Source organism: Streptomyces sp. CNX435, assembly GCF_059570575.1.
Map to the genome: position 1 here is coordinate 12,059 of NZ_JCANTA010000007.1, position 55,018 is coordinate 67,076.

Below are 55,018 nucleotides of genomic sequence, written 5' to 3' on the forward strand. Positions count from 1 at the left end.
GCCCGGGCCGTACGGACCCCACGCGCGGACGGGCCCGTACGGGACGCAGGGCGCAAGCCCGGGCCGTACGCCGCGCGGGCGCCCGCGCGCGGAAACCGCACCCGCACCGCGCACCCGACCACCCGCCCTCAGTACGGCCGGCGCCCGTACCCGTACCGGAACAGAGGGTCCGCCCCCGGCTCGCGCGACACCGCCGCGTCCGCCGCCCGGCGCGGCCACGTCACCGGCAGCCGCCCGCTGAACCCCGCCCCGAACAGCGCGTCCGTGATCCCCCGCGCCTCCGTCCCCGGCAGCCACGCCGCCACGAAGGCGTCCGTCCGCTCCAGTGCGTCCCCCAGCACCACCGGCCGCCCGGAGTACAGCACCCCCACGCACGTCTTCGCGCGCCCGCACACGTCCGCGAGATCCGCCTCGTTCCGCTCCCCCAGCGCCAGCGTCCCGGAGTCGCCGAACCACTCCGCGTACGGGTCCTCGCCGCCCACCCAGATCCCGACGTCGCCCCGCCCCTCGGTCGCCACCTCGATGTCCGTCCCGGCCGTCGCCCGCCGCAGCGCCTGCAGGAACGTCGTCCCCTCCGTCGTCCGCCCCGTGCCGCCCTGCCAGCCGACCGACCAGCCGCCGAGCTGCCGCCCCAGGTCGTCCGCGCCGTTGCCGCCGACGACGATGCGGTACGAGCCGCTGCGCGGCAGCGGCAGGGCGCCGCCCTCGTTGCGGAGCAGCACCTGCGAGGCCCGTACCGCCTCCCGCGCCACCGCCCGGTGGCGGGGCGAGCCGACCTCGGCGGTCAGGGCGGGGTCGGTGAACGGATCGTCGAAGAGCCCGAGGCGCTCTTTGGCGTCCAGGATGCGGCGTACGGCGTCGTCGACGCGTCCCCGCGGAATCCGCCCCTCCCGCACGCCGTCGGTGATCGCCCGGTGCACGCCGCGAGAGTCTTTCGAGACCATGATCATGTCGAGCCCGGCGTTGACCGCGCGCGCGACCTGTGCCGCCAGGTCCTTGCCGGGGAGCTGCTGCACGGCGTCGTAGTCGCTGACGACGAAGCCGTCGAAGGCCAGCTCGCCCTTGAGCACGCCGGTGAGCAGCCGCCGGTCGCCGTGCGTCCTGACGCCGTGGACGCTGCTGTAGCCGGCCATGACGGAGCCGACGCCGGCCGCGACGGCGTCGCGGTACGGCGCGAGGTGCACCCTGCGCAGCTCGGCCTCTCCGACCCGTACGTCGCCCTGGTCGAGCAGGCGTCCCTCGCCGGTGGCACTGCCGTACGCGGTGCCGCCGTCGCCGACGAAGTGCTTGGCGGTGGCCAGCACGGAGCGGGGGCCGAGCGCGCGCCCTTGCAACCCCCGCACGGAGGCGGCGCCGAGCCGCCCCACGACGCCGGGATCCTCGGCGTATCCCTCGTACGTACGCCCCCACCGCACGTCCTGCGGCACGCACACGCACGGCGTGAACGCCCACCGCACCCCGGCGCCGAGGGTCTCGTCCCGCGCGACCCGCTCGGCGCGCTCCACGAGGGCGGGGTCGCGGGTGGCGCCCATGCCGATGTGGTGCGGGAAGATCACGGACCCGGTGATGCCGCTCATGCCGTGCACGGCGTCGGCGCCGTAGAGGAGCGGGATGCCGAGCCTGCTGCGCAGGGCGGCGCGCTGGTAGCCCTCGACCATGCCGGCCCACGCGGCGGCGTCGTCGCCCCCGCCGCGCGGGCCGCCGTCGTCGCCGGCGCTGAGCATGGCGCCGATGCCGAGGCGGGCGAGGTCGCGGGGGTCGTCGAGGAAGGCGTTCTGGAGCTGGATCATCTGCCCGGCCTTCTCGGCGAGGGTCATGCGGGAGAGGCAGTCGGCGGCTGTGTCGCAGCGGGTGCCCTCTCGGCCGGGCTGGGCAGCCCCGGAGGCACAGCCGGCGACGAGGGCGAGGAGGAGGACGCAGAGGACGGCCTTGAGACGCATAGGTCCCACCCAACCCACGCGCGGTCCGGGTAGGGCCATGCCACACGGCGCCGCGAGGGTACGTCACCCGGCGGGGGGCGGACCGCAAGCACGCGGCGGCGCGGCGGGACGCAGGGGTGAAGCCTCGCAGCGCGGGTTCCGGAGGCGAGCAGCCGGCCCGGGGGTCCCGCGGCGCAGCTCGCGGACCGGGGGTCAGGGGGCCCCGCGGCGCAGCTCGCGGGCCACGGATCCCGGGGCGGAGCCCCGGGGATCGGGCGCAGTCGCGCGCGACGGGTCCCGGGGGCGGAGCCCCCGATCTCGGGGACGGGCGGGACCGGGGACTGCACTCACCCGGTGCGCCACGCGGCCCAGGGGGCCGGGGGCGGAGCCCCCGAGTTCGCGCGCAGCCGCGCGCGACGGGGGCCCGGGGGCCCGGGGGCCCGGGGGCGCGAGCCTCCCGAACCACGCGCAGCCACGCGCGACGGGGGCCCGGGGGCGCAGCCCCCGGTTTCGGGAAGTGGGGGTGCCCCCACGCCCGCAGGGCGTAGGGGGAGGGATCGGGGAACGGCCCCCTAGCCCGTGCCCAGCGTCCGCAGTCGCTGCGATGCCCGATTACGGGCCGCCAGCTCCCCCGGCACCGGATACCCCACCTCCTCCAGCGTCAGCCCGTGCGGCCGCACGACCTGCACCGCCGAATCCCGCACCGCCGCCCCCAGCACCCGCCCCACCCACTCCGGCTCCCGGTGCCCGTCGCCGACGAAAAGCATCGCGCCGACCAGCGCCCGCACCATGTTGTGGCAGAAGGCGTCCGCCTTCACCGTCGCCTCCAGCAGCCCGTCCGCCCGCCGCTCCCAGCGCAGCTCCAGCAGCCGCCGGATCGTCGTCGCCCCCGTACGCCGCTTGCAGAACGCCGCGAAGTCGTGCTCCCCGAGCAGCCGCTCCGCCGCCGCGTTCATCGCGTCGGCGTCCAGCGGCCGGTTGTGCCACAGCACGTGGCCGCGCAGCAGCGGGTCGACGCCGCCGGGGTCGTCGCCCACCCGGTACGCGTAGCGCCGCCAGATCGCCGAGAACCGGGCGTTGAAGTGCGGCGGCGCCTCCGCCACCCGCCACACCCGCACATCGTGCGGCAGCCGCCCCGCGAGCCGCCGCAGCAGCAGCTCCCCCGGCCCGCCCGGCCCACCCGGCGCCCCCCGCGACCCCGCCGTCCCCGGCCCCGCCCACACCTCCGCCGGCAGGTCGACGTGCGCCACCTGCCCCCGCGCGTGCACCCCCGCGTCCGTGCGCCCGGCCACCGTCAGCTCGTACGGCATGGGCTGCCGCAGGACGACCTGCAGCGCGCTCTCCAGCTCCTCCTGCACGGTCCGCTGCCCCTCGCGCTGCCGCGCCCAGCCGGAGAAGCCGCTTCCGTCGTACGACAGGTCCAGCCGCACCCGTACGAAGCCGGCCGCCACCTCGTCACTCACTGCCCAGTTCCTCCCAGCGCGACGGGCCCGCTCCCCAGGGGAACGGGCCCGTCGACATGCACGAATCGCGCGTCAGGCGTCCTTGGCGTCCTTGCCTTCAGCAGCCTCGGACTCAGCGGCCTCGGACTCAGCAGCCTCAGCCTCCGGCTTGGCGTCCTCGACGACCTCGACGTCCTCGGCGGTGTCCGCGGCCTCCGCCGCCTCCTCCGCCGCGTCCTTCTTCAGGCCCGCCGCCGCCTCGTCGCCCGCCACGTCCTTCGCGGAGCGCTTCGCCGCCGCCTCGGCCTCGCCGACCGCCTCCTGCTGCACGGTGAGCGCCTCGACCAGCTCGATGACCGCCATCTTGGCGTTGTCGCCGCGACGGTTGCCGATCTTGGTGATCCGGGTGTAGCCGCCCGGCCGGTTCTCGTACCGCGGACCAATCTCGGTGAACAGCGTGTGCACGACGCTCTTGTCCGAGATCAGCTGCATGACCTGCCGGCGGTTGTGCAGGTCGCCCTTCTTCGCCTTGGTCACCAGACGCTCCGCGTACGGACGCAGCCGGCGGGCCTTGGCCTCGGTCGTCGTGATGCGACCGTGCTCGAAGAGAGCGGTGGCCAGGTTCCGCAGCATGGCGCGCTCGTGCGCGGCGCCGCCGCCCAGACGGGCGCCCTTGGTGGGCTTCGGCATGGTGTTTCTCCTTTACCGCACCGGCCGTGTCAGGTACCGGTGATCGGGGTCCCGGGGGGCGGGATCCCCCCGGGACGTATGACCGTATGACTCAGTACTGCTCGGTCTCGACGAAGCCCGCGTCGGCGTCGTCCTCGGCGCCGAAGGTGTCGGCGGCCGAGGTCGGGTCGAATCCGGGCGGGCTGTCCTTCAGGGCCAGGCCCATGCCGGCCAGCTTCGCCTTGACCTCGTCGATCGACTTGGCGCCGAAGTTGCGGATGTCGAGGAGGTCCGCCTCGGAGCGGGCCACCAGCTCGCCCACCGAGTGGATGCCCTCACGCTTGAGGCAGTTGTACGAGCGGACCGTGAGCTCCAGCTCCTCGATCGGCAGCGCCAGGTCCGCGGCCAGGGCGGCGTCCGTCGGGGACGGGCCCATGTCGATGCCCTCGGCGTCGATGTTCAGCTCGCGGGCGAGGCCGAACAGCTCGACCAGGGTCTTGCCGGCGGAGGCCACCGCGTCGCGCGGGCGCATGCACGGCTTGGTCTCGATGTCGACGATCAGCTTGTCGAAGTCGGTGCGCTGCTCGACACGGGTCGCCTCGACCTTGTAGCTGACCTTGAGCACCGGCGAGTAGATGGAGTCGACCGGGATCCGGCCGATCTCCTGGCCGACCTGCTTGTTCTGCACGGCGGAGACGTAGCCGCGACCGCGCTCGACGGTCAGCTCCATCTCCAGCTTGCCCTTGCCGTTCAGCGTGGCCAGGACCAGGTCCGGGTTGTGCACCTCGACGCCGGCCGGCGGGGCGATGTCGGCGGCGGTCACCACGCCCGGGCCCTGCTTGCGCAGGTACATCACGACGGGCTCGTCGTGCTCGGAGGAGATGACGAGCTGCTTGATGTTGAGGATGACGTCGGTGACGTCCTCCTTGACGCCCGGCACGGTGGTGAACTCGTGCAGGACACCGTCGATCCGGATGTTGGTGACAGCTGCACCCGGGATCGAGGAGAGGAGCGTACGGCGGAGGGAGTTGCCGAGGGTGTAGCCGAAGCCGGGCTCCAGCGGCTCGATGACGAACCGGGAGCGGAATTCCTCGACGACCTCTTCGGTGAGAGAGGGACGCTGAGCGATCAGCATGGTGTGTTTCCTTACAGTCGTGGACGCCCGCTATATGACGTCCGCTGTACTGACCAGGGTACGGGCGGAGCGCAAGCCCCGCCCGTACCCGCGAGCCACTGCTCGGATTACTTCGAGTAGAGCTCGACGATGAGCTGCTCCTGCACCTGGGTGTCGATCACCTGGCGCTCGGGCAGGCTGTGCACGAGGATCCGCAGCTTCGACGGGATCGACTCCAGCCACGCCGGAACGGTCTTGTCGCCGGCCTCCGCCTGCGCCACCTGGAAGGGGGTCAGGTTCCGGGAGGAGTCACGGACCTCGATGATGTCGTTCGGCACGACGCGGGCCGACGGGATGTCGGTCTTGCGCCCGTTGACCGTGATGTGGCCGTGCCGGACCAGCTGGCGGGCGTGGTCGCGGGACTTGGCGAAGCCGGCCCGGTAGACCACGTTGTCCAGCCGCGTTTCGAGGATGCGCAGCAGGTTCTCGCCGGTCTTGCCGGACTGCCGGTTGGCCTCGTTGTAGTAACCGCGGAACTGCTTCTCCAGCACCCCGTAGATGCGCGCGCACTTCTGCTTCTCGCGCTTCTGCAGCAGGTACTCGCTGTCCTTGGTGCGCCCGCGCCCGTGCTCACCCGGGGGGTAAGGACGGATCTCGATCGGGCACTTAGCGCTCTCGCACTTGGCTCCCTTGAGGAAGAGCTTCTGCTTCTCCCGACGGCAACGCTTGCAGTCGGCCCCGGTGTAACGCGCCATGTCTTGTCGTCTCCTACTTCGCTTTTCTCAGACCCGGCGGCGCTTCGGCGGGCGGCAGCCGTTGTGCGGGGTGGGTGTGACGTCCTGGATGGATCCGACCTCAAGGCCGGTGGCCTGGAGGGAGCGGATCGCGGTCTCGCGGCCGGAGCCGGGACCCTTCACGAAGACGTCGACCTTGCGCATGCCGTGCTCCTGGGCGCGGCGGGCGGCGGACTCGGCGGCCATCTGGGCGGCGAAGGGCGTCGACTTGCGCGAGCCCTTGAAGCCGACATGGCCGGCAGAGGCCCACGAGATCACGTTCCCGGACGGGTCGGTGATCGTGATGATCGTGTTGTTGAACGTGCTTTTGATGTGGGCGTGGCCATGGGCCACGTTCTTCTTTTCCTTGCGGCGGACCTTCTTGGCCCCGGCCGCTCGGCTCTTCGGAGGCATTCGGTGCTATCTCCCGTGGAGGTGGTCGGTCCTGCAGCGATGCGGGCGCACAGAGCGGACCGCTGCGGACTACTTCTTGCCCGGCTTCTTCTTGCCGGCGATGGCGCGACGCGGACCCTTGCGGGTGCGGGCGTTGGTGGAGGTGCGCTGGCCGTGTACGGGCAGGCCGCTGCGGTGCCGCCGACCCTGGTAGCAGCCGATCTCGACCTTGCGCCGGATGTCCGCCTGGATCTCGCGGCGGAGGTCACCCTCGGTCCTGAGGTTGTTGTCCACGAACTCGCGGATCTTGACGAGCTCTTCCTCGGTCAGATCGCGGACGCGGGTGTCGGGGCTCACCCCGGTCGCGGCCAGCGTCTGCTGGGAGAGCGTCCGGCCGATGCCGAACACGTAGGTGAGGGCGACCTCCACGCGCTTCTCGCGTGGGATGTCGACACCTGCAACGCGTGCCATTCAAGGCTCCTGTGTCTTGTCGGAGGTCTTCCGCAGCACCGTTCCCGTAGTTCGCTACGAGCCGGGTCCCCGGCCTCCGAGCCGGGGGTGTCGTCCCACACACGTTCGTGGGGGTCGGGTAGCTGCTTCTTCATTTGTTCGCTTGTTGCGTCGCGCGATGAGCTGCGAGCGGTGCGAGGTGGTGGATCAGGTCGGCGTACGTCAGCCCTGGCGCTGCTTGTGGCGCAGGTTTTCGCAGATGACCATGACCCGGCCGTGGCGGCGGATCACCTTGCACTTGTCACAGATCTTCTTGACGCTCGGCTTGACCTTCATGTGTCTGGAGGTTCTCCGGGTCGGTGCCCCGCCCCACGGGAGCGGGACGGAGCAAGATCTACTTGTAGCGGTAGACGATCCGTCCGCGCGTCAGGTCGTACGGAGACAGCTCCACCACGACCCTGTCGTCGGGAAGGATACGGATGTAGTGCATCCGCATCTTGCCGCTGATGTGCGCGAGGACCTGGTGCCCGTTCTGGAGCTCCACCTTGAACATCGCGTTCGGCAGAGACTCGACGACGGTGCCCTCGATCTCGATGGCCCCTTGTTTTTTGGCCATGCTTGAGCGCTTCACCTTCCGGATTCGGCTACCTGGATGGTCCGGGGCACACGAGTGCACGGGGACCGACTGGTCAGTCTACGCGACCGCCCCGGGAAAGGCGAAATCGAGAGTGTGCCCGCTCCGCAAGATCGTTAAGCATGTGGCGCCCACCTGCACCGCGGCGCGACCCGGGTCGTCAGCCGAGTGGATCCGGGGCCGCCGTCACCCCGTACCCCGCGAGCTTCTCCCGGCCGCCGTCCGGAGCGGTCAGCACCAGCGGCCCGGCCTCGGTGAGGGCCACGGAGTGCTCCCAGTGGCTCGACCAGCTGCCGTCGTCCGTCTTGACCGTCCACTCGTCCGGCAGCACGTGGGTGCGCGGGGTGCCGAGGCTGACCATCGGCTCGATCGCGATGCAGAAGCCGGGGACCAGCTTCGGGCCGCGGCCGCGGCGCTTGTCGACGTAGTTCAGCAGGTGCGGGTCCATGTGCATCTGCGAGCCGATGCCGTGGCCCCCGTAGTCCTCGACGATGCCGTACTTGCCGGCGGCCGGGCGCGGCTGGCGGCGGATGTAGCCCTCGATGGCCGCGGAGATGTCCACGAGCCGGTTGCCCTTGCGCACGGCCGCGATGCCGGCCCACATCGACTCCTCCGTCACCCGGCTCAGCTCGTGCAGCTCCGCCGCGTGGCCGGAGCCCACGAAGACCGTGATGGCCGCGTCGGCGTGCCAGCCGTCGACGATCGCGCCGGCGTCGATGGAGATCACGTCGCCCTCGCGCAGCACCGTCGCGCGGTCCGGGATGCCGTGGACGACGACGTCGTTGACCGACGTGCAGATGTTGCCGGGGAAGCCCCCGTACCCCAGGAAGTTCGGCTTGGCGCCGTGGTCGGCGAGGACCTTGGCGGCTATCTCGTCGAGGTCCTTCGTGGTGGCCCCGGGCACGGCGGCGGCGGCGCACGCCCGGTGCATGGCCGCGACGACGAGGCCGGCGGCCCGCATCTTCGCGATCTGTTCCGGAGCCTTGATCTCCACCATGACGGCTGCTGCCTCCTGGGCCGACGAGGGACACTCCCGTCCACGATACGTGGCCCGTCGCGGCCGGCCGGGCACGGGCCCGTACAAAGGTCCGTACGACGCCCGCAGGGGACCGCTGAACGACTTCGCCGGCCCCACCCCCGCAGGGCGGAGCCGGCGGAAGGCCGGACGGCGGCTCGGGACCGGTCTGCGGAGACCCGGCCCGGACCTGGGACCTAGCCCGGCAGGGCCTCCATCGCCCGCCGGGTGACCTCGGCCACGGAGCCGAGCGCCGAGATCGTGGTCACCAGGCCCTGGGCCTTGAAGTAGTCGATGATCGGCTCGGTCTCCTCGTGGTAGACCTCCAGCCGCCGGCGGACGGTGTCCTCGTTGTCGTCGTCGCGCTGGTACAGCTCGCCGCCGCAGACGTCGCACACGCCCTCGCGCTCCGGCGCGGAGTACGTGACGTGGAAGACGTGGCTGCTGTCGTTGCGGCAGATCCGCCGGCCGGCGATGCGCTTGACGACCTCGTCCTCCGGCACCTCCAGGTCGAGCACGGCGTCCAGCTCAAGACCGGCCTCCTTCAGGAGCCCGTCGAGGGACACCGCCTGCGCCACGTTCCGCGGGAAGCCGTCCAGCAGGAAGCCGCCCCTGGCGTCGGGCTGCTCCATCCGGTCCCAGGCCATCCCCACGGTTACCTCGTCCGGCACCAGGTTGCCCGCCTCCATGTACGCCTTCGCCTGCCGGCCCAGTTCCGTGCCCTTGCTGATGTTGGCACGGAAGAGGTCGCCGGTGGAGACGTGCGGGATGGAGAGGTTCTGGGCAAGCAGGGCGGCCTGCGTGCCCTTGCCCGCACCGGGAGGCCCGACGAGGACGATACGCATCAGCGGAGGAACCCTTCGTAGTGATGCTGCTGCAGCTTGCTCTCGATCTGCTTCACCGTCTCAAGGCCGACACCCACGATGATGAGGATGCTCGTACCACCGAAGGGGAAGTTCTGGTTCGCGTTGAACAGCACCAACGCCACCGTCGGCACGAGCGCGATCAGACCCAGATAGAGCGAGCCCGGCCAGGTGATCCGGTTGAGTACGAAGCTCAGGTACTCCGCGGTGGGACGGCCGGCCCGGATGCCCGGGATGAAGCCACCGTACTTCTTCATGTTGTCGGCGACCTCCTCGGGATTGAACGTGATCGCCACGTAGAAGAACGCGAAGAACACGATCATGAGGAAGTACGTGATGATGTAGACGGGGTGGTCGCCGGTGACGAAGTTCTCCTCGATCCACTGCGCCCAGCCGGACGTGGAGCTGGTGAACTGCACGATCAGGGCGGGGATGTAGAGCAGCGAGGACGCGAAGATGACCGGGATCACACCCGCCTGGTTCACCTTCAGCGGAATGTACGTCGAGGTGCCGCCGTAGGAACGGCGCCCGATCATGCGCTTCGCGTACTGCACGGGGATCCGGCGCTGCGCCTGCTCGACGAAGACCACCAGGCCGACCATCGCCAGGCCGAGCGCGATGACGACGACGAACTCGCCCCAGCCATCGATGATCTTGCCGGACTGCTTGATGTTCCACAGGGCGCCGGGGAAGCCGGCCGCGATCGAGATGAACATCAGCATCGACATGCCGTTGCCGATGCCGCGGTCGGTGATCAGCTCACCGAGCCACATGACCGCCGCGGTGCCGGCCGTCATGCAGATCACCATCGTGATGATGATGAAGATCGAGTCGTCGGGAATGATCTGGTCGTTGACCTGACACTGCGGGAAGAGCGAGCCGCTGCGCGCCGTGGCCACCAGGCCGGTGCCCTGCAGCACGGCGAGGGCGACGGTCAGATAGCGCGTGTACTGTGTGATCTTCGCGGTGCCGGACTGGCCCTCCTTCTTCAGGGCCTCCAGCCGCGGGATCACCACCGTCAGCAGCTGCAGGATGATGCTCGCCGTGATGTACGGCATGATCCCCAGCGCGAAGATGGTGATCTGCAGGAGGGCCCCACCGCTGAACATGTTGACCAGGCCGAACAGGCCCTGGTTGGCGTTGGCCTCGTCCATGCATTGCTGCACGGCCTGGTAGTCGGTGCCGGGGACGGGAATCTGCGAACCGAGCCGGTAGATCACAATGATGCCCAGCACGAACAGCAGCTTCTTGCGCAGGTCGGGTGTCTTGAACGCCCGGGCGAACGCGGTGAGCACGGTGCCTCCTGCGGCCCCCATGCTTCATCACGAGGGCTGACGGGTCATTTGTTCAGCGGATGGTCGGTTCACTCCCCGTGCAGGCGTACACCTGCGCGGGCAGAGACAGTGCACGCCACCTTACCGGGGGGTGCCGCTGCCGTGGAACGACCAACCGGGGATGCCCATGCGGGACATCCCCGGCTGCTCGTCACGCTCAGGCGCGCTCGGTGACCGAGCCGCCGGCGGCGGTGATCTTCTCACGGGCGGAGCCGGAGACCTTGTCGACGGTCACCTGCAGCGCCACGGAGACGTCGCCGTTGCCGAGCACCTTCACGAGCTCGTTCTTGCGCACCGCGCCCCTGGCGACCAGGTCGGACACCGTGACCTCGCCACCCTCGGGGTACAGCTCGGCCAGCTTGTCCAGGTTCACCACCTGGTACACCTTGCGGGCGGGGTTCTTGAAGCCCTTGAGCTTCGGCAGCCGCATGTGCAGCGGCATCTGCCCGCCCTCGAAGCGCTCCGGCACCTGGTAGCGGGCCTTCGTGCCCTTGGTGCCGCGGCCCGCGGTCTTGCCCTTGGACGCCTCGCCGCGACCCACACGGGTCTTCGGCTTCTTGGCGCCCGGGGCCGGCCGCAGGTTGTGGATCTTCAGCGGCTTCTGCTCCGCTGCATCTTTGACGTCCTTGGCGGCCATGTCAGTCGACCTCCTCGACCGTCACCAGGTGGCGGACGGTGTGCACCATGCCGCGCACCTGGGGACTGTCATCGCGGGTCACGCTGTCGTGCAGCCGGCGAAGGCCGAGCGTACGAAGCGTGTCCCGGTGGTTCTGCTTGCTCCCGATGTAGGACTTGCTCTGGGTGATCTTCAGCCGTGCCATCAGCCGTTCACCCCTGCACGGGCCCGCAGCATCGCGGCGGGAGCCACGTCCTCCAGCGGCAGGCCACGGCGGGCGGCGATCTCCTCGGGGCGCTGCAGGCCCTTCAGTGCGGCCACCGTGGCGTGCACGATGTTGATCGGGTTGGACGAGCCGAGCGACTTGCTCAGCACGTCGTGGATGCCCGCGCACTCCAGCACGGCACGCACCGGGCCACCGGCGATCACACCGGTACCGGGCGACGCCGGCTTCAGCAGCACGACACCCGCGGCCTCCTCACCCTGGATCGGGTGCGGGATGGTGCCCTGGATGCGGGGGACCTTGAAGAAGTGCTTCTTGGCCTCCTCCACACCCTTGGCGATGGCGGCCGGCACCTCCTTGGCCTTCCCGTACCCGACACCCACGGTGCCGTCACCGTCGCCCACCACGACCAGCGCGGTGAAGCTGAAGCGACGACCACCCTTCACAACCTTGGCGACTCGGTTGATCGCGACAACGCGCTCAACATACGCGGTCTTGTCGGCGGCTGCGCCGCCGTCCCGGCCCTTCCGGTCCCGCCGCTCGCCGCCGCCGGCGCCGCCACCGCGGCGCTGGGGTCCAGCCATTGGTCTTCCTCTCTCAGAACTTCAGCCCGGCATCGCGGGCGGCGTCGGCCAGAGCGGCAATGCGCCCGGCGTACTTGTTGCCACCGCGGTCGAACACCACGGCCTCGACTCCGGCGGCCTTCGCCCGCTCGGCGACCAGCGCGCCGACCTGCTTGGCCTGCGCCGTCTTGTCGCCCTCGGCGCCGCGGATGGACGTGTCCATCGAGGAGGCCGAGGCCACCGTGTGGCCGGCGATGTCGTCGACGACCTGCGCGACCATGTGGCGGTTCGAGCGGGTCACGACCAGGCGCGGACGGTCCGGCGTACCGGAGACCTTCTTCCGCACCCGGATGTGCCGGCGCTTGACGGCGGCCGCCTTGCGGGCACTGCCCTTGGCAATCTTCACACCGTATGCCATGGCTTACTTACCCGCCTTTCCGACCTTGCGCTGGATGTACTCGCCCTCGTACTTGACGCCCTTGGCCTTGTACGGGTCGGGCTTGCGCAGCTTCCGGATCTTCGCGGCGACCTCGCCGACCTTCTGCTTGTCGATGCCCTCGACGCTGAAGTGCGTCGGGTTCTCGACCTTGAAGGTGATGCCCTCGGGGGCCTCGATGAGGATCGGGTGGCTGTAGCCCAGCGAGAACTCCAGGTTGGAGCCCTTGGCCTGGACGCGGTAGCCGACGCCGCTGATCTCCAGCTTCTTCACGTAGCCCTGGGTCACACCGGTGACCATGTTCGCCACCAGCGTGCGCGACAGGCCGTGCAGGGCCCTGCTCTTACGCTCGTCGTTCGGGCGGCTGACGACGATGGTGCCGCCGTCACCGCGGGCGACGTCGATGGGCGCGACCACGGTGTGCGAGAGGGATCCCTTGGGGCCCTTCACGTTGACCGTACGGCCATCGATGGTGACGTCCACGCCGGCGGGAACCTGGATGGGCAGCTTGCCAATACGCGACATGGCTTTACCTCCGTTCCCTTCCGTTACCAGACGTAGGCGAGGACTTCCCCGCCCACGCCCTTCTTGCCAGCCTGCTTGTCGGTGAGCAGCCCGTGGGAGGTGGAGATGATCGCCACGCCCAGGCCGCCGAGCACCTTCGGCAGGTTGGTGGACTTTGCGTAGACCCGCAGACCCGGCTTGGAGATCCGCTTGATGCCGGCGATCGAGCGCTCGCGGTTCGGGCCGTACTTCAGCTCCAGGACGAGGCTCTGGCCCACGCGGGCCTCCTCGGTCTTCCAGCCGCTGATGTAGCCCTCCTGCTGGAGGATCTCCGCGATGTGCGTCTTGATCTTGCTGTGCGGCATCGCCACGGTGTCGTGGTAAGCCGAGTTCGCGTTCCGCAGACGGGTCAGCATGTCTGCGATCGGATCGGTCATGGTCATGTGATGGCCTTCGGCCTCTCTCGCCGCGGTTTCCTGTCTGCTCCGTCCCTCTCCCTCGGTACGAGGACGGGTGTGGAGCGGGGACCTTCGGCGTAGTAGTCGGTCAAAGCGTCCCGGTGATCCGGCGGATCACCAGGAGCTCTTGGTCACGCCCGGCAGCTCGCCCCGGTGCGCCATCTCACGCAGGCACACGCGGCACAGGCCGAACTTGCGGTATACGGAGTGCGGCCGGCCGCAGCGCTGGCAGCGCGTGTAACCGCGCACCTTGAACTTCGGCTTACGGGACGCCTTCGCGATCAGAGCCTTCTTTGCCACGCCTCATGCCTCCTTGAACGGGAAGCCGAGGAGACGAAGCAGGGCGCGGCCCTCGTCGTCGTTGCTCGCCGTGGTGACCACGGTGATGTCCATGCCCCGGACCCGGTCGATCTTGTCAGGGTCGATCTCGTGGAACATGACCTGCTCCGTGAGACCGAAGGTGTAGTTGCCCCGGCCGTCGAACTGCTTCGGCGACAGGCCGCGGAAGTCGCGGATGCGCGGCAGCGCGAGCGACAGCAGCCGGTCGAGGAACTCCCACATCCGGTCGCCGCGGAGCGTGACGTGGGCGCCGATCGGCATGCCCTCGCGCAGCTTGAACTGCGCGATGGACTTCCGGGCCTTGGTCACGGACGGCTTCTGGCCGGTGATCGTGGCGAGGTCCTTGATGGCCCCCTCGATCAGCTTGGAGTCGCGGGCGGCGTCGCCCACACCCATGTTGACCACGATCTTGGTCAGGCCGGGGATCTGCATGACGTTCTCGTACGAGAACTCGTCCTTCAGCTTGGCCTGGATGTCGTCCCGGTAGCGCTGCTTGAGGCGCGGGACGGTGGTGGTGGCAGTCATCAGATGTCCTCACCCGTCCGCTTGGCAACGCGGATCTTGTTGCCCTCGTCGTCGAAGCGGTAGCCGACCCGGGTCACGACCTTCTGGCCGTCCTTCTCCACCACCAGCTGAACGTTGCTGACGTGAATCGGGGCCTCGGTCGTGATGATCCCGCCGGTCTTGGACCCGCGGGCCGTCTGGCCGGCCTTGGTGTGCTTCTTGACCCGGTTGACACCCTCGACCAGGACGCGGTCCTCGCGCGGGAAGGCCGCGATGACCTTGCCCTGCTTGCCCCTGTCCTTGCCGGTGATGACCTGAACCAGGTCGCCCTTCTTGATCTTCATGTGTTACAGCACCTCCGGCGCGAGCGAGATGATCTTCATGAACCTCTTCTCGCGCAGCTCACGGCCGACCGGGCCGAAGATACGGGTGCCGCGGGGGTCGCCGTCGGCTTTGAGGATGACCGCGGCGTTCTCGTCGAAGCGGATGTACGAACCGTCCGGCCGGCGGCGCTCCTTGACGGTGCGCACGACGACCGCCTTGACGACGTCGCCCTTCTTCACGTTGCCACCGGGGATCGCATCCTTGACGGTGGCGACGACGACGTCACCGATTCCCGCGTAGCGGCGGCCCGATCCGCCGAGCACACGGATGCAAAGAATCTCCTTCGCACCCGTGTTGTCGGCGACCTTGAGTCGCGACTCCTGCTGGATCACGTCTATCTCCTGATCGTCTGCCGGTTCCCGGCGGGACCCTTCGTACGAGGGGACCCGCCGAGCCTGGCGGAACCGTCCTGGGGGCTCCCCCCAGGAGTACTTACTTGGCCTTCTCGAGGATCTCGACGACGCGCCAGCGCTTGGTCGCCGACAGCGGCCGGGTCTCCATGAGGAGGACCCGGTCGCCGACGCCGCAGCTGTTCTGCTCGTCGTGCGCCTTGAGCTTGTTCGTACGGCGGATGACCTTGCCGTACAGCGCGTGCTTGACGCGGTCCTCGACGGCGACGACGACGGTCTTGTCCATCTTGTCGCTGACGACGAGACCCTCACGGGTCTTGCGGAAGCCGCGCGCGGTCGTGTTCTCTTCGGTCACATTCGTCTCGCTCATCAGGCGCTCTCCACCGTGTCAATGCCGAGCTCGCGCTCCCGCATCAGGGTGTAGATCCGGGCGATGTCCTTGCGGACGGCCTTCAGCCGGCCGTGGTTCTCCAGCTGTCCGGTCGCCGCCTGGAAGCGGAGGTTGAACAGCTCTTCCTTGGCCTCGCGCAGCTTCTCCACGAGGTCATCGTTGGACAGCCCGCGCAGCTCGGTCGCCTTGGTACCGGCGGCCATCACGACTCACCACCCTCGCGCCGGACGATCCGGCACTTCATCGGAAGCTTGTGAGCCGCACGGGTCAGCGCCTCACGAGCGGTCTTCTCGTTCGGGTACGACAGCTCGAACATCACGCGCCCGGGCTTGACGTTCGCGACCCACCACTCCGGCGAGCCCTTGCCGGAGCCCATGCGGGTCTCGGCGGGCTTCTTGGTCAGCGGGCGGTCCGGGTAGATGTTGATCCACACCTTGCCGCCACGCTTGATGTGCCGCGTCATGGCGATACGCGCGGCCTCGATCTGCCGGTTGGTGACGTACGCGGCCGTGGCCGCCTGGATGCCGTAGTCGCCGAACGCCAGCTCGGTGCCGCCCTTGGCGAGACCGCGGCGCTTCGGGTGGTGCTGCTTGCGGTGCTTGACCCTACGAGGGATGAGCATGGGTCAGCCCTCCGTTCCGGTGCTTTCGGCGGGAGCGGCAGCGGCGGGGGCGGCCTCGGCCTTGGGGGCCTCGGCAGCCGGAGCCTGCTGCTGCTCGCGCTGCGGACGACGGCCGCGGCCACCGCGCTCACCACCGCCGCGACGCGGGCGGTCACCGCCGCCGCCACCGCCGCCACCCCGGGAGGGGCGGTTGCCGGCGCGGGCCGCGGCGTTCTCGGCGCGGACCTCGGCGATGTTCTTCACGTCGCCCTTGTAGATCCAGACCTTCACGCCGATGCGGCCGAAGGTCGTACGGGCCTCGAAGAAGCCGTAGTCGACGTTGGCGCGCAGCGTGTGCAGGGGCACACGGCCCTCGCGGTAGAACTCCGAGCGGGACATCTCGGCGCCGCCGAGCCGCCCGCCGCACTGGATCTTGATCCCCTTGGCGCCCGCCTTCATCGCGGACTGCATGCTCTTGCGCATGGCCCGGCGGAAGGAGACGCGGGAGGAGAGCTGCTCGGCGACGGCCTGCGCCACGAGCTGCGCGTCGGTCTCGGGGTTCTTGACCTCAAGGATGTTGAGCTGCACCTGCTTGCCGGTGAGCTTCTCCAGCTCGCCGCGGATCCGGTCGGCCTCCGCGCCGCGGCGGCCGATGACGATGCCCGGCCGGGCGGTGTGGATGTCGACGCGGACGCGGTCACGGGTGCGCTCGATCTCCACCTTGGAGATGCCCGCGCGCTCCATGCCCTTCGTCATCATCCGGCGGATGGCGACGTCTTCCTTGATGTAGTCCTTGTACAGCTTGTCCGCATACCAGCGCGACTTGAAGTCGGTGGTGATGCCGAGCCGGAACCCGTGCGGGTTTACCTTCTGGCCCATTACCGGGTCCCTTCCTTGCTGCCGACGACCAGCGTGATGTGGCTGGTGCGCTTGCGGATCCGGTACGCCCGGCCCTGCGCGCGGGGCCGGAACCGCTTCCAGGTCGGGCCCTCGTCGACGTACGCCTCGGTGATGACGAGGCTGTCGACGTCGGTGTGGTCGTAGTTGTGCGCCGCGTTGGCGATGGCGCTGTCCAGCACCTTGCCGACGGGCACGCTCGCGGCCTGCGGGGCGAAACGCAGGACCGCCTGAGCCTCCGTGGCGTTCATGCCACGGATGAGGTCCACCACACGGCGGGCCTTCATGGGCGTGACGCGCACGTAGCGCGCGGAGGCCCTGGCTTCCATGGTTGTCCCTTCGGTGTGAGTCATGGTCTTCGCACTCCGCCGGTCAGCGACGACGCGACTTGCGGTCGTCCTTGACGTGGCCCTTGAAGGTGCGGGTAGGCGCGAACTCGCCGAGCTTGTGCCCGACCATCGACTCGGTGATGTACACCGGTACGTGCTTCCTGCCGTCGTGCACCGCGATCGTGTGGTTCAGCATTTCCGGGACGACCATCGAGCGGCGGGACCAGCTCTTCATGATGACGTTGGTGCCTGCTTCGTTCTGCGCGCGCACCTTCTTCATGAGGTGGTCGTCGACGAAGGGCCCTTTTTTCAGACTGCGCGGCATCTCTACTCCACCCGCTCCTAGCGCTTCTTGTTCGTCTTGCGGCGGCGGACGATGTACTTGTTGCTCGCCTTCTTCGGCGAGCGTGTACGGCCTTCCTTCTGGCCCCAGGGCGAGACCGGGTGGCGACCACCGGAGGTCCTGCCCTCGCCGCCGCCGTGCGGGTGGTCGATCGGGTTCATCACGACACCGCGGACGGTCGGGCGCACGCCCTTCCAGCGCTTGCGGCCGGCCTTGCCCCAGTTGATGTTCGACTGCTCGGCGTTGCCGACCTCGCCGACGGTGGCGCGGCAGCGGATGTCGACCAGCCGGATCTCGCCGGACGGCATACGAAGGTGGGCCATGCGGCCCTCCTTCGCCAGCAGCTGCACGTGCGCACCGGCGGACCGGGCGAACTTCGCGCCGCCGCCGGGCTGCAGCTCGATGGCGTGGATGACGGTACCGACCGGGATGTTGCGCAGCGGCATCGCGTTGCCGGGCTTGATGTCGGCGCCAGCGCCGTTCTCGATGCGGTCGCCCTGCTTCAGGCCGGCCGGCGCGAGGATGTAGCGCTTCTCGCCGTCGGCGTAGTGCAGCAGCGCGATGCGCGCGGTGCGGTTCGGGTCGTACTCGATGTGCGCGACCCGGGCGGGGACGCCGTCCTTGTCGTGCCGACGGAAGTCGATCACGCGGAAGGCGCGCTTGTGGCCGCCGCCCTGGTGGCGGACGGTCACACGACCGGAATTGTTTCGGCCGCCCTTGCTGTTCAGCGGGCGGACCAGCGACTTCTCCGGCGTGGACCGCGTTACCTCGACGAAGTCGGCGACGCTGGCGCCACGACGGCCAGGAGTCGTCGGCTTGTACTTGCGGATACCCATTTCTTCAGTCCTCGTCCGTGACGGACAGCCTTGTCGGTCTCCGTCAGGAGACCGGGCCGCCGAAGATGTCGATGCGGTCGCCCTCGGCGACGGTCACGATGGCGCGCTTGGTGTCGGCGCGCTTGCCGTAGCCGGTGCGGGTGCGCTTGCGCTTGCCCTGGCGGTTGATCGTGTTGACCCCGATCACCTTGACCTGGAAGACCTTCTCCACGGCCTGCCGGATCTGGGTCTTGTTGGCCCGCGGGTCGACGATGAACGTGTACTTGTTCTCGTCGAGCAGCGCGTAGCTCTTCTCTGAGACGACGGGCTTGAGCAGCACGTCGCGCGGGTCGTCGTACGTCTTGCTGGTGACGGTGAACTCGTTCACCGTCTCGTCCGCCGTCTCGTCCGCGGCCTCGGTCTTGTCCATGTCGACCATCAGGCGTCGCTCCCTTCAGCCTTCTGGAGCTCGACCTCATCGACAGGAGACTGGCTCTTGCCGCCGCCCTTGACGGGACCGGCCACGAACCGCTCGAAGGCGGCCTGCGTGAAGACCACGTCGTCGGAGACGAGCACGTCGTACGTGTTCAGCTGACCGGCGTCCAGGATGTGCACGTCGGGCAGGTTCCGGGCGGACAGCAGCGACAGGTCGTCGTCCCGCTCGATGACCAGCAGCACGTTCTTGCGCTCGCTGACCTTGCCGAGGAGGGTCCTGGCGGCCTTCGTCGAGACCTCGCCGTCGACCACGCCGGTGACGACGTGGATCCGGCCGAGGCGCGCCCGGTCCGAGAGGGCGCCGCGCAGCGCGGCGGCCTTCATCTTCTTCGGGGTCCGCTGCGAGTAGTCGCGCGGCACGGGGCCGTGCACGACGCCGCCGCCCGCGAACTGCGGGGCGCGGATCGAGCCCTGACGGGCGCGGCCGGTGCCCTTCTGGCGGTACGGCTTCTTGCCGCCGCCGCGGACCTCGCCGCGGGTCTTCACTTTGTGCGTGCCCTGACGGGCAGCGGCCAGCTGGGCGGTGACGACCTGGTGGATCAGCGGAATGCTGACCTGCGCGTCGAAGATCTCCGCGGGGAGTTCGACGGTCCCGGCCTTCTCGCCCGCCGGCGAAAGGATGTCTACGGTGCTCATTACCTCAGGCCCCCTTGGCCGCGCTACGGACCAGGACGAGGCCGCCGTTCGGACCGGGGACGGCGCCCTTGATGAGGAGCAGCCCCTTCTCCGCGTCAACGGCGTGGACGGTCAGGTTCTGGGTGGTGACCCGCTGGTTGCCCATCCGGCCGGCCATCCGCATGCCCTTGAACACGCGGCCGGGGGTGGCACAGCCGCCGATGGAACCCGGCTTGCGGTGCACGCGGTGGGCGCCGTGGCTGGCCTTGCCGCCGGCGAAGCCGTGCCGCTTCATGACGCCGGCGAAGCCCTTGCCCTTGCTCTTGCCGGTCACGTCGACCTTGACGCCGGCCTCGAAGGTCTCGGCGGTCACCTCCTGGCCGAGGGTGTACTCGGAGGCATCCGCGGTGCGGATCTCCACCAGGTGGCGGCGGGGAGTGACGTCGGCCTTGGCGAAGTGGCCCTTGAGGGGCTTGTTCACCTTGCGCGGGTCGATCTCGCCGAAGGCGATCTGGACGGCGTCGTAGCCGTCGGAGTCTGCGGTGTGGACCTGGGTGACGACGCAGGGGCCGGCCTTGACCACGGTCACCGGGACGACGCGGTTGTTCTCGTCCCAGACCTGGGTCATGCCGAGCTTCTCGCCCAGGACACCCTTGATCTGCTTAGCCATCTCTCAGCGACCTCTCAGAGCTTGATCTCGATGTCGACGCCGGCCGGAAGGTCCAGGCGCATCAGCGAGTCAACGGTCTTGGGGGTCGGGTCGAGGATGTCGATCAGACGCTTGTGGGTACGCATCTCGAAGTGCTCGCGCGAGTCCTTGTACTTGTGCGGCGACTTGATGACGCAGTACACGTTCTTCTCAGTGGGCAGCGGCACCGGGCCCGCGACCGACGCACCAGTGCGGGTCACCGTCTCGACGATCTTCTTCGCCGAGGAGTCGATGACCTCGTGGTCGTAGGCCTTGAGCCGGATGCGGATCTTCTGTCCCGCCATGGCTTCTCAGCAGTCCTGTTCTCGTAGCGCTCCGGCACCCGGCGGTCTCGTTACGTACCCGTTCCCCGACCCACGCGGTCGGGCGTGTCGCAACCCTCCCCGCATTTCTCCCGCGAGAAAAAAGCTCTCCCGCGGTATCCACGGAGGTCCGCAGGAGTTTTCCTTGCAGGAGGAGGGGGGAGGATCCCACCGAGTGCCCTGGCCTGCACCCCGCTGGCGCTTCCCGGAAGATTCCCGTACTTCCGCCCCTGATGAGGGGCGACGAATACGTGGGACTCGCTTCCGGTCCTCCCGGCGGGAGGCGCGCAGCATCGACGCTCAGCCGAGCAACCTGGATAGTGTGCCACACGGCGCTCGGCTCGCGCCAATCGGCGCAAATACCACGCGGGGGCGGCGCGGGCGAGCGGGTGACCGGCTCAGGGGCCGCCGCGGCGGGGGCCCGTACCGGGGCGTGGGCGGGGCGGGGAGCCCCGGGGGCGTACGGGAACCGTCGAAGGAGCGGCGCCGCAGGGCTCCGGGCTCCAGCTGAAGCCGTTCGACGAGGTACGCCCGCTTCCCGTTCCTGCTGACGGGGTTCGCCTTGCACAGCCCGAGCGGGCCGAGGACGACGGCGCGGGGGTTGCCCGCGTGGTCCAGGCGGGCCCACCACTCCAGGACGGTGCCGGCCTTCTCCTGGAGTCGGGCCTGCACGCCGGGGCCGAGCATGTCCCAGCACTCCTGGCGGCAGGGCCCGCTCCCCGGCGGGAGGCGGACGGCCTGGCGGATCTGCGCCGCGACGGGCTCCCCGCGGGGGCGGGCCGCCGGCACCGGCAACCGGCCGCCCCGGGTAACTCCCGCCCCCGCCCGCCCCCGGGCCCGCCCGGGAACTCCGCACGCGCCATGTGTGCTCCCTACCCCCTTGTACTGAGAGTCGTATCCAGCGGGGGCGTGTCGTAGTCATCGGGGGGCGTGGTCGTCGGGGGCGTCGTGGTCCGGGGGGCGTAGTCATGGGGGCATGACCTTCGGGGGGCGTAGTCATCGGGTGGTCGTCGTCATGGGGCGTCGAGCCGGAGCCCGGCGACGACGGCTTTGCCGCAGACCCGGCGGGGGACGACGCCCCAGGCGGCGGAGAGGGCGTCGACGAGGAGGAGCCCGCGACCGCCGCAGGCGGAGGTGTCGGGCGGGTGCGGCGAGAGGGCCGGAGAACCGGGGCCGGGGTCGGAGACGGCGAGCCAGTAGTGGCCGTCGGCGGGCCAGAGGAGGAGTTCGACGAGGTGGTCCTCGGCGGATCGGGTGCCGTGACGTACGGCGTTGGTGACGAGTTCGGAGGCGAGGAGCTGCAGGTCGTCGCCGAGGCGGGGGCGGTGGGGGCGGGGCAGGGCGTCGAGGACGGCGCGGCGGGCGCGCGGGACGGAGCGGGGGTCGGCCGGGAGGGCCCAGCGGACGGGGAGGGGCGGGATGGGTGGGGTGGATGGAGTGGGTGTGGAGAGGCGTGGGGGCATGGCGTACTCCTGGGCCGGGGTTGGTCGTTGAAGTGCCGGTGGCATGCCTCCCTGGGCGCGAGCACGCCTGCCCCAGGGAGAGCGGGCATGCTCGCGCGGTGCGCTTCCGGCGTTGCTGTGAGTACCTTGCGCACAACCGAGAGTAGCCCTAGGTTGGCACAATTACTACCTCCTCCTTGGAGGTTCTCCATCTCGTAGGAGGCACGGGCATGGCCCTCAGGAAGACGCCCACCCAGCGTCAACAGCGCCTGGGCAGCGAGGTGCGGAAGATCCGTACGTCGGCAGGGATGACTACCACGTACGCCGCCGGATTACTGGGGCTGGACAGCGGAAAAATCTCCTACATGGAGTCGGGTCAGCGCACCATCAGCGCGGAGCGACTGCGGACGCTGGCCTGCAACTGCCACTGCACCGACGAGGAGTACATCGAAGCCCTGGTCGAGATGACGCGACGCGAACCGAAGGGCTGGTGGGAGCAGTACCGGGGCATCCTGCCGCACGGGCTGCTGGACATCGCGGAGCTGGAGGCCCACGCCAGCCGGATGCGGGCGGCGAACACCGTGCACGTGCCGGGAATCCTCCAGACTTCGGACCACGCGCTCGCCATCTTCCGTAGCGCCGTACCGCCCCTACCCGAGCACGAAGTCGGCCTCCGGCTGGCTCATCGGGCGAAGCGCCAGGAAGTGCTTACGGGAGATGACCGGCCCGACTACGTTGCGGTCGTGCACGAGGCAGCGCTACGCATGCAGTTCGGCGGCCGTCGGGTCGCACGGGCGCAGATGCACCACCTGCTCGACCTGGCCGAACGAGACAACATCACCATCCAAGTCATCCCGTTCACCCATGGGGCGTTCCCGGGAGCAGGGCAGACGATCATCTACTTCGAAGGGCCGGTCCCACGGCTCGACACTGTGCAGGTCGACAGTGCACACGGCCCGGACTTCCTTCATGCGGACGGACAGCTCTCGAAGTACCGCTTGCTACTGGATCAGATGAAAGCGGTGTCCCTACCTCCGGAGCAGACCCGTGACTACATCCACACCATCGCCCAACAGCTTTGAGGAGTGACCGCATGACCGCCCCCATCGACTGGGAAGACCCGTTCTGCGCGGAGGGCAGCTCGTGTTTCCGCATAGGCACGGACGCGGACGGCAACGCCCACATCGCCATCGCAGGCAGCGAAGCGCACCGCATCACTGACTCCGTCGAAGCTCTCCGGACCCTCATCCGCGACATCAAGGCCGGCAGGGCAGACCACCTGCTCTGACGCCACCAACCCGGCGCCCAGAGGGCGGCGTCGGGGTCAGCTCATGGGGGTGGTGTCGACCTTGAAGTCCATCTGGACCGTGTCTCCGGCGACCGATGTCGCGGTGACCGTCACGCCCCACTGCTGGCTTTCCGCGCCGAGTACGCAGCGGACCGTGGCGTTCACCCGAGCCGGCAGGTCCTGGGTGCAGTCGAAGCTGTCGGGCTCCCGGCCGACCTGCGCCGCCAGGGCACGCCTGCCCTGGCGCTCGACCTCGCTGCTGGGCACCGACTCCGACGCGCCTTCGGTACTCGGGGACGCGGAGCTGTCCTCGGCGGGGGGTGTGGAGGAGTCCGTTTTGGGGGCGTCGTCTGCCTTGACGTCCATGCGGATCGTGTCGCCGTCGACCGACTTCGCGGTGACCGTCACGCCGACCTTGGTCCCGCCGTCGGTCAGTTCGCAGCGAACGGTCGCGCCCACCTCAGCCTTGAGGTCGTCCTCGCAGGTGACGTCGTCGGGCTCGCGGCCGACCTCCTTCGTCAGGGCTTCCGATGCCTTCTCCGCGACGTCCTCTTTACTCATGCTGTCGGACGAGCTTCCGAAGCTGACCGAGCACCCGGCGGAGAGCAGCACCGTCAGTGCACTCGCGGCGATCCCTGTCAGAATCCGGCTCGAAATTGCATGTCGCATTGCATCCCCCGAAAATGCTCATGGCTCGATCCCATCGATCGAGGCATGAACATATCATTCGTTGATCAGGCCAGGCGGACGATCACGATGGCGGTCCGGGGAACAGCCGGGGTCGGCTGTGTCTGCCCCCTCCCGACGTCACGGCCCTGGCGGCACCCGGCTGGACGGCGCCCTGGCGGGTGTGGCCACAGTGCCCCCAGCCCCCCGCGGCACGTGCTCACGGTCGATCACGATCGCCCCATTTCGGTCAGCGTCACGGGCCGGGCGCCTTCGCCGCTGCCGGTGGTCATCCGGAACGCATCCCACCGGTGCAAAATCGCGACCGACATCCCTCTGAATCGGGTCAAATCGGCCGCGCGGACCGAGTTTTGCCCAGCGAGACGCATGGACGCGGCAAGGTCTACGCCGGTGTCCCGACTCCGTGCAGCAGGGTGTCGACCACGCGTGCGGCCAGTTGGTCGACGTCGCCGATGTCGACGATCTCCCGCCCCTCTTCGGCCGCCTCGTCGATCAGGGCGTAGTAGACGCGGCGGGCCCACTCCAGGTCGGTGTCCGCAGACAGCAGGCCGGTCTCCTGCGCGCGACGGAAGAGCTGATCGCACTTAGCCAGGATGTCGGCGTGCACGCGCGCCGCCTCGGAGCCGGACGGGGCCGTCCGGCTCATCGCGAAGCTCCAGCCGATCTTGACCTGAAGGACGTTGGCGGTCACCTGGTGCAGGGCGACCAGCGTCGGGGAGGTGAACGGGCGGGCGGCCTCCACGGCCTGGTGGAACTGCTCGGTCGCGCAGGACGCCAGGGCCTCGATCAACGCCTCGCGAGTGGCGAAGCGCCGGTGGACGGTGGTGCGGGCCACCCCTGCCGCCGCTGCGATCTGCTCCATGGTCGCCGTCGGGTCGGCGGCCAGGACGCGTTCGGCCGCTTCCAGGATCGTGCGCACCGTCCGCTCCGCATCGGCGCGCAGCGATCGCCGAAGGGCCGCCCCTGGTGCCGCCGGTGCAGGACGTGGTCCCAGACGAAGAGCCCGTCCCAGCCGGCCTGTTCTGCGGCAGCCGCCACGGCGGCGACGTTGCGGGAGTCGGCGAAGTCGCCCAAGTTGGGGATATTGACGGAGAAGCGCATCCCCGCAGGATGCGCGGCGGGTGACGACGGGGCAATCGGATTTGCGGCAAGCCGGCTGAACGAGGGACCGCCGACGCGGACCGCTGGCCTCTCCGTCAGCCACGCCGCTTCCTCAGAAAATGACATCAATATCGAATTCAATCGAGCCAGCCGGGGTGGAGCCGTCGCCGGTGGTAGGTTCTCAGCGTGATTTCCGCGCTCCCGAGGAGGTGACGATTTCCGTGAGCTTCAGCGAGATCCTGCCACTGGCTTTCGTGATGGTCGCGGGACCACAGATCGTCACCTCGTTCTTCCTGGCGACGAGCGAGCGTTGGGCCGCGAATTCCCTTGCTTACGTCCTCGGCGCCGCGATCTCTGTCACCGCGACGGTGACGGTCGCCTACTTCGTCGCTAAAAGCGTCAATAACTCGACGAGCAGACACAAGGCAGCCTTCGACCGCAGTATCGACGGGATCGTGCTCGTGCTGATGCTGTTTCTGATCGTGCGCGTGTACCTCACCCGCGGAAAGTCCCAGCCGCCGAAGTGGATGGGCAAGCTGCAGACGGCTGAGCCGAAGTCCGCCCTCCTGACGGGCCTCGCTCTCATGGGTGTCTTCCCGACGGACATCGCCAGCTCGGTCGCGGCGGGTTTCCATGTCGAACGCAGCGGCGACTCCTGGTGGCAGGTCCTTCCCTTCGTGGCGCTGACCCTGCTGCTCCTGGCGATGCCGGCGCTGTGCGTCGTGTTCCTCGGGCGACGGGCCGGCGTCGTCCTGCCGAAGATCCGCGACTGGATGAACTCCCACTCCTGGGTGATCAGCGAGATCGTCCTGATGTTCTTCGCCGCGATCGCGATCAACGGCCTCATCACGGGCTAGCCCCGGCCGGCCCCCGCCGGAAGCGCCGGACGCCTCCAAAGTCGAGCGGTTAATCGGTCCCGTAGACGGCGGGGCACGGGGGCTGACTCTCGCCGTCGAGCCAGTATGGGTGATCGAGTTTCAGGTCACCTTGGTCTTTCACGACGGACACGTCATGGGTGTAGGTGGTGCCGTCGCGATACGTGCCCTTGATGCGCAGTGCTCGATCGCCGCCCGCCTCCCACGATTTGAGGATCGCCGGCATTTCGTTGTCGGGCCACGGGCAGTAGGCCGCGGCATTGGCGAACTCATCGAGGCAGGAGCCGGTGCTCTGCGCGATGTGTTTCCGGCAGTAGCTCTTGATGCTGCTGGAGTTCGGGCCGACGTCCTCCACCGCTGCTTTGAACTCGTCCCGAGCCTGCTCGTCCGCGCTCTTCCCGCAGCCGGCGGCCCCCGCCGCCAACGCCAACGCGGCGACCGCCGCCGCGAGTGCACGTCCTTGCCGTAATGCCACGACCCTGCCCAGGGAGATCGACACGGAGCACCTCCAACATCGGGCCAACCGCCCAACCCCATTGTGTGCACCGCATGTTAAGGGCGGGGCTCCGGGACCGGTCCCGGAGCGGGCTGCCCCTACACCACCTCCCGCAGCACCTCGTCCGCTGCCGTAGCCGTCACCCCGAGGACCTTCTCCGTCTCCGCATAGTCGACGGCGAACGGGTGGCCCGGCTTCACGAGCACCTCGTGCATTTCCGCCCAGAAAGGCTCCGTCAGCGCGAGGAGAGAAATCTCCCGTTCGGTCATCTCCGCCATCCGCGGCTCCGGGGCGCCGGCAAGAGCCGCCAGCCGCGTGGCCAGTTCCCGTACGGACAGCGTCGACGTCGGGGCGTGCCAGGCGCGGCCGTAGGACCGCTCGTCTCGGCTCGCCGCGACCAGCGTGCGGGCGGTGTCGGTGATCGCCGAGTAGCTGTGCGGTACGTCGAGTGGCTGCGGCACCAGGGCCAGCCGGCCCGCCAGGACCTGCCCCTGCACCATGAGGCTGAACACCGAGAAGGCTCCGGCGCCGTAGAACTGGGCGGCCCGCACCTCCGTGACCTTCACCCCCGAAGCGACGGCCTCCTCCCAGACCCGCGCCCGGGCACGGCCCTTGGGGCCGGTCGCGGCGAGCGGGAAGTCCGGGGCGATCGGTCCGGCCACCGGCCCGTAGGCGTAGAGGTTGCCGAGCATGACGTACGCCGCACCGCTCCGCCGCACCGCGCGCAGGAGGGACGCCGACAGGATCGGGAACTGCTCGGGCCAGAGGTGGTAAGCCGGGGCGGCGGTGTTGAACAGGGTGACCGCGCCCTCCGTCATTTCGGTGAGCCGGTCGGTGTCGGTCGCGTCGGCGGCGACGCGCTCGACGAGGGGGTGGTCGGGACCGCCGCCGGTCCGGCTGATCATCCGTACCCGCTCGCCGTCCTCGGCGAGCAGCAGAGCGGTCTTCGACGCGGTGGCTCCGCGCCCCACGATCACATGAGTTGTCATACGGACGACGGTGCCTCCGCGCGGCCTCGTACGATAGTGGCCTGAATGCCAAGCGTCCGGAGGTTCAGGCCATGCACCGCATCGCCGCGGTTACCGTGCAGCCCGTGCTGAGCTTCGACGTCTCGATCCCGCTCATGGTGTTCGGCAGCGTTCCTCAGTACGAGATGCGCGTCTGCGCGGTACGGTCCGGGGCGATGGAGACCGTCGGCGGGCCCGACATCGTCGTTCCGTACGGGCTGGAGGGGCTGGACGGCGCCGACACCGTGATCGCCGTCGGCAGCGGGGGCGAGGAGGCGCCCGCGGAGGTTCTGGACGCGCTGCGGAAGGCGGCGGCCGGCGGCGTACGGATCGCGTCCCTGTGCACGGGTGCGTTCGTCCTCGCCCAGGCCGGCCTGCTCGACGGGCTCCGCGCCACCACCCACTGGGGGCTGGCCGACGACCTCGCCGCCCGCTTCCCGTCCGTCGACGTACAGCCCGACCTCCTCTTCGTCGAGGACGGCGGGATATACACCTCGGCAGGCGCGGCTGCCGCCATCGATCTGTGCCTGCACCTGGTCAGCGTCGACTTCGGCGCGGCGATGGCCAACACGGTCGCGCGGCTCGCGGTCGTCTCGCCCGTACGGCCGGGCGGGCAGTCGCAGTTCATCGAGACGCCGCTGCCCCCGGAACGCGGCACGTCACTCGCCCCCACGCGCGCGTGGGCGCTCGAACACCTCGATCTCCCGCTAACGCTCACGGATCTGGCCCGGCACGCGCAGACCAGCGTGCGCACGCTGACGCGCCGCTTCCGCGCGGAGACCGGGCTGAGCCCGTTGCAGTGGCTGCTGCAGCGGCGTATTCACCGGGCCAGGGAGCTGCTGGAGACCACCGGGCTGCCCATGGACCAGGTGGCGGAGAAGAGCGGCCTGGGCAGCGCGGATTCGCTACGGAAGCACATGGTCGGCCAGGTCGGTCTGACGCCCACGGCGTACCGTGCGAGCTTCAACGGGAGCTTCAACCGGGCCCGTACGGGGGCTCGCTGAGAGGTGTCAGGCGCGGTGGCGCGCCGTGTAGGGCGGGAACGCGGCGGGGTCGGTGAAGTCCAGGTCCGCGTCGGGCCAGCGGCGGCGCAGCAGGGCGGCGGTGCGGCGGGCCCAGCCGGTGAGGTGGGGGAAGGCGCGGTGGCTCGCGGCGGTACGGGCCGCGGCCTCCAGCGTCTCGACGAGCTGCGGCCGGCCGCGGTCACCCCGTACGCGGGCGTCGAGCGCCCCGGACCGCTGCAGGCGGGCGACCGCCCAGAGCAGGCACACCGCCGCCAGCCCGCGTCCGTACCGCCGGTCGTCCTCGGCCTCGGGCACGCCGCGGGCGAGGGCGCGGCGGTGGTGGCCGGCGAGGCCGGTGGCGACGGGGTCGCCGACAGTCATCCACATCGGGCCGGGGACGTGCAGGCAGACGGCGTCGAGGAGGGCGTGGGTGTAGCCGGCGGACTCGAAGTCGATGAGGCGGGCGTCGGCGGGGCCGGACTCGTGGACGAGGACGTTGTTGGTCTCCGCGTCGCCGTTGCTGAGCGCGAGGAACGGGCCCGGGTCGCTCAACTCGGCGAGAGCCTGCCCGAATTCGTCCGCGACCCGCCCGGCCAGCGGCACGCCGAGCGCCGCGGCGTGCGCGGGCGCCAGGTCCCCTAGCCGGGCGAACCGCGCCGCGTCGTCCACCGCCGGATCCGTAGGCCCGAGCGAAGCCCGTCGTACGCGGTACCCGCCGGCGTGGCCGGCGGTCGCCGCGCTGAGCTCGCCGCGGGCGCGGGCGAACGCCGCCAGGCGGTCGGCGTGGCCGGCGGCGCCGTCACGGCGGAGCAGGCCGCCGAGGGCGGCGCGCGGCGCCAGATCCTCCAGCACGACGATCCCGGCGGCCAGGTCGGCGGCGACGACGCGCGGGGCGAGCGCCAGACCGAGGTCGTCGGCGAGGAACCGCAGCGCGGCCACCTCCGTGTTCAGCCGCCAGGGCTCGGTACGGGTCTCGCCAGGCCCGTCACGTACCCACTTGACGACGACGCTCCGCGGAGCGGCCACGCCGCCGAGCGTCACGCGCACGACCGCCCAGGGCTCCAGGCGCTCCCAGGCGTCGACGCGGACCGGCGAGGAGAGGAGATCCGTCAGGAGGGTCTCGACGGTGGCACGCCGAGGTATCGCGCCGGCAGCAGGCATCGGCGCAGTTTACGACGCTCGCAGCGCCCGGCGGCACAGCTTGTCCGCGACCCTCGTCGTCTCGGGGAGGCGATACCGCCTCGCCAGGGTGAGCGTGAACGAACACGCGTCGTCCACCCCGGTCAAGTGGCCGGCGGACACGTACACCGGTTTCACACCGGTCTGCGTACGAAGTGCACGCCCGACCGCCTCCGTACCATCCAGCAGAGGCGTCGACGAACCCCGCTCCTCTCCCGGCACGTCACACCGGAAATAAAGCGGATTCTTCGCCACCCCGAACGACGGAATCCCGGTCAGCACCCCCAGATGGCTCGCGAGGCCGACGCGGCGGGGATGGGCGATCCCGTACCCGTCGCACACGAATACATCCGGCGGACGATCCAGTTGCCGCAGCGCGGCCACAACCGCGGGGATCTCCCGAAAAGCCAACAGGCCGGACACGTACGGAAACTCGATCCGCGAAACAGCGGTCACCGAATCGACAACGTCCAGACTCCCCACATCCAGCACGGCAACCGCCGCCGCACACACCCCCGCCTCGTCGTCGTACGCCACATCGACCCCGGCCGCCGTCCGCCACCCCGACACGCCGGACACCGACCCGACGCGCACCAGCCCCCGCAACCGCTGCTGCTCCGCCACCGCCTCCTCGACACCCCCCGGCTGGCACAGCCGCCCGGCCAGTTCCACTCGCACCCTCCTCCAGCCGTCCGCCACGCACCGACGCCGCCCAGTCTGCCTGCGCCCGTTGCGTTCAGTCCTCCCAGTCCAACTGCGGCTCGGGAACCCCGATGGAGCGCGCATACGCCATTGCCCGGCGCCGGCCCTCTGCTTGCCGGCGCGGATAGCGGAAGACCGCGCCGGCGAAGACAACGAAGGCCTCGGCGGCAGTGTTGTAGTTGACGTACCAGCCTCCGGTGGGAGCCAGGCAAGCAGCCATCTGCTCGGCGAGACGCTCAGCGTCGGCTTCCTCCGCGGCGAAGTCCAGGAGAGTCCAGCACGGCGGTTGTCCGGCTGCCGGGTGCTCCACCTCCACTCGCGCAATCCTGGTGACCTGCAGCGGGACCCCGGCCAACTCGGCTCCGCCCCGCAGGCTTTCCGCGACCAGCACGCCTTCCAGCACTCGATCTCCCTACGACCTCGAAACGACGTGAGTAACGAGTACCTGTGGCAGCACGACCATCGCAAGCAGCTGGCGAGGCCGATCGGAGACGGGTCATACCGTGCACCCGGACTGTGTGGCTTCCGACCCCACACCCAGGCGGTCACCAGCGTCCCGCAGCGAAGCGCGTGACACCGTGAAGGCCGACGCGGGCCCACGCGCTCAGCGTCATGGGCCAGTGCGCTCTCCCCACCCGCCGTAACCAGCATCGGGGCGGGGAGGGGGCATGAATCCACGCTCGATCGCTTGTTGGAACTCGTATATCTCGATCGTGCGCTGGCCGCGCCGTTGTCGCTCTGTGGTTAGGGAAGGGCTGAGAACCCCCCAGACCACCAGGGGTACTGCTGAATACACAAGGGGAATCAGGACGACCAGATCGCTCCGGAACTGCCATCCGACGGCCACGAGCAGCGCCGCAAGCGTAAAGATCGCCTCCCGTGCCCCCCGCTTGTCCTTCAAGAATTCCTGATGATAGCGCTCACGTGCAGCTTCCATCGGTTCGATGCGCGGGCCAAGGTGAGGTGGGAGGCGAACGAGCGGTTGAGGCTTGCCGACGACTTCGTGAATTCGGTAATAACCGATGGCCCAGCTTGCCCTGGCCCGCACTTCCGGACGGTCATCGCGCTCGAACTCAAGCCGGATCGACGCGCGAGAATGCTGGACGCCGGTCAATTTGTAACCGAACTCGTAGCCTATATCCACAGCTCGTGGAACTCCATCGGGATCGAAGCCGGTCCAAAAGATGGTGGCGGTCCTACGCCCATCGAAGTGCCGGACGACACGGCTTTCCTTCATGGCCCACTGTCACCTCCCGCCACTGACACAGCATCCTAGGTGTTCTCGACGGCCGCCCCGATAAAACATGTGGGCGTTGCCGCCAAGCCAAGGAAGTTCACCGACTCCTATCGTCCCGTTCACCCTGCTGAGTGGGAGGAGGCGGCGGTGGAGACGGAGGCGGGGGAATCCCGCCGATAGACGCCTGCTGACGGTCGTACCGGGCCACAAGATCGGCGTCTCGCTGCTTCATTTCGCGTAACCATGAGGGAGCGAACCAGGCCCCGGCGGCCAGCAGCCCCGACAGCACAAGCGCCGCCGCCACAGCGATGAAGGAGTTGTCTCGCAAGTTCCAGGCGGCAAGCAACATGGCTGCCACGGCGATCCCCAGTACCACCACAAGCGGCGCGGGGCCGACGTCACCGCGCACCACCATGTTCCGACGTGCACCAGCTGCCTCGCCAGGGCTGACCCATTCACCGCCCGCATGGACAGGGGTTGGGGACCAGCCACGTCTCGGTGGCGTGCCGGGCAGCGGAAGAAGCGTCGCCGCCGCCGAGGCGGCTCGCTTTCTTCCCTGCGGTGTGTTGTCGAGACGGAAGACGAGCCGATACTCCCCCTTGTTCGGGTTCCCGGCACTGACCAGCTCATAGCCGAAGTAATGAGCAAGAGCAAGGGCGTAGTCAGAGCCCTCCGCCCTGAACCCCCTGAACGAGAACGTCACCGTGGGCCGCCCGTCGAAGTGCGCAGCAATCTCAGCATCTTTCACGAAACCGTCCCTCCCACTCCGGCACCGCGCCGCCAATGCCCCACTCAGCCGTCCTCTGGTTCCTCGTCGAACTCGATGCTCTTCAGCAGGGACACGAGGTGCTGCGCGTACGTGTCCCAGTGGTCCAGATCCGGAGTCTGGAAGGCGACAACGACCATCTCCTCGCGGCCGGCCGACAGTTCGGGAGGCACCGGAACGAGTGCCTGGAACTCCCCGACCGGCAGCACGGCATCGCCGTCTGCGGGCAGGCCGACCTGCCGCACGAAGACGGACGCCGGCCCGCAGGGTAGGTCGAACGGCTTGGCCGCCACCGCATCGGCCTCAGAATCGAGCAGAACGTTCACGAGACCCCGCGAGGCAAGGTGGGCGTCACCGTAGGCGAGCGGCTGAGCAGCCACGAGCAGTACGCCGAACCACGGCCGGCCCTCCTCCCACTGCCAGAACGCCCCCGCGTACATGGCGCCGATCGCTTGCAGTGCAGCGGACCACTGCTGGAGCTGGACCGCTTGGTTCTCCGCTTCGTCGCCCGCGACTCCCACCGCGGAAGCGGGACCCGCCACAAACTCGCGGGCCTGAGCCGGAGTCAGCCCGACAGGAATCGGACTGTAGCCCCCGGGGACCTCGAATGTCATAAGCGCCATACGATTTCGCCCTCAGCCTTGAATACTAGGAGGAGGCGGCGGCGGGATGAACCCTCGCTCAACCGCCTGCTGCAGATCGAACGTTTCCACCGTCTGCTGATACCTCCTGAGACGCTTGCTGGGCAGCCAAGGAGAAATAGCCCCGGCCAGCGCCAGGGAGCCCCCAATGATTAAGACCGGAATAACAACTGCCAATTTGTCATGATAGCGCCAGACTGCAGCCACGACCAACACAGCAATAAATGCGGAAGGGTAAAGGGCAGATGATTTTTTCTCAAATAGCGCTAGAGCATATCGCGCCCACGCCGCTTCCAGTGGCTCAATACGTCGCCCCATGTACTCAGGAAGGCTAAACCGGGGCTGCGGACGCCCCCACCTTCCATGCCTACGGTAGTGATTCACGGACCACTCGGCTCTCCGCCGTGCATGCTCTCGATCATCGCGCTCGAATACAAGCCGTGTTGCACCTCGCCCAGGAAAGACGTGAACTAGCGTGTACCCGAATTCATAGGCCATATCGGCCATCATTGGGCTGTCCGAGCCTGTACCGGTCGTGATGTCTGCGGTATGGCGCCCGTCGAAATGCGCGATGATTTCGGCATCGTCCATACTTCAGCACCTCCAGTCAGGTCAGGCGGACTTCCACGCATTCTCAACCGCGACGAGCATGACATGCCCGCCGGGAAGGAACATCTCTGCTTTCTGCCGATTATCCCGTGGGGCGAAGTTTTCGAATACCTTCGGGTTCATTATGAGCCCAACCGCCGAGTCAGCCAGACCGAGCACCGACGCTCCCTTTGCGTGGCGACTTCCTGCAATCGCCTGCCCTGTCTTCCCGATAAACCGCGCATTCGCCCCGAATGGTATGGCGCCCACCACATCTTGCGCTAATGTGCGATCTGAGACATCGGCCCCTGCTGCTCGCGCAAGGCCGTGCGTGACCAAGGCGATAGCTGCTGTACCGGCCGACACCTCACTGAGGGCGACTGCAATCGCCCCGAGGTGGGGAATCTTAGTTACCGCAGCAGCGGCGTAGAACGCCATGGAGACAGCGCCGAGAACCGCGCTAACGGCAGCGAACACGTCTCCGACGGCCGCGATGTTGGCGGCGTGGTCCTCGATCCACTGGATGAGATCGTCGGCGAGCTTGGCGATGCCCTCCGTCACCGTCTCCAGGTACTCGCCGAACGAGCCGGAAAGATCGCTGATCGTGTCGCCGATCTTGTCGAACAGCCCGGGCTCGTCGGGGGCGATCTCCATCGCGCCGTGGAGGCGGTTCGCGACCATGTGGCCCTCGGCGCGGTAGTCCTCGGCCAGCGCACGGGCGCGGCGGCGCACGTCTTCCAGCCTCACGGATGCGTCGTCGACGGCGCCTTGCGCCTCTCGGCGCTGCTCCTCCTCGCGGGCCCGACCGGCCTTGTCCCCTGCCGTGCTGGCTTGCCGGTACCGGTCCGGGGAGTTCTCGTCCGAGGGCTTGTCGTCGTCTCCGGTGGCCGCGTCCAGCCTGCGCAGCGCCTTGCTCAGTTCGCGCTCGGCGTCCTCGGCCTCCCGCTCCAGCCGACGTGCCGTCGCCTGCTGGGTGCGCATGTACCGGGCCCAGCCCTCCAGGGCGTTGGCGGCCATGCCGAACGAATCACGGGCCTCGTCCATCTTGGGCCGGAAGTCGTCCTCGAACTTCTCCCGGAACGCCTCGGCCGCTTTGCCTTTCCAGTCGCCGGGCCCGGTCCCGTGCAGCACGTGGGATATCTCCGACAGTGCCCGTGCCGTCCGCCCCACCACCCTGGCGACATCCTCCGCACCCCGCACATCACCCGGGCAGGGCATGAACCCGAGGGACGAGAAGTCGGCCGGCTGTAACGCGCTCATCCCCTCCCTCCACCCCGCCCCGGAAGGGCATCCGCGAGCTCGGAGTCCACGCGCTGAAACTCCTGCTTGACCTTCAGCAGAGCCTCGGACGCCGCGTCGGAGAACTTCTCGATCTGCCCGATCCCGTACGACCATTCATCGCCGAATTCATCCATTCGGTTGGCCAGCACCTCCACGCCCATCGACCAGCCGTCGACGTCTTCCATCTCCCGTCCCGGCCGCTTCATCAGCTCCGAAATACGCTCGATGTTGCGCCGGACCCGGTCGAGGGTCTCCATCTCCACGTACAGATCGCTCACGTGCCCCTCCTTGCGCTCGTCAGCGGACGACGGACTGGATCTCGTCGACCTCCAGGTCCGTGGTCGCGCCGAAGGAGCCGTCGGGCAGGTCACCGCCGGTGGCGCCGGAGCCTTCCCACTCGATGGACCAGGTGATCGTGGCGCGGAACGGGTAGGTCTCGCCGTCCGGCGTGGCGCGCAGGTAGGTCAGCCCGCAGGGCGGAGTCTCCTCCGCCGATCCAGGGGTGTACGGAGTGCCGATGGAACCGTCGTCGTTGATGGGGCAGGTGCCCGAGGAGGGGTACAACTCGGCGTCATCGGTGCCGGGGTCGAGGGTGAGCGACACCGGAGTGGCGGTGGTCCTGGCCCACAGGTCAAGGACCGGCACCTCGGCGGTGACCGAGACGGGTTCGAAGGTGGCGTCGTCCAGCCAGGCCCAGGTCGGGAGATTCACCTTCTGCGCGTTCTGGGCGTCGGGCTTGAGGCTGATCTCCGTATCCGGCACCCGGATACGGTCGTACGCAAGCCCTGCGAGGACCTCCGGCGTCACCGCGTTCTCAAACTCCGCCGGCGGCGGATCGCCTGTGTCCACCCAGAACGGCCCGTCATCGCACTCCAACGCACCCGGAACCCCGGCACCGCCTTCTGGCACGTAGCCGTCCCACCAGTAACCGTCGTCGGACTTCGCCATGTTGAAGTCCTCGTACGTCCCCGGCTCGTCCCCACCGTCGGCGTACTTCGCCCGCTGCTCGGCGTCCCACTGGTATCCGGTGGACTCCGCGGCCCAAATGTCCTCCATCTCCTGCTTCAGCTGCTTGGGCGTGTACTGCGGCGCATACCAGCAAGGCGGCGGCGACCAGTCCCCCACGGGATCCAACGCCCCGCCGGACCCCCCAGAGCCGCCCCCGGCCCCGTTCTCCGACTCGTCAACCACGACCCCGCCAACCTCGGCGTACAAGTTCTGCCCTTGTGCACCACCGTCAGCCTGCTCGCCACCGTCGTCGCCGCCACCACCGAAATCGGCACCGCCGGGTGTCTCATCCGCGGACGCGGAGAGCGGCTGTGCGACCAGGATGCCGAGCATGCATAACGCGGCCAGGGCCCCGCGGAAGGTCCTCACGGCTGACATTGCGACGCACCCCTTTCCGACACAACCTGCTCGGTGATCCACACGCCGTCATCGTTCTTGCGTAGCTTCGTGTTGTAGACGAGGTAGCTGTCCTCGGTGACGGGCGTGACGTCCACCTTCCCCGTCTTCAAGGACTTGTTGTATGCCTTGCCCTGGTCTTCGCAGTAGATGAGCGTGGCGGTCCCGTCGTCGTTGATCTCCACCTGCTCGTCATAGAAGCGGTACTTCCCGGTCGTCCGGGACTTCTCGTCTACGAACAACCGGACGAACCGCTCAGCTTCAGCGGCAGCCTCGCCCTCGGTATAGAACAACAACGCATCGTGGGTCGGCTCCTGGTCGGCAATCGCCACGTCGATCGCCTTGATGAGCTGTTCCCCATCCCGCAGCACGGCGTCCTTGTCCGGATCGCCGGTCTCCGCCCACTCGAACTCGTACTTGACATCTTCCGGCAACTTGATCTCCGGTCTGCCCGCTGCCTCCTCCGAAGGGCTCGGCGACGGCGACTCCGTCGCCTTGTCGGCGCCCTGGATCTTGTCGTCCGACGAGGCATCGCCGTCCTCGTCTCCGCCGCAGGCGGTCAGCAACAGGCTCAGGGCGGCGGCAGCCGCCATCGCGGCGGCGGAATGGGCGCGGGGGGACACGATCAACTCCCGGTTACGGTGACGGCACTTCAGGCAGCCGACGCTATCGGAGCCGCAGCGGCCTGCACCACCCCGCATGTGAGCCTGTGGATAACGCGGATGCAGAGGCGCAGTCCGCTACCGCTCGCACCAGGAAATTGGAATTCCATTCCGCATACCGAAAGAGAACGGTTGCCGGAACCGGCAATATGCGAACGCCCTGTTCCGGTTACGCCCCGCTGGGCCTGCAGCCGTCTTTCTCCGGCACCGCGGGGCGCGGCATTCATCGTGCGCCGCCGTCACCGGGACGGGGGTGCCACCGCCCCCGTCATCGCCGGGCCGCGGCACCCTGTGAGGCGCGTCGCAAGGACTTCCGAACGCTGCGCCGGCACACTCGTAGTCAGCGATCGAGATCGAGAAACGGCACCTCGCGGTCCGCGTACGCCTTCGGTTCGACCGTCGCCACCAGCGCCGCAGCGCCCCACTCGGGTAGGTGCCGGGCCGCGTGGATCGCAGCGGCGACACCCGCGGGTACGCCGTCCCGGAGCAGGTGTGCGACGGCGAGCGCGGCCGGATGGTCCAGGTCCAGCATGTGGATGACGTCCAACTGCCCGACCTGCTCGGCGATCCTCGGATGCTCGCGGTCGGCCTCCACCACCGAGTGCACCGGGGCCCACGGCCGCGCATTGGCCTCGACGTGTGCCCGGTGGATCTGCGCGGATACCTGCCGATTCCCCGAAAACGCGAGCAGAGCGGGGGTGTCGAGGACGAGATGGTGCAGGATCACACGGCCGTGCCCTGCTGCCCGGAGAACGCCTCTCGGAGCTTGCGCCCCATCGCCGCGCTCTCCTCATCGCTCACCTCGACGCCGAAGTGCTCTGCCAGGTACGCGCGCGTGCGCTCGGCCCGCTCGCGCGGCTCCTCCTCGGTCAGCGTCGATTCCGCGAACTCCTCAACAAGTGAGCGGATCGATATCCCTCGGGACTCCGCGATCACTGCCAGCCGGTCCCGCACATCGGAGGGCACCCGAATCATCGCGTCAGACATGGACGCAGCGTACGCCGACGTCTACGCCCCCTGGCGAGCCGCGACCGCGACGCCCGCGCCGACCGCCGCCCTCCCCGCCGCGACCACCGTCACGGACACGGCTCCGGCTCTCACCGCAGCCGACGACACCCTGTACATCCCCACCCGTGACCGCCTCATCGCCTGCCGGCTCCCCTGAGGGCCGTCGCGTGACGCGGCGATCGGCCGGCCGGGCCCTCGGGAGAGCATGGTGGGATACGTGACCTCCGATCGGAAAGGCCGTGATGAACACCGACGCTAGTGCGCTGACCGCCGAGGACCTGGAGTTCCTTCGACGCCCCCTGCACGGGTTCTTGTCCGTGGCCGCAGGGCCGCTGCCGCCACAGCCCCGGCCGGTGTGGTTCGAGGCCACCGCCGAGGGCACGATCCAACTGTTCACCGGCCCCGACACGCTCAAAGTGCGTCGCCTACGCCGCGACCCCCGCGCCTCGATCGTCGTCGCAGCCCCGGTGTGTGAACGCGAGCGCTGGCTGTCGGTCGCCGGCCGCACCACGCTGGAACCCGACGGAGCACACGACCTGTGCGCCCGCCTGGCCGCCCGCTACTGGGACCTCGACGACCCGGCCCGCGCCGACGACCTCGCCGAGATGCTGGCCGCAGACCAGGTACGTCTCGTCATCCACCCGGAGACCGTACGTCGCTTCGTGAACTGACCTCTGCGACAACCCTGCGACAACCTGTTCAAGCACGCTTCGAGTACCCGTCACAGCTTCTCCGTCCAGGTCTTCCAGTTCCACCGACCAGACATCGGGCTGCACATCATCTTGCATGACCAGCACAACGCCACCGCCGCACCCGAGGTCACGAACTCACCCACACTGACGACCCGTCAGGCGAGTACACTCAGAAACCCAGCCCTGACCAGCAGCGACAGCAAAGCGCAACTGGAGTACTAGGCGACCAGGATGGGCATGAGCAGAGCCACGCAGGTGATCAGGCTCCACAGAGCGGGGGCCGCGCTCAGGGTCTGGGCGTGGCGCGCGGTCGCCCTGGCCGCGGCCGCGTCGCTGCGGGTCAGGTGCCAGGGGCTGACCCGCTCCTCCAGCCGCTGGTACACCAGGCCGAGCACGGCGCCGTAGGCGAGGTGGCCGACGAGAGAGGGAAAGGACTCGGCCAGTTCGGAGGCGCTCCACCGGGGCGCGGCACCCAGCAGCAGGGGAAGCAGCGTCAGGTTGCCCAGGTTCCACCAGAGGAACCCGTAGGACACACCCCAGCCGATCGCCGAGGCCGGATCGAAGCTGCGACGGCGGAAGAAGACCGCGTAGGTGACGCCGACGATCTGGGAGATCAGCAGGTGGACGACGACGCCCACAACCGCGGAGCCGGAGCCGATCAGGGACGCAACGGTCGGCAGGAATCCCACGGCGACCATGACGCCGGTGAACACCGCGCCTCCGGCCAGCCCGGCGACGACGCCGTGCCAGATCGAGATCACCCGGCCGCCGGCCGCCAGGCGGCCCTCCAGAGCATGGCGCACGTCATCGGAGAACACCGTGCGCGCCAGACCGCCCAGCCAGCAGGTCAGCAGGGCCGCACCGGCTCCGAGCAGGACGTAACCGGGCAGATCCGCCACGGCGGAACGCACCGCAGCCGCCGACCACCGCAGCCCGTCGCCGTCCAGCAGCGGCGAGACCGTCACCGCCGCGAGCACCCACCACACGAAACCGAAGGCGGCGCCGCGGATCAGGGCGGGGCCGCTGCCCTCGCGGACATCGCCGAAGATCAGCGCGTACGAGGCACCGGCCAGCGCGCCGACGATCAGCCCGTGCCAGCCGAGGCCGAGCACCGGGGCGACGAGCAGCCAGGCGGCCGACGCGCGCACCAGCAGACCGGGCCTGGGCCTGAACCGGTGCTCTTTGCGCGAGAGCAGGGCGAGGCCCGCGGCCGTGGACGCTCCGTAGGCCAGGTGCCCGAAGAGGCTGGGGATCAGGTCCTGCGCCGTCGCCACGTCCCACGCCACGGGCTCGTCCAGCAGGATCGGCAGCAGCGTCAGCGGCCCGAGGAACCACCACAGCACGCCGTACGCGAGCCCCCAGAACAGCAGTTCGCGCTGGCGCGCCACCAGCATGCCGAAGATGCTCCCGACGATCGCCGCGATCAGCAGGTGGACGGCGAAGCCCACGGCGGACGAGTCGGTTCTGACGATCGCCGCGACAGTGGGCAGGAACCCGATTTCCGCCATCACCGCACCGAAGACCAACCCTCCAGCGAGGCCGGCGAGGGCGCCGAATGCGGCGTTACGCATGACGGTCATCCTTGGTCGAGAAGGCGATGTCCCTGGGAAAGACCAGGTCGAGGGTCCAGTCGGCGAGTACGCGCAGCCGCTTCTCCGCACCTGGCAGCTTGCTCAGATAGACCGAGCGCCACAGGATCCAGGCGAGGAAGCCGGAGACCCGCCGGCCGCCGATCTCTCCGGCCGCCGTACGGTGCCCCAGCGAGACCAGCACGCCGAGCCCGCCGAAGCGGAACGGAGTGGGACGGCCTCCGCCGAGAACCGCGGCGATGTTCCCGGCCACCGCCTTGCCTTCGCGGATCGCGTGCTGCGCGGTCGGCGGGTAGACCCCACCCTCCGGGTCGGGGATCTTCGCGCAGTCGCCCAGCGCCCACAGGCCGGGCACGTCGGGGACCTGCATGGTGGGTTCCACGGCGGCCGACTTCGGCAAGATCTGCTGCACCAGCGGGTTCGGCCGGTTGCCCGCCGTCCAGGCCAGCGTGCGGGTCGGGATGGCCTCGCCGGAGTCCAGCGTGATGTCCTCGGCGGTGGCCTTGCTCACGCGCGCGCCGAGGCGGAACTCGATGCCGCGTCCGCCGAGTTTGCGCTGCGCGTAACCGCCGAGCAGCGGCGACAGCTCCGGCAGCAGCCGCTCCCCCGCGTGCACGATCACGAATCTGGGCTGCAGCCCGTGCAGCCGCGGATAGAAGTGGAGTACGTCGTGTACGAGGTCGAACAGTTCGGCCACCAGCTCCGTCCCGGCGAATCCGCCGCCTGCCACCACGAACGTCAGCAGCCTGGCCTGCTCGGCGGGGTCCGGTTCGAGATCGGCCTGCTCCAGCGCGCCCAGCACGTGATTACGCAGCCTGGTGGCGTCCTGGACGGACTTCATCGGGAAGGCGTGCTCGCCCACTCCCGGAAGGTCGAAGAAGTGAGGTACCGCACCAACTGCCAGGACCAGTTGGTCGTACGGCACGCGGAGCATCTCCTCCTGACCGGTGCAGACGTAGGCGTTGCGGGTCTGCGTGTCGATCGAGGCCACCCGCCCGTGCAGGAAGGAGGCATGGTTGAGCCCGGCACGCACCGGGGCGCTCACGTGCCGGGCCTCCACCGTGCTTGAGGCGACGCCGACCAGCAGCGGGGTGAACAGCAGGAAGTTGGAGTCGCTGATCAGCGTCACGTGGGCGTCGAGCCCGCGGCCGACCCGCCGGTCCAGTTCACGCGCGGCCCCCACTCCGCCGAAACCACCACCCACGATCACCACATGAGGCTTGGCCCGCGAGGGCTCCGGCCGGGGCGGGCGCCAGCGGGAGAGGGCGTGGAGGGCGAGCCCGGCGATCGCGCCGAACAGGGCGGCGCCGACGAGCTCGTCGAAGCGCGACACGGCCACCTCGATCGTCCAGGACGGCTTCTCCCCCTCCACGGCGGGAGCGAGGGTGAGTGTCCACGTCACCCAGTCGAGCAGGCCGACGAGCAGACCGACGGAGAAGGCCGAGCCGTTGCTCTGTCTGTGGTCGCCGAAGAGGACTCCCAGCACGGCTCCCAGCACCACCGTGTGCGCTGCCCACGGGAACCACGACGGATCCGTCACGACCGCCACGATCACGCCTGCTGTCAGTCCGGCGATGATGCCGAACAGGAGTCTTCTGAGCAAAGTCATGGATGTCTCCGGTAGTCGCACGGCCTCCGCCCGAAGGGGACGAGGGCGAAGGCCATGCGCGATCTGAGGGCTCAAGTGCCCGCCATCAGACGTTCAGTGCGGGCGCGCCCGCCGAGTGTTACAAGCCCTTGGAGGAAGGGCGCAGCGAGCGTGCAGGGCAACCGGAGATCGTGTGGAGCAACCGGAGATGGCGGCAAAGGCCCGGCGAGAACCGGACGTGCCGTGGGGAGGGAGCCGAACTCGGGCTCCTACCAGGTACGGGGGATCACTGCCGCCGCCAGTCCTTGAAAGCGCTGAGCAGCTGCTGCCTGGCGTCCGGTGAGATGCTGTCCGGGGTCAGCTCGCCCGTCGTGGCGATCGTCTGACGGAATTGATCGAGGTAACGCTCGCACCTGAGGCATTCCGCCAGGTGCTCGATGAAGCGCCGCTCCTCTTCTTCGGGCAGGGCGCCCTCAAGGAAATCGGTCACGCGCTCTACGACGTCAACGCAGTCCACGCTCGTCTCCTCCCGCCGCGACGTCATAGGCACTCGACAAGTAGCCCCCAGTTTACGGCGCAGAAAGGCCCTGGCCGCCGCCGGCGCCCCACTCCGCCCCTCACCCCCGCCCACACCAAAGACCCCGCCCACGCCAAAGGCCCCGCCCCGCCAAACGAATCGGCGGGCCGGGGCCCCGGGAACGCGTACCGTCAGGTCACTTGAGGATCTTGGTGACCTGGCCGGCGCCCACCGTCCGGCCACCCTCGCGGATGGCGAACTTCAGGCCCTCCTCCATGGCGATGGGCTGGATCAGCTCCACCTTCATGTCGGTGTTGTCGCCCGGCATGACCATCTCCGTGCCCTCGGGGAGGTGCACGACGCCGGTCACGTCGGTGGTGCGGAAGTAGAACTGCGGGCGGTAGTTGTTGAAGAACGGGGTGTGCCGACCGCCCTCGTCCTTCGACAGGATGTACGCCGTCGCCTCGAACTCGGTGTGCGGGGTGACGGTGCCCGGCTTGATGATGACCTGGCCGCGCTCGACGTCTTCGCGCTTGATGCCGCGGAGAAGGAGACCGACGTTCTCACCGGCCTGGCCCTCGTCCAGCAGCTTGCGGAACATCTCGATGCCCGTGACCGTGGTCTTGGTCTTCTCTTCCTTGATGCCGATGATCTCGACTTCCTCGTTCACCTTGAGGATGCCGCGCTCGATGCGGCCGGTGACGACGGTGCCACGACCGGTGATCGTGAACACATCCTCGATCGGCATCAGGAACGGCTTGTCGATCTCGCGGACCGGCTCCGGGATGGACTCGTCGACGGCCTTCATCAGGTCGAGGACGGTCTTGCCCCACTCGGCGTCGCCCTCCAGCGCCTTCAGCGCGGAGACCTTGACGACCGGGACATCGTCGCCCGGGAACTCGTACTCGGAGAGAAGCTCACGGACCTCAAGCTCGACGAGCTCCATGATCTCCTCGTCGTCCACCATGTCGGCCTTGTTCAGCGCGACGACGATGTACGGCACGCCGACCTGGCGGGCGAGCAGCACGTGCTCCTTGGTCTGCGGCATCGGGCCGTCGGTGGCGGCGACCACGAGGATCGCGCCGTCCATCTGGGCGGCACCGGTGATCATGTTCTTGATGTAGTCCGCGTGACCGGGGCAGTCGACGTGCGCGTAGTGCCTCGACTCGGTCTGGTACTCGACGTGCGCGATGGAGATCGTGATACCGCGCTGCTTCTCTTCCGGAGCCTTGTCGATCTGGTCGAAGGCCGAAGCCTCGTTCAGGTCCGGGTAAGCGTCGTGCAGCACCTTGGTGATCGCCGCGGTAAGAGTGGTCTTGCCGTGGTCGATGTGACCGATGGTGCCGATGTTGACGTGCGGCTTAGTCCGCTCGAACTTCGCCTTCGCCACTGGGGTCCTCCTGTGGACTGGTGCTGTACGCCCCCCGCCTCTACGGAGGGGTTCAGGTGGTCGTTCCGAACCGGTCAGGACCCCTAGGGGGATGCCCTTGACCTGTCCGACTGTGGTCGGCGGCCGGGGCACCCGCCGCAGTTCCCGGGGGATCTGCGGCGGTATGCCCCGTATGCCGTTTGCTACAGCCTACGGGTTCACTCGCCCTTGGCCTTCGCGATGATCTCCTCGGCGACGTTCTTGGGAACCTCGGCGTAGGAGTCGAACTGCATGGAGTAGCTCGCCCGGCCGGACGTCTTGCTGCGCAGGTCGCCGACGTAGCCGAACATCTCCGACAGCGGGACCAGACCGGTGACCAGCTTGGCACCGCCCCGGTCCTCCATGGACTGGATCTGTCCACGGCGCGAGTTGATGTCGCCGATCACGTCGCCCATGTAGTCCTCGGGCGTCGTGACCTCGACCTTCATCATCGGCTCCAGCAGGACCGGAGCGGCCTTGCGGGCGGCCTCCTTGAAGGCCATCGAGCCGGCGATCTTGAAGGCCATCTCGGACGAGTCCACCTCGTGGTAGGCACCGTCCAGCAGGCGCACACGCACGCCCGTCAGCGGGTATCCGGCGAGGATGCCGAACTCCATGGCCTCCTGGCCGCCCGCGTCCACCGAGGGGATGTACTCCTTGGGGATGCGGCCGCCGGTGACCTCGTTGACGAACTCGTAGCCGTCGCCCTCCAGCGGTTCGAGCGCGATGATCACGCGCGCGAACTGGCCAGAGCCGCCGGTCTGCTTCTTATGCGTGTACTCGTGCTTCAGCACCGGCCGGCGGACCGTCTCGCGGTACGCCACCTGCGGCTTACCGACGTTCGCCTCGACCTTGAACTCGCGCTTCATACGGTCGACCAGCACGTCCAGGTGCAGTTCGCCCATGCCCGAGATGATGGTCTGACCGGTCTCCTCGTCCGTCTTGACCCGGAAGGACGGGTCCTCCTCGGCGAGGCGCTGGATCGCTACGCCCAGCTTCTCCTGGTCGCCCTTGGACTTCGGCTCGATGGCGACCTCGATCACCGGGGCCGGGAAGTCCATCGACTCCAGGATCACCGGCTTCGCCGGGTCGCACAGGGTCTCGCCGGTGGTGGTCTGCTTCAGACCCATGACGGCGACGATGTCGCCGGCACCCACCGAGTCGATCTCCTCGCGCTTGTTGGCGTGCATCCGGTAGATCTTGCCGATGCGCTCCTTGCGGCCCTTCACCGAGTTCTGCACCTGCGAGCCGGAGTTCAGCCGGCCCGAGTAGACCCGGATGAAGGTCAGCTTGCCCAGGTGCGGGTCGCTGGCGATCTTGAAGGCGAGCGCCGAGAGCGGCTCCTCCTCCGAAGGCCGGCGGACGATGACCTCGTCGGGGTTGTCGACGGCGTGGCCTTCGACGCCCTCGACGTCCAGCGGCGACGGCAGGTACCGCACGATCGCGTCCAGCAGGGGCTGCACGCCCTTGTTCTTGAACGCGGTGCCGCAGAAGACCGGGGTGACGGTGGTGCCCTCGCCCTTGCCGGAGTTGATGGTGATGCGGCGCACGGCCGCGTACAGCTGCTCCTCGGTGGGCTCCTCGCCCTCGAGGTACAGCTCCATCATCTCCTCGTCGTTCTCGGCGACGGCTTCGAGCAGCGTGCCGCGCCACTCGTCCGCCGCCTCCAGGTGCGTCTCCGGGATGTCGACGACGTCGTACGCCTCGCCGAGCTTCGCCTCGGGCGACCAGACCAGGGCCTTCATCCGGACCAGGTCGACGACGCCCTTGAAGTCCGCCTCGGTGCCGATCGGGATCTGCATGACCAGCGGGGTCGCGCCCAGCCGGTCGGTGATCATGTCGACACAGCGGTGGAACTCGGCGCCCGTGCGGTCCAGCTTGTTGACGAAGCAGATGCGCGGGACGCCGTAGCGGTCGGCCTGGCGCCACACGGTCTCGGACTGCGGCTCGACGCCGGCGACGCCGTCGAACACCGTCACCGCACCGTCGAGCACGCGCAGCGAACGCTCCACCTCGATGGTGAAGTCGACGTGGCCCGGGGTGTCGATGATGTTGATGGTGTGGTCGACCTCGTCGAGCGGCCAGTGGCAGGTCGTCGCGGCAGACGTGATCGTGATGCCGCGCTCCTGCTCCTGCGCCATCCAGTCCATCGTGGCTGCGCCGTCGTGGACTTCACCGATCTTGTACGAGACACCGGTGTAGTACAGGATCCGCTCGGTGGTGGTCGTCTTGCCCGCGTCGATGTGCGCCATGATCCCGATGTTGCGGACCTTGGCCAGGTCAAGTGAAGTGGTGGCCATGTTGGCTCAGTCTTCTCTCTCGTAATACGGGGTTCTCGACTACCAGCGGTAGTGCGCGAAGGCCTTGTTGGCCTCGGCCATCTTGTGGGTGTCCTCGCGGCGCTTGACGGAGGCGCCGAGGCCGTTGCTGGCGTCCAGCAGCTCGTTCATGAGCCGCTCGGTCATCGTCTTCTCGCGGCGGGCGCGGGAGTAACCCACGAGCCAGCGCAGCGCGAGCGTGGCGGACCGGCCGGGCTTGACCTCGACCGGGACCTGGTACGTCGCGCCGCCGACCCGGCGGGACTTGACCTCGATGGCCGGCTTGACGTTCTCCAGGGCGCGCTTCAGGGTGATCACCGGGTCGTTGCCGGTCTTGTCGCGCAGGCCCTCCATGGCGCCGTAGACGATGCGCTCGGCGGTGGAGCGCTTGCCGTGCAGCAGCACCTTGTTGATCAGCGAGGTCACCAGAGGAGAGTTGTAGACCGGGTCGATGTGCACCGGTCGCTTCGGGGCGGGGCCCTTACGAGGCATGGTTACTTCTCCTTCTTGGCGCCGTAGCGGCTGCGGGCCTGCTTGCGGTTCTTGACACCCTGGGTGTCGAGCGAACCGCGGATGATCTTGTAGCGAACGCCCGGCAGGTCCTTCACACGGCCACCGCGCACGAGCACGATCGAGTGCTCCTGGAGGTTGTGCCCCTCCCCCGGAATGTAAGCGGTGACCTCGATCCCGCTGGTCAGACGCACACGCGCGACCTTACGCAGGGCCGAGTTCGGCTTCTTCGGGGTGGTGGTGAACACACGCGTGCACACGCCGCGGCGCTGGGGCGAACCCTCAAGCGCGGGCGTCTTGTTCTTCTCGACCTTGTCCTGCCGGCCCTTGCGGACCAGCTGCTGGATCGTAGGCACCGTTTCTCCGGTTTCTGTGTGCCGATCTCGATACTTCTAACCTGGGGTTTTGTCCGTGAAGACCGGCCGGCCCCCGACCCACGCGGTCGGGTGTGTCGCAAGCCCCGAACGTCCCCGCCAATATCACGGGGAAGTGCAGCTCTTCGGTGTCACAGCCTCGGCGCCTTCGCGGGAGCGCCCCGCGCACGCGAAGACCCGGGGACACCCCAGGCACAAGGTCAGAGCGTACCTACAGCTACCCGCTCCGGTCAAAACAAAAAGACATAAGGGACGGCGAACTCGGGTAACCTTATGCGCCGCTGCTGGCCACGGCCGCCACGATCAGCGCGATGAACGCCACGAAGCTGAGCGCCAGATAGCCGATGACCAGGCCCGCCAGCGCCATCCCGTCGCCCTGCTCGCCGGTCCTGCGGATCTCGGCGCGCGCCTTGTGCCCCAGGATGATCGCCGGGATGAACGTCACGCCGACCACCGGCACCAGCGCCCCGCACACCAGCGCGCCGACCGCCGAGCTGTTCGTGGACCGCGGCGGCGGCAGGACGGGGACGGGCTGGAACGTACGCGGCACCACGGCCGGCATCGTCGGGATGCCGATCGGGCCCTGCGGCAGGTCCGAGATGAGCGTGTGCAGCTCGCCGTACGTCTGCGCCTCGTACGCCCGCGACATGCGCTGCTCGTACTCCGGCTGGGTGAGCCTGCCCTCGGCGAACCCGGCCTTGATCACGTCGACGGTCCGCTCCCGGTCGGCGTGCGAGGCACGCATGGACGGAGGCCGGCTTTGGTCCCACGGCTGCATGGACACTCAGGAACCTCCCCACCCGCGGTCTCCACGTACCGCGTGCTTTCTATTGTGCTCGACGCACGGGGCGCCGAGGGAGTTCCGGCGCGGGGCCGCGAAGTTCGTACCGCGGCCGTGCGCCCCCTGTACACCACGTTGTCCCGTTCGCGCGTTGTTTCATGGTAGCCCCGTGCAGCACGTTGCTCCCCCCTGGGGCGGCCGGGACCCCGTACGACCGTCGCAGAGGCCCCTGGAACGCCGCTGGGCGGCTCTCCCGGGGGAGAGCCGCCCAGCGGTCCGTACGGCGACGGAGGCCGCCTTACTGGTTGTACGGGCCGTAGTCGTAGTCCTCCAGCGGGACCGCCTGGCCGGAGCCGGTGCCGAAGGGCGAGTAGTCGATGTCGTCGTAGCCGACGGTCGAGTACATCGCGGCCTTGGCCTCCTCGGTGGGCTCCACCCGGATGTTGCGGTAGCGGGAGAGACCCGTACCGGCCGGGATCAGCTTGCCGATGATCACGTTCTCCTTGAGGCCGATCAGGGAGTCCGACTTGGCGTTGATCGCCGCGTCGGTCAGCACCCGGGTCGTCTCCTGGAACGACGCCGCCGACAGCCACGACTCGGTGGCCAGCGACGCCTTCGTGATACCCATCAGCTGCGGCCGGCCGGAGGCCGGCTGCCCGCCCTCGGCCACCACGCGGCGGTTCTCGTGCTCGAACTTCGAGCGCTCGACCAGCTCGCCCGGCAGCAGCTCCGCGTCGCCGGACTCAATGATCGTCACCCGGCGCAGCATCTGCCGGATGATGATCTCAATGTGCTTGTCGTGGATGGACACGCCCTGGCTGTTGTAGACCTTCTGCACCTCGCCGACCAGGTGGACCTGCACGGCCCGCTGGCCGAGGATGCGCAGCACGTCGTGCGGGTTCTCGGTACCCACGGTCAGCTTCTGGCCGACCTGGACGTGGTCGCCCTCGCCGGCGGTGAGACGGGCGCGCTTGGACACGCCGTACGCGACCTCGTCGGAACCGTCGTCGGGAGTGACGACGACCTTCTTGGTCTTCTCCGTCTCCTCGATCCGCACCCGGCCCGCGGCCTCCGAGATCGGCGCCACGCCCTTGGGCGTACGGGCCTCGAAGAGCTCGACGACACGCGGCAGACCCTGGGTGATGTCCTCACCCGCCACACCGCCGGTGTGGAAGGTACGCATCGTCAGCTGGGTGCCGGGCTCGCCGATGGACTGGGCGGCGATGATGCCCACGGCCTCGCCGATGTCCACCAGCTTGCCGGTGGCCAGCGAACGGCCGTAGCACATGGCGCAGGTGCCGACGGCGGACTCGCAGGTGAGCACCGAGCGGGTCTTGACCGTCGCCACGCCGTGGCGGATCAGCTCGTCGATGAGCACGTCGCCCAGGTCGGTGCCGGCGGGGGCCAGCACCTTGCCGTCGACGACGATGTCCTCGGCGAGGCAGCGCGCGTACACCGAGGTCTCGACGTCCTCCTCCTTACGGAGAACGCCGTCGGCGCCGGTCGACGCGATCGCCAGCTTCAGACCGCGGTCGGTGCCGCAGTCCTCCTCGCGGATGATCACGTCCTGTGAGACGTCCACCAGACGCCGGGTCAGGTACCCGGAGTCGGCGGTGCGCAGCGCGGTGTCGGCGAGACCCTTGCGGGCGCCGTGCGTGGAGATGAAGTACTCCAGCACGGACAGGCCCTCGCGGAACGAGGACTTGATCGGCCGCGGGATGGTCTCGTTCTTGGCGTTGGACACCAGGCCGCGCATGCCCGCGATCTGGCGCATCTGCATCATGTTTCCGCGCGCACCCGAGTTGACCATCATGAAGATCGGGTTGGTCTTCGGGAAGTTCTCGTTCATGGCCTCGGCGACCTCGTTGGTCGCCTTGGTCCAGATCGCGATCAGTTCCTGAGTGCGCTCGTCCTTGGTGATCAGGCCGCGCTCGTACTGCTTCTGGACCTTCTCGTCCTGGGCCTCGTACCCGGCGATGATCTCCTTCTTCGCCTCCGGGACGACGACGTCCGAGATGGCGATGGTGACGCCGGAGTGGGTGGCCCAGTAGAAGCCCGAGGACTTCAGGTTGTCGAGGGTCTGCGCGACGAGGACCTTCGGGTAGCGCTCGGCGAGGTCGTTGACGATCTCGGAGAGCTGCTTCTTGCCGACGGTGTAGTGGATGAACGGGTAGTCCTCGGGCAGCAGCTCGTTGAAGAGCGCGCGGCCCAGCGTCGTACGCAGGCGGAACGGGTCGCCCGGCTGCCAGTCCAGGTCGGCGCCTGCCCCTCCCCCGACGCCGTCGTCCGATTCCGGCACCGGCGGCGTCCAGCCGCGCGGCGGCACGGAGCCGACCGGGAAGCGGATGTCGACGTTCGCCTGCAGGGACAGCTCGCCGGCGTCGAAGGCCATGATCGCCTCGGCGACCGAGGCGAACGACCGGTCCTCGCCCTTCTTCTCACCCTCGATCTCGTCGGTGGTGAGGAAGAACAGCCCGAGCACCATGTCCTGGGTGGGCATGGTGACCGGCCGGCCGTCGGCGGGCTTGAGGATGTTGTTCGAGGACAGCATGAGGATGCGGGCCTCGGCCTGCGCCTCCGCGGACAGCGGCAGGTGTACGGCCATCTGGTCGCCGTCGAAGTCCGCGTTGAACGCGGTGCAGACGAGCGGGTGGATCTGGATGGCCTTGCCCTCGACCAGCTGCGGCTCGAACGCCTGGATGCCGAGGCGGTGCAGCGTCGGCGCCCGGTTCAGCAGCACCGGGTGCTCGGCGATGACCTCTTCCAGCACGTCGTACACGACCGTGCGGCCGCGCTCGACCATCCGCTTGGCGCTCTTGATGTTCTGCGCGTGGTTGAGGTCCACCAGGCGCTTCATCACGAACGGCTTGAAGAGTTCCAGCGCCATGGCCTTGGGCAGGCCGCACTGGTGCAGCTTCAGCTGCGGGCCGACGACGATGACGGAGCGGGCCGAGTAGTCGACGCGCTTGCCGAGCAGGTTCTGCCGGAAGCGGCCCTGCTTGCCCTTGAGCATGTCGGACAGCGACTTCAGCGGACGGTTGCCCGGCCCGGTCACCGGCCGGCCGCGGCGGCCGTTGTCGAACAGCGCGTCGACGGCCTCCTGCAGCATGCGCTTCTCGTTGTTGACGATGATCTCGGGCGCGCCGAGGTCGAGCAGCCGCTTCAGCCGGTTGTTGCGGTTGATGACGCGGCGGTACAGGTCGTTCAGGTCGGAGGTCGCGAAGCGGCCACCGTCCAGCTGCACCATCGGACGCAGGTCCGGCGGGATCACCGGGACGCAGTCCAGCACCATGCCGTTGGGGCTGTTGCGGGTGTGCTGGAACGCGGAGACGACCTTCAGCCGCTTCAGGGCGCGGGTCTTCTTCTGGCCCTTGCCGGTACGGATGATCTCGCGGAGCTTCTCCGCCTCCTCGTCCAGGTCGAAGGACTCCAGGCGCTTCTGCAGCGCCGCGGCGCCCATGCCGCCCTGGAAGTACGTGCCGAAGCGGTCGCGCAGCTCGCGGTAGAGCAGCTCGTCGCCCTCCAGGTCCTGGACCTTGAGGTTCTTGAAGCGGTTCCACACCTCGTCCAGGCGGTCCAGCTCGCGCTGGGCCCGGTCGCGGAGCTGCTTCATCTCGCGCTCGCCGCCCTCGCGCACCTTGCGGCGCACGTCGGCCTTGGCGCCCTCGGCCTCCAGCTCGGCCAGGTCGGCCTCCTGCTTCTTGGCCCGGGCCTCCAGGTCGCCGTCGCGGCGCTGCTCGATCTGCTGGCGCTCGACGGAGATCTGCGCCTCCAGCGACGACAGGTCGCGCTGCCGGCGCTCGTCGTCCACCCACGTGATCATGTAGGCGGCGAAGTAGATGACCTTCTCCAGGTCCTTCGGCGCCAGGTCGAGCAGGTAGCCCAGGCGCGACGGGACGCCCTTGAAGTACCAGATGTGCGTGACGGGCGCGGCCAGCTCGATGTGGCCCATCCGCTCCCGGCGCACCTTGGCGCGGGTCACCTCGACGCCGCAGCGCTCACAGATGATGCCCTTGAAGCGGACGCGCTTGTACTTGCCGCAGTAGCACTCCCAGTCCCGGGTGGGGCCGAAGATCTTCTCGCAGAAGAGGCCGTCCTTCTCGGGCTTGAGGGTGCGGTAGTTGATGGTCTCGGGCTTCTTGACCTCGCCGTGCGACCAGGTCCGGATGTCGTCCGCGGTCGCCAGGCCGATCCGCAGCTCGTCGAAGAAGTTGACGTCGAGCACTCTCGTCAATCCCTCTCAGGGTCGTGTGTCAATGGGTCTGATCGGGGTCGCGGGGGAGGCGGCGGCTTCGAAGGAAGTCGCCGCCGGACCCGTCAGACCTCTTCGACGCTGCTCGGCTCGCGCCGGGACAGGTCGATGCCAAGCTCTTCGGCGGCACGGAAGACGTCCTCGTCCGTGTCGCGCATTTCGATGGACATGCCGTCGGAGGAGAGCACCTCCACGTTCAGGCACAGGGACTGCATCTCCTTGATGAGCACCTTGAAGGACTCGGGGATGCCCGGCTCGGGGATGTTCTCGCCCTTGACGATGGCCTCGTAGACCTTCACGCGCCCGGTGACGTCGTCCGACTTGATGGTGAGCAGCTCCTGCAGCGCGTACGCGGCGCCGTACGCCTCCAGGGCCCACACCTCCATCTCGCCGAACCGCTGGCCGCCGAACTGCGCCTTACCGCCCAGCGGCTGCTGGGTGATCATCGAGTACGGGCCGGTGGACCGGGCGTGGAGCTTGTCGTCCACGAGGTGGTGCAGCTTGAGGATGTACATGTAGCCGACGGAGATCGGCTCCGGGAACGGCTCGCCGGAGCGCCCGTCGAACAGCTGCGCCTTGCCGGACGGCTGCACCATGCGGTCGCCGTCGCGGTTGGGCAGGGTGTTCTGGATCAGGCCGGCCAGCTCGTCCTCGCGGGCGCCGTCGAAGACGGGCGTCGCGACGTTCGTGCCGGAGGCTACCTGGTCGGCGCCGATGCCCTGCAGGCGCTCGGCCCACTCCTCCTTGATGCCGGAGACGTCCCAGCCCTGGGCGGCGAGCCAGCCCAGGTGGATCTCCAGCACCTGACCCGGGTTCATCCGGGAGGGCACGCCGAGCGGGTTGAGGATGATGTCGACCGGGTGGCCGTCCTCCATGAACGGCATGTCCTCGATCGGCAGGATCTTGGCGATGACGCCCTTGTTGCCGTGCCGGCCGGCGAGCTTGTCGCCGTCGGTGATCTTGCGCTTCTGGGCCACGTAGACGCGGACGAGCTGGTTGACGCCGGGCGGCAGCTCGTCGCCCTCCTCGCGGTCGAAGACGCGGACGCCGATGACGCGGCCGGTCTCGCCGTGCGGCACCTTCAGCGACGTGTCGCGGACCTCGCGGGCCTTCTCGCCGAAGATCGCGCGCAGCAGCCGCTCCTCCGGGGTCAGCTCGGTCTCGCCCTTGGGCGTGACCTTGCCGACCAGGATGTCGCCGGCGACGACCTCGGCGCCGATGCGGATGATGCCGCGCTCGTCGAGGTCGGCGAGGACCTCCTCGGAGACGTTCGGGATGTCCCGGGTGATCTCCTCGGGGCCCAGCTTGGTGTCGCGGGCGTCGACCTCGTGCTCCTCGATGTGGATCGAGGACAGGACGTCGTCCTGCACGAGGCGCTGGCTGAGGATGATGGCGTCCTCGTAGTTGTGGCCCTCCCACGGCATGAACGCCACCAGGAGGTTCTTGCCGAGCGCCATCTCGCCCTCGTCGGTCGAGGGGCCGTCGGCGAGCACCTGGCCCTCGATGACGCGCGAGCCCTCGTCCACGAGCACCTTCTGGTTGAAGGAGGTGCCCTGGTTGGAGCGGTGGAACTTGTTGACGCGGTACGTGGTGTAGGTGCCGTCGTCGTTGGCGACGGTGACGTAGTCCGCGGAGACCTCCTGGACCACGCCGTCCTTCTCGGCCTTGATGACGTCACCGGCGTCGACCGCGCAGCGGTACTCCATGCCGGTGCCGACGAGCGGCGCCTCGGCCCGGATCAGCGGCACGGCCTGGCGCATCATGTTCGAGCCCATGAGGGCGCGGTTGGCGTCGTCGTGCTCCAGGAAGGGGATCATCGCGGTCGCGACCGACACCATCTGGCGCGGCGAGACGTCCATGTAGTCGACGTCGTCGCCGGGGATGTAGTCGACCTCGCCGCCGCGGCGGCGGACCAGGACCCGGTTCTCGGCGAAGTGCAGGTCGTTCGTCAGCGGCGCGTTGGCCTGCGCGATGACGAAGCGGTCCTCCTCGTCGGCCGTCAGGTAGTCCACCTCGTCGGTGACGACGCCATCGACGACCTTGCGGTACGGGGTCTCGATGAAGCCGAACGCGTTGACCCGGCCGTACGAGGCGAGCGAGCCGATCAGGCCGATGTTCGGGCCTTCCGGCGTCTCGATCGGACACATGCGGCCGTAGTGCGACGGGTGCACGTCGCGGACCTCGAAGCCGGCCCGCTCACGGGACAGACCACCGGGGCCGAGCGCGTTGAGCCGGCGCTTGTGGGTCAGGCCCGACAGCGGGTTCGTCTGGTCCATGAACTGCGACAGCTGGCTGGTGCCGAAGAACTCCTTGATGGAGGCGACGACCGGCCGGATGTTGATCAGGGTCTGCGGCGTGATCGCCTCGACGTCCTGGGTCGTCATGCGCTCGCGCACGACGCGCTCCATGCGGGCGAGGCCCGTACGCACCTGGTTCTGGATCAGCTCGCCGACGTTGCGGATGCGGCGGTTGCCGAAGTGGTCGATGTCGTCGGTCTCGACGACCACGGACTGGCCGTTGTCCCCGACGGTCTCGACCTCGCCGGCGTGCAGCTTCACCAGGTACTTGATCGAGGCGATGATGTCCTCGACCGTCAGCGTGCCCGCGTCGAGCGGCGCGGCGGCGCCCAGCTTCTTGTTGATCTTGTAGCGGCCGACCTTGGCGAGGTCGTAGCGCTTGGGGTTGAAGTACAGGTTCTCCAGCAGCGTCTGCGCGGCCTCCTTGGTCGGCGGCTCGCCCGGGCGCAGCTTGCGGTAGATGTCGAGCAGCGCGTCGTCCTGCCCCTGGGTGTGGTCCTTCTCCAGGGTGGCGCGCATGGACTCGTACTCGCCGAACTCCTCCAGGATCTGCTCGTTCGTCCAGCCGAGCGCCTTGAGCAGCACGGTGACCGACTGCTTGCGCTTGCGGTCGATGCGGACACCGACCATGTCGCGCTTGTCGATCTCCATCTCCAGCCAGGCGCCCCGGGAGGGAATCACCTTGACGGAGAAGATGTCCTTGTCGGAGGTCTTGTCGATGGAGGAGTCGAAGTAGACGCCCGGCGAGCGGACCAGCTGCGAGACCACGACACGCTCGGTGCCGTTGATCACGAAGGTGCCCTTGTCGGTCATGAGCGGGAAGTCGCCCATGAAGACCGTCTGG

At 68.8% G+C, this 55,018-nt stretch carries 67 protein-coding genes (1 of these 67 only partly in view); 6 read left to right on the plus strand and 61 right to left on the minus strand.

What is annotated here, in order from left to right:
• Positions 1-128: 128 nt before the first annotated feature.
• The 34 genes from T328_RS14260 to T328_RS14425 all read right to left on the minus strand — a co-directional run bounded on the left by T328_RS14260 (position 129) and on the right by T328_RS14425 (position 21,943).
• The gene (locus T328_RS14260) at positions 129-1,940 is read right to left on the minus strand and encodes a glycoside hydrolase family 3 protein (protein ID WP_496496399.1); all 1,812 of its coding nucleotides are present in this window, start codon (positions 1,938-1,940) and stop codon (positions 129-131) included.
• 551 nt (positions 1,941-2,491) lie between these two features.
• Positions 2,492-3,382, minus strand: a complete 891-nt coding sequence (gene truA / locus T328_RS14265; protein ID WP_496496400.1) for a tRNA pseudouridine(38-40) synthase TruA — start codon at positions 3,380-3,382, stop codon at positions 2,492-2,494.
• A 72-nt stretch (positions 3,383-3,454) separates the two neighbouring features.
• Complete coding sequence (gene rplQ, locus T328_RS14270) at positions 3,455-4,051, minus strand: 50S ribosomal protein L17 (RefSeq protein WP_496496401.1); 597 nt, start codon at positions 4,049-4,051, stop codon at positions 3,455-3,457.
• Between the two features lie 91 nt (positions 4,052-4,142).
• Positions 4,143-5,165, minus strand: coding sequence for a DNA-directed RNA polymerase subunit alpha (locus T328_RS14275; protein WP_496496402.1), 1,023 nt, complete (start codon positions 5,163-5,165; stop codon positions 4,143-4,145).
• Between the two features lie 107 nt (positions 5,166-5,272).
• Positions 5,273-5,899, minus strand: a complete 627-nt coding sequence (rpsD, locus tag T328_RS14280) for a 30S ribosomal protein S4 (RefSeq protein ID WP_496496403.1) — start codon at positions 5,897-5,899, stop codon at positions 5,273-5,275.
• A gap of 27 nt (positions 5,900-5,926) precedes the next feature.
• Positions 5,927-6,331, minus strand: a complete 405-nt coding sequence (gene rpsK, locus T328_RS14285; protein WP_496496404.1) for a 30S ribosomal protein S11 — start codon at positions 6,329-6,331, stop codon at positions 5,927-5,929.
• A 69-nt stretch (positions 6,332-6,400) separates the two neighbouring features.
• A complete protein-coding gene (gene rpsM / locus T328_RS14290; protein WP_496496405.1) occupies positions 6,401-6,781 on the minus strand; it encodes a 30S ribosomal protein S13 in 381 nt (126 codons plus the stop codon).
• A gap of 201 nt (positions 6,782-6,982) precedes the next feature.
• Complete coding sequence (gene rpmJ / locus T328_RS14295) at positions 6,983-7,096, minus strand: 50S ribosomal protein L36 (RefSeq protein WP_009740505.1); 114 nt, start codon at positions 7,094-7,096, stop codon at positions 6,983-6,985.
• Positions 7,097-7,154: 58 nt separating this feature from the next.
• Positions 7,155-7,376, minus strand: coding sequence for a translation initiation factor IF-1 (infA, locus tag T328_RS14300; RefSeq protein WP_003948620.1), 222 nt, complete (start codon positions 7,374-7,376; stop codon positions 7,155-7,157).
• A gap of 178 nt (positions 7,377-7,554) precedes the next feature.
• A complete protein-coding gene (map, locus tag T328_RS14305) occupies positions 7,555-8,391 on the minus strand; it encodes a type I methionyl aminopeptidase (protein WP_496496406.1) in 837 nt (278 codons plus the stop codon).
• A 215-nt stretch (positions 8,392-8,606) separates the two neighbouring features.
• Positions 8,607-9,254 (minus strand): adenylate kinase, encoded by a 648-nt coding sequence (locus T328_RS14310; protein WP_496496407.1) that lies wholly within the window; start codon positions 9,252-9,254, stop codon positions 8,607-8,609.
• Positions 9,254-10,567: a preprotein translocase subunit SecY gene (gene secY, locus T328_RS14315; protein WP_496496408.1), complete on the minus strand. Its 1,314-nt coding sequence runs from the start codon at positions 10,565-10,567 to the stop codon at positions 9,254-9,256. The genes T328_RS14310 and secY overlap by 1 nt, the downstream gene beginning before the upstream one ends.
• Positions 10,568-10,763: 196 nt before the next feature.
• Positions 10,764-11,243, minus strand: coding sequence for a 50S ribosomal protein L15 (rplO, locus tag T328_RS14320; protein ID WP_496496409.1), 480 nt, complete (start codon positions 11,241-11,243; stop codon positions 10,764-10,766).
• A gap of 1 nt (position 11,244) precedes the next feature.
• Positions 11,245-11,427, minus strand: a complete 183-nt coding sequence (gene rpmD / locus T328_RS14325; protein ID WP_496496410.1) for a 50S ribosomal protein L30 — start codon at positions 11,425-11,427, stop codon at positions 11,245-11,247.
• Positions 11,427-12,029, minus strand: coding sequence for a 30S ribosomal protein S5 (gene rpsE, locus T328_RS14330; RefSeq protein ID WP_496496411.1), 603 nt, complete (start codon positions 12,027-12,029; stop codon positions 11,427-11,429). The genes rpmD and rpsE overlap by 1 nt, the downstream gene beginning before the upstream one ends.
• Positions 12,030-12,042: 13 nt before the next feature.
• Entirely contained in the window at positions 12,043-12,426 is a 384-nt protein-coding gene (rplR, locus tag T328_RS14335) for a 50S ribosomal protein L18 (RefSeq protein WP_496496412.1), read from the minus strand.
• 3 nt (positions 12,427-12,429) lie between these two features.
• A complete protein-coding gene (gene rplF, locus T328_RS14340; protein ID WP_496496413.1) occupies positions 12,430-12,969 on the minus strand; it encodes a 50S ribosomal protein L6 in 540 nt (179 codons plus the stop codon).
• 23 nt (positions 12,970-12,992) lie between these two features.
• Positions 12,993-13,391 (minus strand): 30S ribosomal protein S8, encoded by a 399-nt coding sequence (gene rpsH, locus T328_RS14345; RefSeq protein WP_027754747.1) that lies wholly within the window; start codon positions 13,389-13,391, stop codon positions 12,993-12,995.
• Positions 13,392-13,520: 129 nt separating this feature from the next.
• On the minus strand, positions 13,521-13,706 hold the full coding sequence (locus tag T328_RS14350; RefSeq protein WP_027754748.1) for a type Z 30S ribosomal protein S14: 186 nt from the start codon (positions 13,704-13,706) through the stop codon (positions 13,521-13,523).
• Between the two features lie 3 nt (positions 13,707-13,709).
• A complete protein-coding gene (rplE, locus tag T328_RS14355) occupies positions 13,710-14,270 on the minus strand; it encodes a 50S ribosomal protein L5 (RefSeq protein WP_496496414.1) in 561 nt (186 codons plus the stop codon).
• On the minus strand, positions 14,270-14,593 hold the full coding sequence (gene rplX, locus T328_RS14360) for a 50S ribosomal protein L24 (protein ID WP_027754750.1): 324 nt from the start codon (positions 14,591-14,593) through the stop codon (positions 14,270-14,272). The genes rplE and rplX overlap by 1 nt, the downstream gene beginning before the upstream one ends.
• 3 nt (positions 14,594-14,596) lie before the next feature.
• Complete coding sequence (rplN, locus tag T328_RS14365; RefSeq protein WP_018834838.1) at positions 14,597-14,965, minus strand: 50S ribosomal protein L14; 369 nt, start codon at positions 14,963-14,965, stop codon at positions 14,597-14,599.
• A gap of 100 nt (positions 14,966-15,065) precedes the next feature.
• Positions 15,066-15,353 (minus strand): 30S ribosomal protein S17, encoded by a 288-nt coding sequence (gene rpsQ, locus T328_RS14370; RefSeq protein ID WP_496496415.1) that lies wholly within the window; start codon positions 15,351-15,353, stop codon positions 15,066-15,068.
• Positions 15,353-15,577: a 50S ribosomal protein L29 gene (gene rpmC, locus T328_RS14375; protein WP_281622657.1), complete on the minus strand. Its 225-nt coding sequence runs from the start codon at positions 15,575-15,577 to the stop codon at positions 15,353-15,355. Before rpmC ends, rpsQ begins: the two co-directional genes overlap by 1 nt.
• The gene (rplP, locus tag T328_RS14380; RefSeq protein ID WP_027754754.1) at positions 15,577-15,996 is read right to left on the minus strand and encodes a 50S ribosomal protein L16; all 420 of its coding nucleotides are present in this window, start codon (positions 15,994-15,996) and stop codon (positions 15,577-15,579) included. The genes rpmC and rplP overlap by 1 nt, the downstream gene beginning before the upstream one ends.
• Before the next feature lie 3 nt (positions 15,997-15,999).
• Positions 16,000-16,854 carry a 30S ribosomal protein S3 gene (gene rpsC, locus T328_RS14385; protein WP_496496416.1) on the minus strand — a complete coding sequence of 285 codons (855 nt, stop codon included), beginning with the start codon at positions 16,852-16,854 and terminating at the stop codon, positions 16,000-16,002.
• Complete coding sequence (rplV, locus tag T328_RS14390; RefSeq protein ID WP_496496417.1) at positions 16,854-17,201, minus strand: 50S ribosomal protein L22; 348 nt, start codon at positions 17,199-17,201, stop codon at positions 16,854-16,856. Before rplV ends, rpsC begins: the two co-directional genes overlap by 1 nt.
• 43 nt (positions 17,202-17,244) lie before the next feature.
• Complete coding sequence (rpsS, locus tag T328_RS14395) at positions 17,245-17,526, minus strand: 30S ribosomal protein S19 (protein WP_496496418.1); 282 nt, start codon at positions 17,524-17,526, stop codon at positions 17,245-17,247.
• A 17-nt stretch (positions 17,527-17,543) separates the two neighbouring features.
• On the minus strand, positions 17,544-18,380 hold the full coding sequence (gene rplB / locus T328_RS14400; RefSeq protein ID WP_496496419.1) for a 50S ribosomal protein L2: 837 nt from the start codon (positions 18,378-18,380) through the stop codon (positions 17,544-17,546).
• Positions 18,381-18,423: 43 nt separating this feature from the next.
• Entirely contained in the window at positions 18,424-18,747 is a 324-nt protein-coding gene (gene rplW, locus T328_RS14405; RefSeq protein ID WP_496496648.1) for a 50S ribosomal protein L23, read from the minus strand.
• Positions 18,748-18,797: 50 nt separating this feature from the next.
• Positions 18,798-19,490, minus strand: a complete 693-nt coding sequence (gene rplD / locus T328_RS14410) for a 50S ribosomal protein L4 (RefSeq protein ID WP_496496420.1) — start codon at positions 19,488-19,490, stop codon at positions 18,798-18,800.
• A 4-nt stretch (positions 19,491-19,494) separates the two neighbouring features.
• Positions 19,495-20,139, minus strand: a complete 645-nt coding sequence (gene rplC / locus T328_RS14415; protein ID WP_018834848.1) for a 50S ribosomal protein L3 — start codon at positions 20,137-20,139, stop codon at positions 19,495-19,497.
• A gap of 14 nt (positions 20,140-20,153) precedes the next feature.
• Complete coding sequence (rpsJ, locus tag T328_RS14420) at positions 20,154-20,462, minus strand: 30S ribosomal protein S10 (protein ID WP_003948644.1); 309 nt, start codon at positions 20,460-20,462, stop codon at positions 20,154-20,156.
• A 1,031-nt stretch (positions 20,463-21,493) separates the two neighbouring features.
• Positions 21,494-21,943, minus strand: a complete 450-nt coding sequence (locus T328_RS14425; protein WP_496496421.1) for an ATP-binding protein — start codon at positions 21,941-21,943, stop codon at positions 21,494-21,496.
• A 209-nt stretch (positions 21,944-22,152) separates the two neighbouring features.
• On the opposite strand from T328_RS14425, the gene T328_RS14430 reads away from it, so the two are divergent.
• Both T328_RS14430 and T328_RS14435 read left to right on the plus strand, forming a co-directional pair.
• Complete coding sequence (locus T328_RS14430; RefSeq protein WP_496496422.1) at positions 22,153-23,004, plus strand: helix-turn-helix domain-containing protein; 852 nt, start codon at positions 22,153-22,155, stop codon at positions 23,002-23,004.
• A gap of 11 nt (positions 23,005-23,015) precedes the next feature.
• Positions 23,016-23,210 (plus strand): hypothetical protein, encoded by a 195-nt coding sequence (locus T328_RS14435; protein WP_496496423.1) that lies wholly within the window; start codon positions 23,016-23,018, stop codon positions 23,208-23,210.
• Positions 23,211-23,246: 36 nt separating this feature from the next.
• On the opposite strand, the gene T328_RS14440 is transcribed toward T328_RS14435, so the two are convergent.
• Both T328_RS14440 and T328_RS14445 read right to left on the minus strand, forming a co-directional pair.
• Entirely contained in the window at positions 23,247-23,879 is a 633-nt protein-coding gene (locus T328_RS14440) for a DUF4333 domain-containing protein (RefSeq protein WP_496496424.1), read from the minus strand.
• A 400-nt stretch (positions 23,880-24,279) separates the two neighbouring features.
• Positions 24,280-24,816 carry a TetR/AcrR family transcriptional regulator gene (locus T328_RS14445; RefSeq protein WP_496496425.1) on the minus strand — a complete coding sequence of 179 codons (537 nt, stop codon included), beginning with the start codon at positions 24,814-24,816 and terminating at the stop codon, positions 24,280-24,282.
• A gap of 403 nt (positions 24,817-25,219) precedes the next feature.
• On the opposite strand from T328_RS14445, the gene T328_RS14450 reads away from it, so the two are divergent.
• Positions 25,220-25,855 carry a GAP family protein gene (locus T328_RS14450; protein WP_496496426.1) on the plus strand — a complete coding sequence of 212 codons (636 nt, stop codon included), beginning with the start codon at positions 25,220-25,222 and terminating at the stop codon, positions 25,853-25,855.
• A 49-nt stretch (positions 25,856-25,904) separates the two neighbouring features.
• On the opposite strand, the gene T328_RS14455 is transcribed toward T328_RS14450, so the two are convergent.
• Positions 25,905-26,372, minus strand: a complete 468-nt coding sequence (locus T328_RS14455) for a hypothetical protein (protein ID WP_496496427.1) — start codon at positions 26,370-26,372, stop codon at positions 25,905-25,907.
• 95 nt (positions 26,373-26,467) lie between these two features.
• The gene (locus tag T328_RS14460) at positions 26,468-27,358 is read right to left on the minus strand and encodes a Rossmann-fold NAD(P)-binding domain-containing protein (RefSeq protein WP_496496428.1); all 891 of its coding nucleotides are present in this window, start codon (positions 27,356-27,358) and stop codon (positions 26,468-26,470) included.
• Positions 27,359-27,429: 71 nt separating this feature from the next.
• Between T328_RS14460 and T328_RS14465 the strand changes: the two genes are divergently transcribed.
• Positions 27,430-28,380 (plus strand): GlxA family transcriptional regulator, encoded by a 951-nt coding sequence (locus T328_RS14465; RefSeq protein WP_496496429.1) that lies wholly within the window; start codon positions 27,430-27,432, stop codon positions 28,378-28,380.
• A gap of 6 nt (positions 28,381-28,386) precedes the next feature.
• On the opposite strand, the gene T328_RS14470 is transcribed toward T328_RS14465, so the two are convergent.
• From T328_RS14470 to T328_RS14530, 13 genes are all read right to left on the minus strand, one after another.
• Complete coding sequence (locus tag T328_RS14470; protein WP_496496430.1) at positions 28,387-29,541, minus strand: hypothetical protein; 1,155 nt, start codon at positions 29,539-29,541, stop codon at positions 28,387-28,389.
• Positions 29,542-29,550: 9 nt separating this feature from the next.
• The gene (locus tag T328_RS14475; RefSeq protein WP_496496431.1) at positions 29,551-30,231 is read right to left on the minus strand and encodes an endonuclease V; all 681 of its coding nucleotides are present in this window, start codon (positions 30,229-30,231) and stop codon (positions 29,551-29,553) included.
• A gap of 64 nt (positions 30,232-30,295) precedes the next feature.
• Positions 30,296-30,664, minus strand: a complete 369-nt coding sequence (locus T328_RS14480) for a hypothetical protein (RefSeq protein WP_496496432.1) — start codon at positions 30,662-30,664, stop codon at positions 30,296-30,298.
• A 207-nt stretch (positions 30,665-30,871) separates the two neighbouring features.
• Entirely contained in the window at positions 30,872-31,498 is a 627-nt protein-coding gene (locus tag T328_RS14485) for a hypothetical protein (RefSeq protein WP_496496433.1), read from the minus strand.
• Positions 31,499-31,595: 97 nt separating this feature from the next.
• Positions 31,596-32,246, minus strand: coding sequence for a hypothetical protein (locus T328_RS14490; RefSeq protein WP_496496434.1), 651 nt, complete (start codon positions 32,244-32,246; stop codon positions 31,596-31,598).
• Between the two features lie 44 nt (positions 32,247-32,290).
• Positions 32,291-32,878: a hypothetical protein gene (locus tag T328_RS14495; RefSeq protein WP_496496435.1), complete on the minus strand. Its 588-nt coding sequence runs from the start codon at positions 32,876-32,878 to the stop codon at positions 32,291-32,293.
• Between the two features lie 21 nt (positions 32,879-32,899).
• Positions 32,900-33,496 (minus strand): hypothetical protein, encoded by a 597-nt coding sequence (locus T328_RS14500; RefSeq protein WP_496496436.1) that lies wholly within the window; start codon positions 33,494-33,496, stop codon positions 32,900-32,902.
• A gap of 21 nt (positions 33,497-33,517) precedes the next feature.
• Positions 33,518-34,753 carry a putative T7SS-secreted protein gene (locus tag T328_RS14505; RefSeq protein ID WP_496496437.1) on the minus strand — a complete coding sequence of 412 codons (1,236 nt, stop codon included), beginning with the start codon at positions 34,751-34,753 and terminating at the stop codon, positions 33,518-33,520.
• A complete protein-coding gene (locus T328_RS14510; RefSeq protein WP_496496438.1) occupies positions 34,750-35,052 on the minus strand; it encodes a hypothetical protein in 303 nt (100 codons plus the stop codon). The genes T328_RS14505 and T328_RS14510 overlap by 4 nt, the downstream gene beginning before the upstream one ends.
• Before the next feature lie 19 nt (positions 35,053-35,071).
• Positions 35,072-36,160, minus strand: a complete 1,089-nt coding sequence (locus tag T328_RS14515) for a hypothetical protein (RefSeq protein WP_496496439.1) — start codon at positions 36,158-36,160, stop codon at positions 35,072-35,074.
• Positions 36,148-36,801, minus strand: a complete 654-nt coding sequence (locus T328_RS14520; RefSeq protein WP_496496440.1) for a hypothetical protein — start codon at positions 36,799-36,801, stop codon at positions 36,148-36,150. The genes T328_RS14515 and T328_RS14520 overlap by 13 nt, the downstream gene beginning before the upstream one ends.
• Before the next feature lie 379 nt (positions 36,802-37,180).
• A complete protein-coding gene (locus T328_RS14525; RefSeq protein ID WP_496496441.1) occupies positions 37,181-37,567 on the minus strand; it encodes a PIN domain-containing protein in 387 nt (128 codons plus the stop codon).
• Entirely contained in the window at positions 37,564-37,827 is a 264-nt protein-coding gene (locus T328_RS14530) for a hypothetical protein (RefSeq protein ID WP_496496442.1), read from the minus strand. The genes T328_RS14525 and T328_RS14530 overlap by 4 nt, the downstream gene beginning before the upstream one ends.
• On the opposite strand from T328_RS14530, the gene T328_RS14535 reads away from it, so the two are divergent.
• The gene (locus T328_RS14535) at positions 37,826-38,005 is read left to right on the plus strand and encodes a hypothetical protein (RefSeq protein WP_496496443.1); all 180 of its coding nucleotides are present in this window, start codon (positions 37,826-37,828) and stop codon (positions 38,003-38,005) included. The two genes, T328_RS14530 and T328_RS14535, sit on opposite strands and share 2 nt — an antisense overlap.
• Positions 38,006-38,090: 85 nt before the next feature.
• A complete protein-coding gene (locus T328_RS14540) occupies positions 38,091-38,519 on the plus strand; it encodes a pyridoxamine 5'-phosphate oxidase family protein (RefSeq protein WP_496496444.1) in 429 nt (142 codons plus the stop codon).
• A gap of 239 nt (positions 38,520-38,758) precedes the next feature.
• On the opposite strand, the gene T328_RS14545 is transcribed toward T328_RS14540, so the two are convergent.
• The 10 genes from T328_RS14545 to rpoB form a co-directional block, all read right to left on the minus strand.
• Positions 38,759-40,111: a hypothetical protein gene (locus tag T328_RS14545; protein WP_496496445.1), complete on the minus strand. Its 1,353-nt coding sequence runs from the start codon at positions 40,109-40,111 to the stop codon at positions 38,759-38,761.
• Entirely contained in the window at positions 40,104-41,738 is a 1,635-nt protein-coding gene (locus tag T328_RS14550; protein ID WP_496496446.1) for an NAD(P)/FAD-dependent oxidoreductase, read from the minus strand. The genes T328_RS14545 and T328_RS14550 overlap by 8 nt, the downstream gene beginning before the upstream one ends.
• Positions 41,739-42,003: 265 nt before the next feature.
• A complete protein-coding gene (locus T328_RS14555; protein ID WP_496496447.1) occupies positions 42,004-42,234 on the minus strand; it encodes an anti-sigma factor family protein in 231 nt (76 codons plus the stop codon).
• A gap of 196 nt (positions 42,235-42,430) precedes the next feature.
• On the minus strand, positions 42,431-43,624 hold the full coding sequence (gene tuf, locus T328_RS14560) for an elongation factor Tu (RefSeq protein WP_027771071.1): 1,194 nt from the start codon (positions 43,622-43,624) through the stop codon (positions 42,431-42,433).
• A gap of 197 nt (positions 43,625-43,821) precedes the next feature.
• Positions 43,822-45,942, minus strand: coding sequence for an elongation factor G (fusA, locus tag T328_RS14565; RefSeq protein WP_496496448.1), 2,121 nt, complete (start codon positions 45,940-45,942; stop codon positions 43,822-43,824).
• A gap of 39 nt (positions 45,943-45,981) precedes the next feature.
• Positions 45,982-46,452, minus strand: coding sequence for a 30S ribosomal protein S7 (gene rpsG, locus T328_RS14570; RefSeq protein WP_496496449.1), 471 nt, complete (start codon positions 46,450-46,452; stop codon positions 45,982-45,984).
• A 2-nt stretch (positions 46,453-46,454) separates the two neighbouring features.
• Positions 46,455-46,826 carry a 30S ribosomal protein S12 gene (gene rpsL / locus T328_RS14575; RefSeq protein ID WP_003948652.1) on the minus strand — a complete coding sequence of 124 codons (372 nt, stop codon included), beginning with the start codon at positions 46,824-46,826 and terminating at the stop codon, positions 46,455-46,457.
• 289 nt (positions 46,827-47,115) lie between these two features.
• Complete coding sequence (locus tag T328_RS14580) at positions 47,116-47,589, minus strand: DUF1707 and DUF4190 domain-containing protein (protein WP_496496450.1); 474 nt, start codon at positions 47,587-47,589, stop codon at positions 47,116-47,118.
• A 334-nt stretch (positions 47,590-47,923) separates the two neighbouring features.
• Complete coding sequence (locus tag T328_RS14585; protein ID WP_496496649.1) at positions 47,924-51,850, minus strand: DNA-directed RNA polymerase subunit beta'; 3,927 nt, start codon at positions 51,848-51,850, stop codon at positions 47,924-47,926.
• A gap of 92 nt (positions 51,851-51,942) precedes the next feature.
• On the minus strand, positions 51,943-55,018 hold the 3' portion of the coding sequence (rpoB, locus tag T328_RS14590; protein ID WP_496496451.1) for a DNA-directed RNA polymerase subunit beta. It continues 410 nt past the right edge of the window; only the last 3,076 of its 3,486 coding nucleotides appear in the window; the start codon falls outside the window, past its right edge — the gene reads right to left on this strand; its stop codon occupies positions 51,943-51,945.

Coding starts and splice junctions, on each gene's coding strand:
- T328_RS14260 (WP_496496399.1), bottom strand. CDS start 1,940: ATGCGTCTCAAGGCCGTCCTCTGCGTCCTCCTCCTCGCCCTCGTCGCC.
- rplQ (WP_496496401.1), bottom strand. CDS start 4,051: ATGCCGAAGCCCACCAAGGGCGCCCGTCTGGGCGGCGGCGCCGCGCAC.
- T328_RS14275 (WP_496496402.1), bottom strand. CDS start 5,165: ATGCTGATCGCTCAGCGTCCCTCTCTCACCGAAGAGGTCGTCGAGGAA.
- rpsD (WP_496496403.1), bottom strand. CDS start 5,899: ATGGCGCGTTACACCGGGGCCGACTGCAAGCGTTGCCGTCGGGAGAAG.
- rpsK (WP_496496404.1), bottom strand. CDS start 6,331: ATGCCTCCGAAGAGCCGAGCGGCCGGGGCCAAGAAGGTCCGCCGCAAG.
- rpsM (WP_496496405.1), bottom strand. CDS start 6,781: ATGGCACGCGTTGCAGGTGTCGACATCCCACGCGAGAAGCGCGTGGAG.
- rpmJ (WP_009740505.1), bottom strand. CDS start 7,096: ATGAAGGTCAAGCCGAGCGTCAAGAAGATCTGTGACAAGTGCAAGGTG.
- infA (WP_003948620.1), bottom strand. CDS start 7,376: ATGGCCAAAAAACAAGGGGCCATCGAGATCGAGGGCACCGTCGTCGAG.
- map (WP_496496406.1), bottom strand. CDS start 8,391: ATGGTGGAGATCAAGGCTCCGGAACAGATCGCGAAGATGCGGGCCGCC.
- T328_RS14310 (WP_496496407.1), bottom strand. CDS start 9,254: ATGCGTATCGTCCTCGTCGGGCCTCCCGGTGCGGGCAAGGGCACGCAG.
- rplO (WP_496496409.1), bottom strand. CDS start 11,243: ATGGCCGCCAAGGACGTCAAAGATGCAGCGGAGCAGAAGCCGCTGAAG.
- rpmD (WP_496496410.1), bottom strand. CDS start 11,427: ATGGCACGGCTGAAGATCACCCAGAGCAAGTCCTACATCGGGAGCAAG.
- rpsE (WP_496496411.1), bottom strand. CDS start 12,029: ATGGCTGGACCCCAGCGCCGCGGTGGCGGCGCCGGCGGCGGCGAGCGG.
- rplR (WP_496496412.1), bottom strand. CDS start 12,426: ATGGCATACGGTGTGAAGATTGCCAAGGGCAGTGCCCGCAAGGCGGCC.
- rplF (WP_496496413.1), bottom strand. CDS start 12,969: ATGTCGCGTATTGGCAAGCTGCCCATCCAGGTTCCCGCCGGCGTGGAC.
- rpsH (WP_027754747.1), bottom strand. CDS start 13,391: ATGACCATGACCGATCCGATCGCAGACATGCTGACCCGTCTGCGGAAC.
- rplE (WP_496496414.1), bottom strand. CDS start 14,270: ATGACTGCCACCACCACCGTCCCGCGCCTCAAGCAGCGCTACCGGGAC.
- rplX (WP_027754750.1), bottom strand. CDS start 14,593: ATGAAGATCAAGAAGGGCGACCTGGTTCAGGTCATCACCGGCAAGGAC.
- rpsQ (WP_496496415.1), bottom strand. CDS start 15,353: ATGAGCGAGACGAATGTGACCGAAGAGAACACGACCGCGCGCGGCTTC.
- rpmC (WP_281622657.1), bottom strand. CDS start 15,577: ATGGCCGCCGGTACCAAGGCGACCGAGCTGCGCGGGCTGTCCAACGAT.
- rplP (WP_027754754.1), bottom strand. CDS start 15,996: ATGCTCATCCCTCGTAGGGTCAAGCACCGCAAGCAGCACCACCCGAAG.
- rpsC (WP_496496416.1), bottom strand. CDS start 16,854: ATGGGCCAGAAGGTAAACCCGCACGGGTTCCGGCTCGGCATCACCACC.
- rplV (WP_496496417.1), bottom strand. CDS start 17,201: ATGGAAGCCAGGGCCTCCGCGCGCTACGTGCGCGTCACGCCCATGAAG.
- rpsS (WP_496496418.1), bottom strand. CDS start 17,526: ATGCCGCGCAGTCTGAAAAAAGGGCCCTTCGTCGACGACCACCTCATG.
- rplB (WP_496496419.1), bottom strand. CDS start 18,380: ATGGGTATCCGCAAGTACAAGCCGACGACTCCTGGCCGTCGTGGCGCC.
- rplD (WP_496496420.1), bottom strand. CDS start 19,490: ATGAGCACCGTAGACATCCTTTCGCCGGCGGGCGAGAAGGCCGGGACC.
- rplC (WP_018834848.1), bottom strand. CDS start 20,139: ATGGCTAAGCAGATCAAGGGTGTCCTGGGCGAGAAGCTCGGCATGACC.
- rpsJ (WP_003948644.1), bottom strand. CDS start 20,462: ATGGCGGGACAGAAGATCCGCATCCGGCTCAAGGCCTACGACCACGAG.
- T328_RS14425 (WP_496496421.1), bottom strand. CDS start 21,943: ATGCCCCCACGCCTCTCCACACCCACTCCATCCACCCCACCCATCCCG.
- T328_RS14430 (WP_496496422.1), top strand. CDS start 22,153: ATGGCCCTCAGGAAGACGCCCACCCAGCGTCAACAGCGCCTGGGCAGC.
- T328_RS14435 (WP_496496423.1), top strand. CDS start 23,016: ATGACCGCCCCCATCGACTGGGAAGACCCGTTCTGCGCGGAGGGCAGC.
- T328_RS14440 (WP_496496424.1), bottom strand. CDS start 23,879: ATGCGACATGCAATTTCGAGCCGGATTCTGACAGGGATCGCCGCGAGT.
- T328_RS14460 (WP_496496428.1), bottom strand. CDS start 27,358: ATGACAACTCATGTGATCGTGGGGCGCGGAGCCACCGCGTCGAAGACC.
- T328_RS14465 (WP_496496429.1), top strand. CDS start 27,430: ATGCACCGCATCGCCGCGGTTACCGTGCAGCCCGTGCTGAGCTTCGAC.
- T328_RS14470 (WP_496496430.1), bottom strand. CDS start 29,541: ATGCCTGCTGCCGGCGCGATACCTCGGCGTGCCACCGTCGAGACCCTC.
- T328_RS14485 (WP_496496433.1), bottom strand. CDS start 31,498: ATGAAGGAAAGCCGTGTCGTCCGGCACTTCGATGGGCGTAGGACCGCC.
- T328_RS14495 (WP_496496435.1), bottom strand. CDS start 32,878: ATGACATTCGAGGTCCCCGGGGGCTACAGTCCGATTCCTGTCGGGCTG.
- T328_RS14500 (WP_496496436.1), bottom strand. CDS start 33,496: ATGGACGATGCCGAAATCATCGCGCATTTCGACGGGCGCCATACCGCA.
- T328_RS14505 (WP_496496437.1), bottom strand. CDS start 34,753: ATGAGCGCGTTACAGCCGGCCGACTTCTCGTCCCTCGGGTTCATGCCC.
- T328_RS14515 (WP_496496439.1), bottom strand. CDS start 36,160: ATGTCAGCCGTGAGGACCTTCCGCGGGGCCCTGGCCGCGTTATGCATG.
- T328_RS14535 (WP_496496443.1), top strand. CDS start 37,826: ATGGACGCAGCGTACGCCGACGTCTACGCCCCCTGGCGAGCCGCGACC.
- T328_RS14530 (WP_496496442.1), bottom strand. CDS start 37,827: ATGTCTGACGCGATGATTCGGGTGCCCTCCGATGTGCGGGACCGGCTG.
- T328_RS14540 (WP_496496444.1), top strand. CDS start 38,091: ATGAACACCGACGCTAGTGCGCTGACCGCCGAGGACCTGGAGTTCCTT.
- T328_RS14545 (WP_496496445.1), bottom strand. CDS start 40,111: ATGCGTAACGCCGCATTCGGCGCCCTCGCCGGCCTCGCTGGAGGGTTG.
- T328_RS14550 (WP_496496446.1), bottom strand. CDS start 41,738: ATGACTTTGCTCAGAAGACTCCTGTTCGGCATCATCGCCGGACTGACA.
- fusA (WP_496496448.1), bottom strand. CDS start 45,942: ATGGCCACCACTTCACTTGACCTGGCCAAGGTCCGCAACATCGGGATC.
- rpsG (WP_496496449.1), bottom strand. CDS start 46,452: ATGCCTCGTAAGGGCCCCGCCCCGAAGCGACCGGTGCACATCGACCCG.
- T328_RS14580 (WP_496496450.1), bottom strand. CDS start 47,589: ATGCGTGCCTCGCACGCCGACCGGGAGCGGACCGTCGACGTGATCAAG.